Below are 57,671 nucleotides of genomic sequence, written 5' to 3'. Positions count from 1 at the left end.
GAAATCGCACAATACAGTAGCCGGAATATACGGTTGCGCGACGGTCATATAACGGAAGATACGGTCAATACGAAGATTCTGTCTGCCGCCGAAGCGCTGGCTGCATTGCCGAAAAATGAGGAAGACTAATTAAAGTTATAAGCTTTTAAACATGAATGGAACCAATTTATTTAAAATAGCTCTCCGGGCGTTGGCGAACAACAAGCTACGCGCTTTCCTTACCATGCTTGGCATCATTATCGGTGTCGCATCCGTCATCACGATGCTTGCCATTGGACAAGGCTCGAAGAAAAGTATCCAACAGCAGATATCCGAAATGGGCTCGAACATGATAATGATTCACCCGGGAGCTGATATGCGTGGAGGTGTCCGGCAAGATCCCTCTGCGATGCAGACCTTGAAACTGGCGGACTACGAAGCCTTACGCGATGAGACAAATTTCCTGTCTGCCATTAGTCCTAACGTATCTTCGTCCGGACAGCTCATCGCCGGAAACAATAACTACCCTGCCTCCGTCAACGGAGTAGGAACAGAATATCTCGACATCCGTCAGCTCACTGTCGAAAATGGACAGATGTTTACCGAAGCCGATATACAAAGCTCCGCCAAAGTATGCGTTATCGGAAAGACAATCGTAGATAACCTTTTCCCGGACGGTAGTGATCCCGTGGGAAAGATTATCCGTTTCAGCAAAATACCGCTTCGCGTGGTAGGTGTGCTCAAATCGAAAGGTTACAACTCTATGGGACAGGATCAGGACGCCGTCGTGCTTGCGCCTTACACCACAGTGATGAAACGCCTGCTCGCCGTCACTTACCTGCAAGGCGTCTTTGCTTCTGCCCTCACTGAAGATATGACGGACTATGCCACGGAGGAAATCACCGAAATTCTTCGCCGCAATCATAAGCTAAAAACCTCGGACGACGATGACTTCACGATCCGTACCCAACAAGAATTGAGTACAATGCTGAACTCTACCACCGACTTGATGACAACCCTGCTTGCCTGTATCGCCGGCATTTCATTGGTAGTGGGCGGTATCGGAATCATGAATATCATGTATGTATCCGTCACGGAACGTACCCGTGAAATCGGTCTGCGTATGTCCGTCGGAGCACGAGGCGTCGATATTCTGAGCCAATTTCTTATCGAAGCGATCATGATCAGTATCACCGGAGGTATCATCGGAGTCATTATCGGCTGCGGAGCCAGTTGGATAGTGAAAAGCGTGGCCCACTGGCCTATCTATATTCAGCCGTGGAGCGTTTTCCTTTCTTTCGCTGTCTGTACCGTCACCGGAGTCTTCTTCGGTTGGTATCCTGCAAAAAAAGCTGCAGATTTAGATCCGATTGAGGCAATCAGATACGAATAAAAAACTATCTTTGTCTTTATGAAACAAACCTTTACATCCGCACGTCGTCCCCTGGAGATACTGATACACATTATCGGCTGGGGGATTATGTTCGGTTTCCCGTTCTTTTTCGTCGAACGTGGGAACGGAAACATCAACTGGTGGGCTTACGTACGCCATGCCGCCGTACCACTTTCTTTTATGATCGTGTTCTACGCCAATTATTTCCTGTTGGTTCCCCGCTACCTTTTTCAGAATCAGGCTAAGAGATATGTTGTTTACAACATCATCCTATTATGTGCCATTGGAGTTTTACTTCATCTCTGGCAGAGCCTGACATTCGACCCGTCATTTGCTCCAAAACCCAAACGGGCGGGTATGCCTCCGGGCTGGCTGTTTTTCCTTAGAGATATGCTGAGCCTTGTCTTTACTATCGGGCTAAGTGCCGCTATCCGCATGAGTGCCCGTTGGACACAGAACGAAGCTGCCCGTAAGGAAGCAGAAAAAAGCCGTGCGGAAGCCGAACTGAAAAATCTGCGCAATCAGCTGAATCCGCACTTCCTGCTGAACACCCTGAACAATATTTATGCACTGATTGCGTTCGACTCGGACAAGGCACAACAGGCGGTACAGGAATTGAGTAAATTACTCCGTTATGTTCTGTACGACAATCAGCAGACGTATGTCCCTCTCTGTAAGGAAGTGGACTTCATCCGCAATTACATTGAACTGATGCGTATCCGATTATCGTCGAACGTAAAAATGACTACTCAATTCGATATCCAGCCGGACAGCCAGACACTTATTGCCCCACTTATCTTCATTTCCTTGATTGAGAACGCTTTCAAACATGGCATCTCCCCCACCGAAACGAGTTTCATCAGCATTCGTATCTCGGAAAGCAACAAAGAGGTAATTTGTGAGATCCGTAACAGTAATCATCCTAAGACAATGGAGGACAAGAGTGGTTCAGGCGTGGGATTGGAACAAGTCAGCCGACGGCTGGAGATACTTTATCCAGGGGATTACACCTGGTCGAAAGGCATTTCGAAGGAGGGAGAAGTGTACGAATCTCGACTGAGTATCAGGATTTGAGAATAAAACGTTAAGTATTAAACAATAGATATAGAGAATTATGATGTTACGTTGTGCAATCGTTGATGATGAGCCTCTGGCTCTCGGTCTGTTGGAGAGTTACGTGAACAAGACTCCGTTTCTGCAACTAGCCGGGAAATATTCCAGTGCGGTTCAGGCCATGAAAGAGTTGCCGGATGAGGAAGTCGATCTTCTTTTCCTGGATATTCAAATGCCGGAGCTTAACGGACTGGAGTTTTCTAAAATGGTGGATTCTCGTACCCGTATTGTGTTTACCACCGCCTTCGGTCAGTATGCCATTGACGGCTACCGTGTCAATGCGCTCGATTATCTGCTGAAACCTATTTCGTATGTCGATTTCCTGCAAGCTGCCAATAAGGCACTTCAATGGTTCGAACTGGTTCAGAAACCGGAAGAAATAGACAGCATTTTTGTAAAAAGTGACTACAAACTGGTACAAGTAGACTTGAAGAAAATTATGTATATCGAAGGACTGAAAGATTATATTAAAATTTATACAGAAGACGCTCCCAAACCTATTCTTTCATTGATGAGTATGAAAGCTATGGAAGAACTTCTGCCGTCCAGCCGCTTTATACGTGTACACCGTTCGTTCATTGTACAAAAAGACAAAATACGTGTGATTGACCGTGGCCGTATTGTATTCGACAAGACCTATATCCCTATCAGCGACAGCTACAAGCAGGTCTTCCAAACTTTCCTCGACGAGAGGAGCTAATGTTTAGCTGTTTTATCGGTAAAAAAGAGAATTTTGTCGATTATAGTTTGTCAGAATATGATTTATGCGTACATTTGCACCGAACAGAAAAGGGATTGTGAAATTCCAAGAATAGAATAGTTTAGTTAAGTCTAGTTTAGTTTTTGTGTTGAAATGGCTTCCTCGTCGGCGGACGAACAAGGAAGCCATTTTATGTATATATACTAACTATTTATATATCGTTTCGAACTTCTTTTAAATAGTAATCCACCCCTTTTATTCCACTTTTTCTTTGTTATCAGTACTTGATTGATTAATACTATTATCTATATATTTTTTCAACTTAAACAAAAAGACTAGAGATGTTATTGAAATCATTATGGCTGCTCCACAAACGATATTCTCAATAGGATCACCCAGCTTTTCAATAACATATTTAATTATATAGCTCATAACAGCAGATCCTATAATTATACAGCTGAAAGATTTCTTAGATATTAAAGGTCTCATATGATTTGAATTTAATTATTAAAATATCTCCATACTAGTTCTAAACCCTTTACGACGGATTTACAATTATACACATTTAATCCCTTAATTCAAAAAAATATTTCCACTACATTAAATATTAATCAATATTATACTAAATGTTCAGTATTTGAATATACTTGGTTTTTATTTATTGTCCTTAATTTAGCGGAATACAAATATATTTGCAGAAAATATTCATTATTTTCCCTAACTTTGCAGTGACAAATCTCACCAAAATGGAATTCGACGTAGAAGAACTAAAGAAAGCACTAATAGAGAAGTGCGAGAGTGAAGGTATACTGTATGCAATGGTTGCGATAGACCGACGTACGAAAGAAGTTATTCTTCCCGATACACTACAAGGAGCTTTGAAACATCCGGAATACCTTGTGTGTACTTGTAAGAAGGTGGAAGACAAATATATAGTGGAGGAGATCACGAAAACGTAACTCTCCTCCAGTCTTTTATGTTTTACTCAGCAAGTAGTCCGCTAAGCAAATCGTTGTTCTTGCAGATAAGGATTCATGTTAGTTGTTGTTTTAGTAGCTCTGTTTTGAATTAATGTATCTCTTTACTCGCATCCCCAATATACGATGCAGCCCCTTTATCTATAAACAGTTCTACATTCTGTGCATGATGAGCGATATAAGCCGCAGGACCCGTATCTCCCGAATTACAGATTTCCTCCACCACATCCGCCTTATTCTTTCCGGTAATCAGAAAAATAACATGACGGGCATTCAGAATAGGATATCCGGTCATTGCAATACGCTTCTGTCCGTTGCAGGGATGAATACTGACTACATAACTGGAAGTGGAAGTCAAGAGATTCTCCTGTCCTGGAAAAATAGAGGAAGTATGCCCGTCGTCTCCCGCTCCAAGCAGTACAATGTCAAACTCAGGCCAGCCCAATCTGTATGGCAGTTGCTGTTTCACCAATTCGGAGTAACGAACCGCCTCTTTCACCGGCTTAGCTTCGCCACGGATGCGGAATACGTTTTCATAAGGAATGGGGGCTATCCCAAGAAGGAGATTACGCATCATTCCATAATTACTGTCAGAGTCTTCGGGAGGCACACAACGTTCGTCCACCCAATAGATTTTCATACGGTTCCAAGGAGTGATATCCAGATATTCATTCGCCCATAAATCGAACATCAAAGCGGGGGTATTACCTCCACTGACTGCGATGTTGAATATTCTGTCCGGCTCCTCATTCATGAGTTCCACCAGACGAAGTATCAACGCGCGTGAGGTTTCAATCGACGAGGGAAAAACTGCTAATTTCATAATTCACAATATTGATCTGTGTTCGTCAAATTCTTACAAGGATTCGTCCAGTCGGCCCCATGATCGTGCATCATTGCTTCACTTTCTAGAGGTCCCCACGTGCCTGCCGGATAGCCGTACAAAGGTGCGTCAGGGTTTTCTTTCCAATAGCGGAGAACCGGGTCAAAGAATTTCCATGAGGCTTCTACTGCATCGCTGCGAGTAAATAAGGTCGGGTCGCCCTGAATACAGTCGTCTATCAGGCGTGCGTAAGCGTCGCCGCTCGGCACTCCGCCTAACTGTGCATAACTGAAATCCATTGTCACCTGACGGACTTCGAAACCTGCACCGGGCACTTTCATTCCAATCTTAAGCACTATTCCTTCGTTGGGTTGCAAACGAAGAATCAATTTATTAGCTCGCGGACAGTTACCGCCGGAGCAGCGAAACATTTGATGAGGTGTTTCACGGAAATGAACGACGATTTCCGTCACCTTCGTCGGCATTTGCTTGCCGGTACGAATGTAGAACGGGACACCGCTCCAACGCCAGTTACTGATACCCAGCTTCATGGCAATGTAAGTTTCCGTACGTGATTCGGAATCTACTCCCTTTTCTTCACGATAACCTTTCTTGTTACCGGAAGCCGTATATTGTCCACGAACGATGTGCTCGTTCAAATCTTCTTCAGTAAGCGGCGTGAGAGACTCGTAGACTTTCACCACTTCATTCCGGAAATTGTCCGCATTAAAGACAGCAGGTGGTTCCATAGCTGTAAGAGCTACAAGCTGGATAAGATGATTCTGTACCATGTCGCGCAAGGCACCCGCCGTTTCGTAGAACCCGCCGCGTTGCTCGATACCGAGGTTCTCGACAGCTGTAATTTCTACGTAGTCGATATAGTTACGATTCCAGAGAGGTTCGAAGATACCGTTGGCAAAACGGAACGCAAGCACGTTTTGTGCAGTTTCCTTGCCAAGAAAATGGTCGATACGGTAAATCTGGTGCTCGTTGAAGACAGAAGCATAGATACGGTTCAACTCACGTGCCGATTCGAGATCGTAACCGAAAGGTTTCTCGACGATGATACGCGAATGAGGAGTATTTAGTCCGGCAGCCTTCAGATGCAGAGGAACTACACCGTAAAGCGAAGGCGGAGTGGCAAGGTAAAACAACAAATTATCCGGATCTACCTCGTTAGTTAATTCCACCAGACGTTGGCGGAGTAAGGGGTAACCTTCTTCCTTTGCAGGGTCCAGCGGCAAGTAATATAGGTGAGAGACAAAAGAAGACATAAGAATAGTATCCTGTTCGTCTGCCTTGACGAATTGTTGCAGTTCTTCCAATATATAAGAACGATAGTTCTCGTCGGAGTATATCGTACGCCCGATGCCGAGTATAGAGAAATCTCCTGTAAGCCGCTTGTCGCGGTATAAGGAGTAGAGTGCAGGCATCAGTTTACGCTTGGTCAGGTCACCCGACGCACCGAAAATAATCATTGCAAATTTATCCATTGTCGCTTTTTTATTTCTACTTATCAAACAATCTTGTTACTTGAAAATACCTATTTATTATACATTATATGTTCCAGATTTCGTATCGCCTCCGTGTCCTGTCCAGTTTTCATGGAAGAACTGTCCGCGCAACTCATCTTTTCGTTCGAATGTATGCGCGCCGAAGTAGTCGCGCTGCGCTTGCACAAGGTTAGCGGGCAAATCGGCAGAAGTGAGTGAATAGAAATAATTCAAAGCAGAAGAAAAAGCCGGAACGGGCAGTTCTTCTTTCATCGCTTCTGCAACGAGACTCTTCCAACCGGAAAGCAACGTCTTGATTTCTTCTCGGAAATAAGGAGCCAGTAACAAGTGCTTAGGTTTATCGGGTGCTTCGAAAGCGGCAGCAATATCGTTGAGGAATATACTACGAATGATACATCCGCCACGCCACATACGAGCAATGGAGGCCAGATCAAGATGCCAGTCGAAAGCATCGGAAGCACGTTGCAACACGGCGAATCCCTGTGCATAAGAGACTAGTTTAGAAGCATAAAGGGCGGAAAAGATATTCTTTACAAGTTCCGCCTTATTATATATAGGTTGTGTATGTTGACACTGGAATTGTTTGGAAGCCAGACGACGCAGGTCTTTTTGTGCGGAAAGGCTGCGTTCGAATACTGCCGTGGCAATCAGCCCCAACGGCATACCTAGTTCCATAGCATTAATAACCGACCATTTACCGGTTCCTTTCTGTCCTGCTGCATCCAGAATCTTATCAATAAGATATCCCCCGGTTTTGTCTTTATGACGGAGAATGTTGGCAGTGATTTCAATCAGATAGCTGCGCAGCTTTCCTTCATTCCAACGGGCGAACACATCCGCCATTTCTTCATTATTCAAATCAATCAGATTCTTCATCACCCAATAAGCTTCGGCGATCAACTGCATATCACCGTACTCAATACCATTGTGAATCATCTTCACAAAATGTCCCGAACCGGCAGGGCCTACCCATTGGCAACACGGTGTACCATCCGGTGCTTTTGCTGCAATACTCTGAAGAATCGGCTTCACTTCCGACCATGCTTTTTCCGAACCACCGGGCATGATAGACGCACCGTTCAATGCTCCTTCTTCCCCTCCGGACACACCACTACCGACGAAAAGAAAACCTTTCGATTCGGCCAGTTTGACACGCCGGTTGGTATCTTCATAATTGGAGTTACCACCGTCGATAAGAATATCTCCGGGCGAAAGCAACGGAAAAAGTTGTTCCATCAATTCGTCTACCGGATTTCCGGCACGAACCATCATCATTATTTTACGAGGGGTAGCTATCGAATCAACGAATGCTTTTATATCTGTGAATCCTTCAATATTTTTACCTTTTGCACGGCTATTCATAAAGCGGTCTACGACTCCTTCTTCCACTCCGGGAACAGTACGGTTGTAAACTGATACATACCAGCCTTTACTCTCCATATTTAATGCTAAATTCTCGCCCATTACAGCCAAGCCGATTAGCCCGATATCTGTTTTATTCTGATTTGTCATAACTTGTATATTTTGATATAATGTTTATCATAGTAACACTTGAAAAGAACATTTGTTCGCAATATTTAGATTAAAACATTATTTTTGTGGTCTACAAATAAAAACAAGGATGAAGAAGATTAAAATCGGCTTATTGCCGCGTATCATTATCGCTATCATACTAGGTATTGCTATCGGTACAGTTTTCCCGGCACCACTGGTACGGATATTTGTTACATTCAACGGTATTTTCAGTGAGTTTCTCAACTTTTCCATTCCACTGATTATCGTCGGACTGGTCACTGTGGCTATTGCCGACATTGGTAAAGGTGCGGGAAAGATGTTGCTTGTCACCGCACTCATTGCATACGGTGCTACGTTGTTTTCAGGTTTTCTCTCCTATTTCACAGGAGTCACAGTATTCCCATCACTCATCGAACCGGGCGTGCCGCTCGAAGAAGTAAGCGAAGCACAAGGAATTCTTCCCTACTTCTCCGTCTCCATTCCTCCGCTGATGAATGTAATGACCGCGTTAATTTTCGCTTTTACGCTGGGGTTGGGGCTCGCCTCCCTGAACAGCGATGCGCTAAAAAACGTGGCAAGGGACTTCCAGGAGATCATCGTCCGCATGATTAGTGCTGTCATTCTGCCGTTGCTTCCGCTTTATATCTTCGGTATTTTTCTAAACATGACGCACTCCGGACAAGTATACGCTATCTTAATGGTATTTATCAAAATTATCGGAGTAATTTTCATTCTTCATATCTTCCTGCTGGTTTTCCAATATTCCATTGCAGCATTATTCGTGCGCAAAAATCCGTTTAAACTGCTCGGAAAGATGATGCCGGCATATTTCACGGCTTTAGGCACACAATCTTCAGCAGCCACTATCCCCGTCACACTGGAGCAGACGAAGAAGAACGGAGTATCCTCAGACATTGCCGGCTTCGTTATTCCACTATGCGCCACGATTCACCTGTCGGGCAGTACTCTGAAAATCGTAGCCTGTGCACTGGCATTGATGATGATGCAGGGAATACCGTTCGACTTTCCCCTATTTGCCGGGTTTATCTTTATGCTGGGGATTACAATGGTAGCTGCACCGGGTGTTCCTGGAGGAGCAATCATGGCGGCACTAGGTATCTTGCAGTCCATGCTCGGCTTCGATGAATCAGCACAAGCATTGATGATTGCTCTTTACATTGCCATGGACAGTTTCGGAACAGCTTGCAACGTAACCGGAGATGGAGCTATTGCTTTGATTATCGACAAAATAATGGGCAAAAACCGTGCTGAACGACTGTGCTGAAAAATAAATTGAAAGAGGTTTGCATATACTGCAAAAAATGTCGACATTTGCGCCCGTATTATTCCAAATAAACAATTATAACGTATGAAAAAAGCCCTAATATCAGGCATTACCGGACAAGACGGTTCGTATCTTGCCGAATTACTTTTGCAAAAAGGTTACGAAGTTCACGGTATCCTTCGTCGTTCTTCGTCGTTCAATACGGGACGTATCGAACATTTATATTTTGATGAATGGGTGCGCGACATGAAACAGAAACGTACGATCAATCTGCATTATGGGGATATGACAGATTCCAGTTCGTTAATCCGTATCATTCAACAAGTGCAACCTGATGAAATTTACAACCTGGCTGCCCAAAGCCACGTAAAGGTATCATTTGATGTTCCGGAATATACTGCCGAAGCGGACGCTATCGGTACGCTCCGTATGCTCGAAGCGGTACGGATTCTGGGACTGGAAAAGAAAACCCGTATCTATCAGGCTTCCACTTCCGAGTTGTTCGGTAAAGTGCAGGAAGTTCCACAGAAAGAGACAACTCCGTTCTATCCCCGTTCTCCGTACGGGGTAGCCAAACAATATGGTTTCTGGATTACCAAAAACTATCGCGAAAGCTACGGTATGTTTGCCGTAAACGGTATCTTGTTCAACCACGAGAGCGAACGCCGTGGCGAGACTTTTGTTACCCGCAAAATATCTCTGGCTGCCGCCCGCATCGCACAGGGCGAACAGGACAAGCTGTATCTAGGTAATCTGGATGCACGCCGAGACTGGGGATACGCCAAAGATTACGTAGAATGTATGTGGCTGATTCTGCAGCATGACGTTCCAGAAGATTTCGTAATCGCTACTGGAGAAATGCATACGGTACGCGAATTTGCTACGCTAGCTTTCAAGGAAGCAGGCATCGAACTCCGCTGGGAAGGCGAGGGCATAAATGAAAAGGGAATTGACGTAGACACCGGCAAGCCATTGGTAGAAGTTGACCCCAAATATTTCCGTCCATCGGAAGTTGAACAGTTGTTAGGCGACCCGACCAAAGCAAGAACATTGCTGGGTTGGAATCCGTGCAAGACTTCATTTGAAGAACTGGTCCGTATCATGGTACGCCACGACATGGAAAAGGTGAAACGCATGATCGCGAACAAACATTAAACGGAAGAATGGAAAAGAATGCAAAAATATATGTAGCAGGACACCACGGTCTCGTGGGTTCTGCTATCTGGAAAAATTTGCAGAATAAAGGATACACGAATCTGGTAGGTCGCACTCACAAGGAGCTTGACCTGCTCGACAGTGTATCTGTCCGCCAGTTTTTCGATGAAGAACAGCCGGAATATGTATTCCTTGCTGCTGCCTTCGTTGGCGGCATCATGGCAAACAGTATCTACCGCGCCGACTTTATCTACAAAAATCTGCAAATCCAACAGAATGTCATCGGGGAAAGTTTCCGCCACAACATAAAAAAGCTACTCTTTCTCGGAAGTACCTGTATTTATCCACGTGACGCCAAGCAGCCGATGAAAGAGGATGTATTACTTACTTCTCCGTTGGAATATACCAACGAGCCGTATGCCATCGCCAAGATTGCCGGTCTGAAGATGTGTGAAAGTTTCAACCTGCAATATGGAACAAACTACATCGCTGTGATGCCGACCAACTTATATGGTCCGAATGATAACTTCGATTTGGAACGCAGCCATGTACTGCCTGCTATGATCCGCAAGATTCATCTGGCCCATTGCCTGAAAGAAGGCAACTGGGAGGCTGTCCGAAAGGATATGAACCTGCGCCCGGTAGAAGGTATCAACGGAGACAGTCCGAAAGAAGAAATTCTGGCTATCCTAAGCAAATATGGTATCAGTGAAACGGAAGTGACATTGTGGGGTACGGGAACTCCTCTCCGCGAGTTCCTTTGGAGTGAAGAAATGGCAGACGCCAGTGTATTCGTCATGGAACACGTTGACTTCAAAGATACATATAAAGAAGGTAGCAAGGATATCCGTAACTGTCATATCAACATCGGAACAGGTAAGGAAATCACTATTCGACAACTTGCCGAGCGGATCGTAGAGACAGTAGGCTATCAAGGCAAACTGACTTTCGACAGCAGTAAACCGGACGGCACGATGCGTAAGCTAACCGATCCTTCGAAACTGCACGCACTGGGTTGGCATCACAAAATCGAAATCGAGGAAGGTGTGCGAAAGATGTATGAATGGTACTTGAAATAAAAAATCAAACAATCTGTTGATATGCTATCAGTATAATTATTTTAGCTTATAGCATATCACAGACTCACTCTTCTCTCCACCCTCTCCAAAAATTCTTCATAGTTAATTTTCCATTCTTAATTTAATTGCTATATTTGCACAATTTAATACCAAATGTGCAAAAACAATGGAACAAAGTTTTATAGCTTACATTGAGAATAGTATCAAGAACAATTGGGATTTGGATGCCCTGACAGATTACAAGGGAGCCACCCTTCAGTATAAAGATGTAGCCCGCAAAATCGAAAAACTCCATATAATTTTTGAGGAAAGTGGAATCCGCAAAGGAGATAAGATTGCCGTATGCGGAAGAAACAGCTCCCATTGGGGAGTAACTTTCCTTGCTACACTGACGTACGGAGCAGTAATCGTTCCTATTCTCCACGAGTTTAAAGCAGACAATGTACACAATATCGTCAACCATTCCGAAGCCAAACTGCTGTTTGTAGGAGATATGGTATGGGAAAACCTGAACGAATCGGCAATGCCACTACTCGAAGGTATCCTGATGATGAATGACTTCACCCTGCTGGTATCCCGTAGTGAACGGTTAACTCACGCACGCGAACATTTGAATGAAATGTTCGGCAAAAAATATCCGAAAAATTTCCGTAGAGAACATATCGAATACCACAAAGACGAACCCGAAGAATTAGCCGTTATCAATTATACTTCCGGAACGACCAGTTATTCAAAAGGAGTAATGCTCCCCTATCGTAGTTTGTGGTCGAATACTAAATTTGCATTTGAAGTATTGGAGTTGGAAGCCGGAGACAAGATTGTATCCATGCTTCCTATGGCGCACATGTACGGACTGGCTTTCGAATTTCTTTATGAGTTCTCCGTAGGATGTCACATCTACTTCCTGACCCGTATGCCAAGTCCGAAAATCATTTTCCAGGCATTTGAAGAAGTAAAACCCAGTTTGATCGTTGCCGTCCCACTGATTATCGAAAAGATTATCAAAAAGAGTGTACTTCCGAAGTTGGAGACTCCGGCCATGAAAATATTACTGAAAGTACCTATTATCAACGATAAGATTAAAGCAACGGTACGCGAAGAAATGATTAAGGCGTTCGGCGGAAACTTCAAAGCAGTTATCGTAGGGGGTGCAGCTTTCAATCAGGAAGTTGAGCAATTCCTGAAAATGATTGATTTTCCTTATACAGTAGGTTATGGAATGACAGAATGTGGTCCGATTATCTGCTATGAAGATTGGAGAAGGTTCAAACCCGGCTCTTGCGGAAAAGCTGTACCACGTATGGATGTACAGGTTCTATCTTCCGACCCGGAAAATATCGTAGGAGAAATAGTTTGTAAAGGACCGAATGTTATGCTGGGATATTACAAAAATGAAGAAGCTACAAAAGAAGTTATAGATAAAGACGGCTGGCTGCACACAGGAGACCTGGCGTTGAAAGATGCGGAAGGAAATATTACAATCAAGGGACGCAGCAAAAACTTATTGCTCAGTGCCAGCGGACAGAATATTTATCCGGAAGAAATAGAAGACAAGTTGAACAACCTGCCCTATGTGGCCGAAAGTATTATTGTCCAGCAGAACGAAAAGCTCGTCGGACTTGTTTATCCGGACTTTGATGATGCTTTTGCCCACGGTTTGAAGAACGAGGACATTGAACGGGTTATGGAAGAAAACCGAGTGGCGTTGAATGCTATGTTGCCGGCATATAGTCAGATCTCAAAAATGAAGATTTATCCGGAAGAATTTGAAAAGACGCCGAAAAAGAGTATTAAGCGTTATCTGTATCAGGAAGCGAAAGGATAATTATCCTCCCATGCATTTCCACCTGAACCGAGAAAAAAGAAATCAAGAGAAAGAGAAATATATTAAAAATGAAGATAAGAAAAACAATCCTCACGGCAGCTATTCTCATGGCTGCCGTTTGTTTGCCGGCACAGAATAAGAGTGCGGGTATCAATATTTCCATTTGGAAAGATATATGTACGCAGCCGCATGACAGTACGCAGACGACCTATGTCAATATCGGTCTGCTTTCTACGTTGAACCGCCTGAATGGTGTCGGTATCAATGCATTGGGAAGCGTAGTGCATGGCGACATGAATGGAGTGCAAATCACAGGTTTGGCTAACTTGGCAGGTGGAACAATGCGCGGTGTTCAGATAGCGGGTGTCAGCAATATCAGCGGTGACAATACCATAGGACTTTCTACTGCCGGATTAGTAAATATTACCGGAGACGGTACAAAAGGGGTAATTATTGCCGGTCTTACCAGCATCGGAGGAGATAATACTTCGGGAGTGATGATGAGCGGTTTTATGAATGTGACAGGAAACATGGCTTCGGGCTTTCAGTTCTCCGGCGCAGCCAATATCACCGGACAGAGTTATAACGGTATGGTAACTTCCGGACTACTGAATGTGGTGGGCGAAGATATGAATGGTTTGCAGATTGCAGGTATTGCCAATATTACTGCCCGAAAACTGAATGGCTTACAGATCGCTTTATGCAACTATGCAACAAAAGCCCGTGGTTTACAAATTGGTCTGGTCAATTATTATAGGGAAGATATGAAAGGATTGCAACTGGGTCTGGTCAATGCCAATCCTGATACGAAAGTGCAAATGATGCTGTATGGTGGCAATTCTACAGCTGCCAACATCGGTGTGCGTTTCAAGAACCAGCTGTTCTATACAATTCTGGGAGTCGGTTCCATGTATCAGGACTTAAATGACAAGTTCTCAGCCAGCGCCTCCTATCGTGCTGGTATTTCCTTCCCTGTTTATAAAGGACTATCTATCAGCGGAGATCTTGGTTATCAACACATTGAAGCATTCGACAATAAGGATGAAGTAATTCCAAAACGCCTATATGCACTGCAAGCCCGTGCCAATCTGGAATATCAGTTTACTCCAAAATTCGGTATTTTTGCAACGGGTGGTTACGGACTTACCCGGTTCTATAATAAATCAAGCAATTACGATAAAGGTGTTATCATTGAAGCAGGCATTGTTCTTTTCTAAAAAAGAATGTATGTATAGCAAACAGTATACAAAATAGTGAACGGTGAACAAGTTGCTTTATTACGTTGCAACTTATTCACCGTTCATTGTTAATCACTACTTACTATTCTTTTATATCTTCTCTTTTATCAATCCGGTACGATAAGCAACAAGTAGCTTTTTTAAATCCTGAATCTGCGTTACCAGCTCTTTTCCTTTATCAGTATCTTTCACCATCATTCGTTGTGAATTGAATTCCAGTACAAAATTGGTAGACTTAATATCCAGCCCTTCCTCAATTGCTTTCTGCCGCGACTGGAATGGTTCATGCTGTACAAGCTGCATACCGTGAGAATGGTAAACAAGCGTATATCCTGCAATCCCTGTTTCCGGCTGATAAGCCTTTGAAAATCCACCGTCAATCACAAAAAGTTTGCCGTTAGCTTTCATCGGCTGTTCGCCCTGAATAGTCTTTACCGGCACATGACCATTGATGATATGCGAATGAGGACCCGAAGCACCAAATTCTTCCAGAATCCGGTCACAAATATCCTCACGATTACGCAATGTATAATAATGCCCTTTCTTCTCTTTGTGCAGTTCTTTATCTTCTACAAAGTAGCGCTCAAAAGTAGCCATTTTATCTTTATCAAACAGAGGAGCTTCAGGACCGCACCACATATACCAGATATAGTCCATAGCAAATTCCTTATCCTCCTCTCCTTCTTCATCAAAGTAAGCGGTACGAATCAACTGGTCGGCCTTATCCAGTAGCTTGCGTCCCCAGTATTCCTTTCCCCGGATTTTGACACGCTTGAAACTGCCATCTTCATTTAAAGGTACGGAAGCATGATAAAGAAGATTCGAGTTGGAAACCAAATACATCCCGCCATACGTAAACAGACAGCGCATATGTTTCTTCAACTTCTCACTATTCATAAATGAATAATGAATCTTTTCTACCAGTTCACGTTCCTCTTCTGTCAGCCGATAAGGATTGGCTGGGTCTACTGTCGGAAAGTTGGTATCACGCAGGACATATTCTTTTCCCTCGTACACAAAGACACCACGGTCGAAGTCTATCTTCTCTAAAAGTTTCCGGTTCTCCATGCCGAATTCAGGACGACGGTCGATGATTTCAGCCTCCAACTTAAACTGGATGATAGTAATCGCTTTATGCATCTGGGTAATCAAACGCAGGGTTTTCTCATTATAGTGAGCGTCGGCAAAATTCATCTTCGGCATGAAGATAGTACAGGGATCATCAGCATAAGTATCCATAGCAAAGGTAGCCAATGGCAGCAGATTAATACCATAACCATCTTCCAATGTGCCCAAATTACCGTAACGCATAGACATACGGATCACATTAGCGATGCAACTGTCATTGCCCGAAGCAGCACCCATCCAAAGAATATCATGGTTTCCCCATTGAATATCAAAATTATGATAATTACATAAAGTATCCATGATGATATGCGCACCAGGACCACGGTCGTAGATGTCACCGACAATATGCAGGGAGTCAATAGTCAGCCGTTGAATCAGGTTACACATAGCAATGATGAAGTCATCTGCCCGCTTTGTTGTAATAATCGTACTGATAATTACATTGATATAAGCATGTTTATTCGGTTCGATAGACGATTCATGCAATAATTCCTGAATAATATAGGAGAACTCGGCAGGTAACGATTTACGCACTTTAGAACGCGTATACTTGGAAGACACATTCTGACAGACCTTCACCAGTTGGTTCAGAGTAATCAGATACCAATCGTCCAAGTCCTTCTCACGAGCTTTCACCAGTTGAAGTTTTTCTTCGGGATAGTAAATCAGCGTACAGAGTTCTTTCTTTTCCGCTTCACGGAGAGTATTGCCGAATATTTCATTCACTTTACGCTTTACCGCACCTGAAGCATTTTTCAGTACATGTTGGAATGCTTCATATTCACCGTGTATATCTGTCAGGAAATGTTCTGTCCCCTTAGGCAGATTCAAGATAGCCTCCAGATTGATAATTTCCGTACTAGCATCGGCAATAGTAGGAAAACTACGGGAAAGCAATTGAAGGTAGCGGAGATCGCCCACAATACTTTCAGGAGTTATATTACTTTGAGCAGTCATTCTATTTTATTACAATTTACTAATTAACAATTACTTTGCTTCCTATGTTCGTTGTTCGGAATCATTCCATTCAGTTATCCGTGATAAATATATTTTTTATTTACTCGTTTACAATTTTCATATAAAATTTATTTTCAACCTAATAAGAACATCAACAGTACTTGTGCAATAATCACCCGTAGAAACATACACAATGGATATACTGTCGCATAGGCTACAGACGGGTTATCACCGGGAATTGTATCATTTGCATAATTTAATGCCATAGGATTCGCCATACTTCCGCATAGCATACCGGACACTGTGCCAAAATCGATCTTCATCATCTTGAAGGCTACAAAGCCCACTAAAACAGTTGGGATGATTGTCAGTCCGGCTCCTAAACCGATCCACAGTAGCCCTTCCGAACGGAATACCGTATCGAAGAAATGTGCCCCAGCATCTAGTCCCAGACAGGCTAGATACATTGAGAGTCCCAAGGCACGTAACATCAAATTGGCACTACGAGTAGTGTAGGTAATCATGTGTATCCGTGGTCCAAACGTACCTAAAAGGATACCGACAATAATAGGACCACCTGCCAAGCCTAGTTTTACAGGAGTACTGATACCCGGAATAGAAAAAGGAATAGCACCTAACGCCAATCCCAACACGATACCAATAAATATAACAACTAAATTAGGTTCTTTCAAACTCTTGACAGCATTACCTAGCACTTTTTCCACGTTTTGAATGGCTGCCTTTTCCCCTACTACCGTCAGTCGGTCACCCAACTGAAGTATCAATCCCGGAGTGGCGAGCAGTTGTACACCCGAACGATAGACACGGCTGATATTGATTCCATAATGATTTCTCAACCGGAGCGCTCCCAATTTCTTCCCGTTCAGTTCAGGGCGAGTGACAACAATGCGCTGGGAGACCAGTTCACTGTCAATCGCATTCCAGTCAATGTCCTCTTTGTTCCAATCCGTATTTTCCTGTTCGCCGAAAAGCACAGTCAGAGCCAGCGCATCTTTTTCAGCCGTAATCACCAGCAAGCGATCACCTTCCTTCAACACTTTATCAGAAGTCGGAATACTGACATGTCCGTCACGCCACAAACGGGAAATAACAAACTTAGGATAACTCAAATGAGCTATATCCTTTATGCTTTTATTGAAAATAGCAGGATTATGTACTTGAAACGCTGCAATATAGGTTTTGTTCGCATCATCCTTCTCCTTTATTTCCAAGTCTTCCTTGCGAACCAATACTTTACGAATTAACAAAACGGCAAGAATCACACCGACTACTCCCATTGGATAGGCCACGGCACATCCCAGAGCAGGCGTACTACTATCCATGCCCATTTGTTTCAATGTCTGCTGCGCCGCTCCCAACGCCGGAGTGTTTGTCGTTGCTCCGCAAAGAATACCAACCATATCGGGAAGTGATATACCTGTAGCATAACTGGCTACCACCGTTAATAAAGTACCCAGAAGAACAACTCCCAACGCCAACATATTCAACGTCACTCCTCCTTTCCGGAAAGAACTGAAAAAACCGGGCCCCACTTGTAGACCGAGAGAATAAACAAAGATAACCAGACCGAAACTTTCTGCGTAATTCAACATCTGCGGGTCAACCGAAAGCCCGAAATGCCCGGCAAGTATACCGGCAAAAAAAACAAAAGTGACTCCCAGGGATATACCCCAGAAATGCACTCTTCCCAAGCCCAGACCTATCGCAGAAATCAGTGAAAGTACCACAACAGCCTGTAAGGCAGAATGTTCGAGAAATAGACTAGATAACCACTCCATGTATATATAAAACTAATAGGGCGCAAAGATAAAAACTATTTAGTCCCGTTCAAAACTTTTATGCTTTCATTTCGCGCCCTATTTATACTCTAACCCTTATTCCTGAAATCCTATTGGCAACCTTTTACCTCTCCTACCTATCATTCTGTCATTAACCCCTGACACATTTTTATCTTATCCTTCTTTGTCCTCGTCTTTCTACCTGCATCTTGTTATCTCCGATACCTATTGTTTTTTTTACCTGCTTCCCTGATATTCCACAAAGTTATCCCTTCCGTCCAGATAACCGCTTAATCTGTTTCCACCAAGGTACACATCATCCAGATAGGAAACATCACCCGGACCGTAGGACATCCTGATAGATGTTTGTGCATAGTTTTCCCAGTTCCACCGGAAATTATATTCAAAAACTTCCACATCTCCGTTACGGTATTCCACTCGTATGTAATCAACCCCTGTACGGTCTAAATAAAAATCCAGTTCTTGACAACAACGGTTCCCGTCTGCGTCACGGTAATAACTGATCCATGTGCGACTGCACAATTCCGACGAACGGGAATAATACCCGCCACCGATATTATCATCATCATAAAAGCTATCAATTTCTACTTCGCAAGAAGTAAGGCTAATCATCATCAATGCCATTAAAGCTATACCTAAGTATTTGAATGCGTTCGTTTTCATAATCCTTTATTTTTATGGTCCTTATTTATATCATTTATCTTTCGATATGACAAAAGTATAGAATGAATTTTCCTTATGAAACTGAAAAGTCCTACTTGTACGGAGGAAATTGCCTAATTATGGAGGTAAATCCCTCTGTACCCAATAAACCTATCTCAAAGAAATCTCGTATCTTTGCCTCCGATTACCAATATATGGAAACAGATATCATCACCGTATCCGACTTTGAGATGCGTCCCGTTGATTATATGTTAGCTCGAAGCATAGAACATGCAAAAGCAAAACAAACAAAGATGTATGCTATCTCCTTGGGAGGTAAGAGTGCCGAGACAAGTTACCTGCAACTATGTGATAAATATTGGGAATATAGCATTCAAAGCAGTAAAAATCTTAATAAAGATTGAATAGTAGAATGAATTATTTAATCAATGTTATAAAACATCTGTTTTTTCTTGCTTTACTTGCTAATTTAACAGAAGTCCGTATCTTTGTAATGTGTTTTTCATAGTATTAGATTTAAGGTTAACAAAAGATTGGCTGTCTGGGATAGATAGCCTTTTTTTATGCTCTGAAATATAGCGTCACTGTCCGGTCGACATAGTTACCCTATCTCACTAAGATACCGTCAATATCGCAAGCAGATACCGTCAATATGTTTCAAGTTCTTTCCTTCGTAACAAAAAATAAAAGATATCGAAAAAAAAATCATTCGTTTAACATTTGAAACATAGCAAGTTATCTGATTTTTCAAAAAACAGACTAAAAAAATCTTGCTAAAAGATTTGCGTAGTCCAAAAGTTCCCCCTATATTTGCACCGCATTTGAGAGAGAATGCGGGTTCAAGGAAGTTTGGGTGAGTGGCTGAAACCACCAGTTTGCTAAACTGACGTACTCGCAAGGGTACCGGGGGTTCGAATCCCCCAGCTTCCGCAAACAAATCTCAAGAGAAAAAGAGCTAAGTTTATAAGACTTGGCTCTTTTTAAATCCATAAAATGCCGGTGGGTTCGTCTAACGGTTAGGACACATGCCTCTCACGCATGTAATACGAGTTCGATTCTCGTACCCACTACTAAATAAAAGAGGAAATGTAGTTAAACTACATTTCCTCTTTTATTTTATATATCTTAAAGTAGGAATCTTTATCTATCCTCAGCCGGATTCTGTCTTCCCGCTTTTGCCCAGCCAGATTAACAAATAAGTTAAAGTATAATTGACTAAAAGAAAGCTCGGAATGATCATAAGTTATATCAAATGTCCAGGTCCTGCGAAATGAATCAAAAGTAGCAAAAGACTGTTCCCCTCCTTTACACATAAAGACTTCCGGGAAAGACGCTGGCGGATAAGGCTGGAATAAACCGGCCAGTTGAGCATAAACATAATCAATCATCCATTCATCGTCGGTTAAAGTTAACTCTCCCTTTAAACGAAGTTTAATGGCATAACTAGCAGTAGCATCTGCGGAAGTATAAACAGGAATCTGGCTTTCTACCGGATAATTACCGTCTTTGTAACCGAGGCTCATAGTCAATACGGATTTACCTACACCATTGAACTCTGCAACCTCCCGGGTTCCCGACTGATTTTTCAGATTAATCATAAACGTCAGCTTGCCAAGAGTCGGATCACCCGGATACTGCGCAAGCGTATCCAATACATAATCCTCTTCATTATAGCTCTCAGCCACCAAAATACTATTAGATCCTACTTCCAGAGCCGGACCGCCTTTTTCAATATCCACATTACCCACAGGATAATATATCGCATCATTATCCTTCACACAACTGCAAAAACAAAGCAGCAATACAGCCGCTCCTATAATTTTATTCATCATCGCCTACATCTTGATTTTAAGTACAAAGATACATCTTTTTTGTGCCACACTTGATTTATGTCAACCGTTTTTAGTATTTTTGCACACATCAAGACAAAAAAGAAATGGACACACTATTAAGAGAGACAGTAAACGCCGTTGTAAACTCCCGCTTTCCGGAGATGAGTATAGAGGGAAGAAGGCAGATCGAAAACATTCTCATTCGTGAAGAATATCCGAAAGGAGCCATAGCACTGAATGAAGGAGAAGTAGCCCATGAAATTGTTTTTGTCGGCAAAGGAATGCTTAGGCAGTATTACTATAAAAACGGAAAAGATGTTACCGAACATTTCTCTTACGAAGGATGTATCGTGATGTGTATTGAAAGTTTCCTGAAACAAGTACCGACAAAACTAATTGTAGAAACATTAGAGCCTGTTGTTCTTTACATGTTTCCGCGGGATATGCTATTTAAGTTAGCCAAAGAAAATTGGGAAATCAATATGTTTTATCAAAAAATACTGGAATACTCTTTAATCGTATCCCAAATCAAAGCGGACTCATGGCGCTTCGAATCGGCACGTGAACGTTATAACCTCCTGCTCGAAACGCATCCGGAAATCATCAAACGAGCTCCATTGGCACATATCGCCTCTTACCTGCTGATGACGCCGGAAACACTAAGCCGGGTACGTTCCGGCGTCTTATAGTAAAAAACAACGCACAATGAAGACAAAACATATATGATAACAGAATATTCCGTTATCGGCTTTTGCGGTATTCTTTAGGAGACATACCGGTATAATGCTTAAAATATTTCCCGAAGAAAGACTGGTTTGCAAAATTGAGCCGGTCGGCAATCTCTTGTATATTCATACTCGAAGAATTCAGAAGCGCTTTTGCCTCCAGAATCACCAGCTCATCAATCCACTCCCCCACCGTTTTACCACTGACTTCTTTCACCACACCTGAGAGATGTTTCGGTGTCAGACACAACTGGTCGGCATAAAATTTCACACTACGTTCCGATTGATAAGATTCTATCAGAGATTCATAGAAACGCTCGAATATATACTCTTTCCGACTTTTATTCTTCACCGTAGCGGCGGCAGTCGGAGCATGGCTATTAAAGATATTGCAAAGTTCGAAGAAAAAACCTTGCATCAGTCCCATTACGACTTCTCTACGATACAAGTCCTCCTTATTCTTCAATCTTTTCCTGATAAAGCTATAATATTCCCGGATAATATCCTGTTCATGCGGCGTAAGGTCAAAACAAGGATAATCTTTCAAATAAAAGAACAGAGAAAGTACATTCCCCACTTTAGGCAATGCTTCCAGCAAATTCTTTGATACCGCAAAGAAAATAGCCTTGAAATCAGGACTAAACCACCTATGCTCGATAATCTGATTCGGCAAGACAATCACCATTCGTCCCGGAACTATTTCATACTCGCGTAAACTAATATTAAATTTACTACCACCTCCCAAACAGAGGCCCACTGTAACTACCTCCAGCTTACTAGGTCCGCTATACAAGGAAACAACGCTCTCCGTATCGAAGAGCGCTATATCATTGTCAACCACATCAATGCAGTCAGGATCTATATGCTTGGAATGAACTACCGAAGAAATACCTATTTTCGGAACACCTTGAATCTCCATACTCTCTCTCTTTTTTAGCGACAAATATACCAGCTATTAATCAGATATACAACCAAACAAAAAGATTATCTGACAAAATGAACAAAATTAGTTACTTATTGACCACCCCGAATAAATACTCATAATCATGTTTGGCGGCAGGGACTGTCCACTCTTCAGGAATAAATTTCCACTGGTTCAACGCCTTCGGGTCCATTATCCCTTTCTTCTCGATATAATTCATCAGATAGAAGCGAAGGTCCTTGTCCGTAGAGAAAATAATACGGTCTTTCAATTTCTCCTGTGGAATCCCGGAGCCTTTAGTCAGTAACTCGCCACCACCGTTACCGCGATAAGAGTTCAGAGCCACCTTATATACCTTGTTCATAAGGAAAGGAGAGCCATCGGCCATACTGGCAATCGTCACCTTCTCTCCTTGTGGTTTGGTGACATCCACCGTATAAATAATGCCTGATGCCGAATCAAAGTTAAAACTGTAATTCTGGAAAGAGGCCCTGTCCTCCGCACCTTCGCGACGCTTCTCCTTGAACCAGAGCAAATGATCGTCCGGCGATTTCATCCGATTTGTCCACATATAATAAGACATTTCCAAAAAATCTTTAATTTCTTTTCCCGACAATGTCATCACGTAAAGCATATTCTCGTACTTATACAGGTTGAACATATCACTGACAGATACATCCCCTTCCTTTATTTCCGCATCAAATGAAAGCGGAGCAGCGAAAGAAACATCCGCCCCCGTAATATCAAGCTGCAACGTATGTATCAAATCAATGAAAGCAGAAGGCCCGAAGAAAGAAGGATGAGTAGAGATACTTTCAGTAAATGTACCTATCTTTTTGGATACAAACCTCTTCACGGTCTCATACTGAGAAGCGAAATGTTTCATAAAGTCCTCGCTGACTCCATAATCTTTCGTTTCAGTAAGTCTCCCCCTGATATCTTTATCCACCAATTTCCCGTCTTTCAATTTCAGAGTGACATCCACATTAGAGAGCACCACCCCGTTGCTGGCTGGGTCAATAATCAAGACCGAATCTCCGACAATATTCACCACCTTCTTACATTCACGGGCATGATCATGCCCCATTAATACCATATCAAATCCCGGTACATTCTTCGCCACATTCAGAGATGCGTTCTCATTATATTTGCCGGACATTTTAAACGCTTCCTGCCCCGCATGGAACAAGCCAATCACTAAGTCCGGATTCTCTTTTTCACGAATAATCTTCATCCATTTACGAGCCGTCTCCTCCATATCGTCAAAATGCAATCCCTTCCACAAATTTTCGGAAAGCCATGCAGGAATAGCCGGGGTAATCATTCCCAAGATAACTATTTTCACACCGTCACGCCTCAGTACCTTGTACGGTGGCAGATACGTTTCTCCGGTAGACGTATCTATGATGTTCGCTCCCAATATAGGGAAATCACAAGTCCCGATCCAACGGTCGAACACACTGCGTCCGGTTTCCACATCATGATTACCCATATTGCCGGCATCATATTTCATATAGTTCATCATCTCCGCACAAAGATGAGGAGATACCGTATCTATATAATTATAGTAATAAGCTGTAGGTTGTCCCTGCAAGATATCACCATTATCGAGTAAAATAAGATTCTCTTTATACTCCCGGCGCTCTTTCTGTACAAAAGAATAGATTCGCGCCAAGCTGCCTTTCCATTCCTGACGGGTTATAAAGTTATAAGGATAATAGTTGCCGTGCACATCACTTGTTTGTACAATCTTCAGCTTCACCACTTTTTCCTGCGCCACAACGGACAGCACGAGGAAAAGAAGCCAAACATAAATCAATGTAAATCGTTTCATTCTTTTTCTATATTTAGCGGGTGAGAGAAAACAAACCGTGCCCCTCCTGTGTAATCAGGATCAATCCATATCTCTCCTTTCCATTTATACACAATCAATTTACAGATAGACAGTCCCAAACCTGTCCCCTGCGCATATTCATTCAGTTTTTCAAAACGCTCGAACACCAACGCCTGTTTCTCCTTCGGAATACCGCATCCCGTGTCCGTCACCGAAAAGACAGCCATTTGCGTCTCCTCATTCACCGAAAAATCCAATGTTATCTTTCCCTGTTTTGTAAACTTATCGGCATTGGACATCAAATTGATAATCACCTGCTGCATACGCTGCACGTCCGTCTCCATTCGGAAACTCTCGAAAGATGTATTGAATAGAAACTGATTATCCGACCGTCGCGAGAAACTGACAGAAGCCACCACCTGGTTGCATAACTGCACCACATCACACTCCTCCCAAGTCAGCGTCACCCGGTTCGCCTCCAGACGTGAAAGATCAAGAATATCGTTAATCAGGCGAAGTAACAAATCTGAGTTCGTCTTAATAATCTGATAATAGGACTGTTGTTCCTCCTCTGTGCTGCCGCCTACCGCCAGTACATCCGAAAAGCCGACAATAGAATTCAACGGCGTTCGTATCTCATGGCTCATATTAGCTAGAAAAGCACTTTTCAGACGATTCGATTCTTCCGCCCTATCCTTCGCTACACGCAGATCCTTCTCCGATTTCAACAATTCATCCCTCAAACGTTTCGTGCGGAAATAATAAAACAGCGAAATACATAATCCGAGCACCAATATCACAAACAGCGCACAAGCGGACCAAATCTGATACGTATACTGCTGATAGAAAGAAACCGGCTGATTAATAAGCTGCACATCAAAAGGCAAGACTTTCGGATTCAATCCCCATTCCTTCACCTTTCGGCTATCCAATACAGCCTTACAACCAATCACGGAAAGATGTTTCGCCGTATCTCCCGGCTGACTATCCATTCGTACAGATTCCTGTGCCATTTCCTTTCCCACTTTCCGATAGTCAGGAAGCACGCCGCCAATTGCCCAAGACCCCAAGCTCACCGAAGAAGGTGTAAAAGCCGGAATAGCGGGAGTCGCCTCCATCATGGCATAAGTGGCATTCCGCATGAAATACCCCTCATTCATATCCACACGCCAAGTCCCCACCATAATAACCGTATTTTCCGGCAAATGTCTCAACTCCTCCACAATCGTGTAGATAGTATGCTTACGCCCGTCCATAAGAATCAAATCCAAATCGGGGAACTTTTCCATTTCCTTCCGTACCAATGCCTGCATAGTCACACCGCCATACGTATTATCCGATATAAAAGCGATATGCTCCGTTTTTGGATAAAACGCCCGGAGCATACGTATATTCCCCTCTATATCATACTGATTGATAAAGCCCGATTCGAGTTCCGGAATATCCATGTGGTCAACAAAAATATCTACGGATTCGGGCATCCAGCTATCAAGATTCTTCACGGTATCCTTCGGTAATATTACGATATTACTACTCGCGAGGCTACACATGACCGGCACTTTTATCTGCATCGAATCCCTTTGTGACAAATAAGCCGCCCATGCTTCCTGACCCAATAAAATAATTTGTCCCGGATGCTTCTCTCCCTGGTATTTAGAAAGAATCTGCGTCATCATATCACTCCAGAGCGGAGCTTCCGAGAAACTTTTGCAGTTCATGTTTTCAATGATAATGTCACGCTGCCCTCCCAGTTTGCCATATTCTTCCATATAATCGGAAATGGTGACCGAAGTCTGGTGCGCTGCCGGATTATAGGAGCAGATAATCAGAATGGGATTCTTATCTTTAGAGACAGCCCATGCCCCCATAGGCACGAACAGCCAAAGAATACAGACGAACAGGTATCCTACATATCTCGACATAATTGTGTTGTTTTAATCTGCGACCTTTTTTATTTTGCATGCAAATATAACAAAACTTGTCGGGTATAACAGATTTATATGTATTTTTGTCGCTCATTCATTTTCAAAAAACTGTTTATGGAATTATTTCACAAGATGATTTCCGGATCATTAGGCATACCGGAAAGACAAATCGCCAGCACCCTTCATCTTTTGGGTGAAGGTGCCACTATACCATTCATCAGCCGTTACCGTAAAGAAGCTACGGGTGGACTGGATGAAGTTCAAATAGAGCAGATCAAGGAGCAACACGATAAGCTGTGCGACATAGCCAAACGCAAGGAAACGATTCTCGGCACTATCACCGAACAAGGTAAACTGACCGCCGAGCTCGAGAAGCGCATCAACGACACCTGGAACCCTACGGAACTGGAAGATGTCTATCTCCCCTACAAACCCAAACGGAAAACCCGTGCGGAAGCCGCCCGCCAAAAAGGACTCGAACCGCTTGCCACAATCCTCTTGCTACAACGGGAGAATAATCTTGCCGTCCGCGCCTCCTCCTTCGTCAAAGGTGACGTGAAAGACATAGACGATGCCCTAAAAGGTGCCCGTGACATCATCGCCGAACAAGTGAACGAAGACGAACATGCCCGCAACGCAGTGCGTAACCAGTTCGGACGACAGGCGGAGATCATCGCCAAAGTAGTAAAAGGCAAAGAGGATGAAGCTGCCAAATACCGGGATTACTTCGACTTCTCCGAGTCTCTGAAACGCTGCACCTCCCACCGTTTGCTGGCTATCCGCCGTGCAGAATCGGAAGGACTGCTGAAAGTCTCTATCACTCCGGATGATGAGACGTGTATCGAACGTTTGGAACGCCAATTCGTACGAGGCAATAACGAATGCAGCCATCAGGTAAGCGAAGCCACTGCCGATGCCTACAAACGTCTGCTCAAACCCTCCATTGAAACGGAATTTGCCGCCCAATCCAAAGAAAAAGCGGACGAAGAAGCCATACGCGTGTTCACGGAAAACCTCCGCCAGCTACTGCTTACCGCTCCATTGGGACAGAAACGGGTGCTCGCAATTGATCCCGGATTCCGTACCGGATGCAAAGTAGTCTGCCTAGACGCACAAGGTAACCTGATACATAATGAAAATATCTATCCGCATCCCCCGGTCAACAAACCCGGCGAAGCCGCTTCCAAACTCCGCAAGATGATAGAAGCCTACCAGATAGAAGCAATCTCTATCGGCAACGGAACGGCCAGCCGCGAGACGGAAGACTTTATCAACCGTCAAACGTTTGACCGCCAAATTCCCGTATTCATGGTCAGTGAACAAGGAGCTTCTATCTATTCAGCTTCCAAGATCGCTCGCGATGAGTTTCCCGACTATGACGTTACAGTACGGGGAGCAGTCTCTATCGGCCGCCGTCTCATGGACCCATTGGCGGAACTGGTTAAAATCGATCCCAAATCTATCGGCGTAGGTCAATACCAACACGATGTGGACCAGACAAAGCTAAAGAAAGCACTCGACCAGACAGTAGAAAACTGTGTCAACCTCGTTGGTGTCAACCTGAACACAGCCAGTAGCCATTTGTTGACGTATATCTCCGGCCTGGGACCTCAACTGGCACAGAACATCGTAAACTATCGTGTAGAAAACGGAGCCTTCAACTCACGGAAAGAACTGATGAAAGTCCCACGCATGGGTGCCAAAGCCTTTGAGCAATGTGCCGGCTTTCTCCGTATCCCCGGAGCCAAAAATCCGTTGGACAACACTGCCGTACATCCGGAAAGCTACCACATCGTAGAGCAAATGGCCAAAGACCTGAAATGTACCGTCGACGAACTGATAGCTAACAAGGAACTCCGGCAGAAAATCAATATCTCCGACTATCTCACTCCCACCGTCGGACTGCCTACCTTACAGGACATCCTACAAGAACTCGACAAACCGGGACGTGACCCTCGTAAAACCATTAAGGTATTCGAATTTGATAAGAACGTACGTACGATCAACGACTTGCGCGAAGGAATGATACTTCCGGGCATTGTAGGCAACATCACTAATTTCGGTGCCTTCGTCGATATAGGTATCAAGGAGAATGGCCTTGTACACCTCTCCCAACTGGCCGAACGATATATTTCCGACCCTACGGAAATCGTATCCATTCACCAGCAAGTTATGGTCAAGATTATAAATGTGGATACCGACCGCAAACGAATCCAACTTAGCATGATTGGGGTACCGCAAGACTGATCGCCTCTCTCTTTTCCCCCCACCAAACAATCAGAATCGTCAATACAATCATAAGTACTGTGCAAATGAGCGAGCCTTCAAACCCGAAGGCTCCGCCATTCAGTACATTGTCCTCGGGCAGATGCAAAGTCAGCATAGAAGATATGAAATTGTTACCACTCACTTCGTAGCCCAACACCGGTCCCTGAATCCAGTTCCAGAAAAGATGAAGGGAGATAGGGAAACAAAGATTCTTTGTATACAAGTAAGAAGCTCCCAGCAGCATGCCAGCAAGTAGCAGATTGAGCATAGGCAAGAAATCTATTTCCGGATTGAAGATATGTAACAAGGCAAACAATGCCGATGATATAAATAACGACAGGAATTTATTCATACGTGTATGAAGCAGTCGTCCGAGAATATAGCCGCGCATCAGAATCTCTTCAAACAACGCCACCAACAGAAAAAAGACCCACGAACCGAGCAAATTCACCGGTTCAAACTTAAAACCGGTCACTTCTATTTCTCCCAAAAGCAGAGACAGTCCGAAGCCAACCAGATAAAACAGAACAGCTATCAGCAATCCGTACCACAATCCTCGCGCATGTCCTTTGACAGACAAGCCCAAGTCTGAGAACGGACGCCGTTCAAAACGAAGCATGATAACAGCAGAAGTCAAAGCGGTCAAAAGCATACCCGTCTCTTGCAGAATATACCCCACTATTCCGGGGTGACGGGCCTCCACTCCAAGAACCAATGAAAGGAATCCTTGTATCAATGCACTATACAACAACATAAACACAAAAAACACCACTATAAACAGCAAAATACACGCCCATATAGGAAGTCCCTTCAGTTCTTTTTTATCCACAATGTTTTCTGCCTCCATTTTTACAATTTGTTAATCCGGCTACAAAATTAGATATAAAACATAAAAAAACACTATCTCTTACCTATTTTTCCTATATTTGCCTGAACAAATCTGCAAAATTATGAAAATTAAACTACTATTGATTAGTTTCATATTGGCTGCCAATGCATTAGGAGCAGTCGCCCAAGTGAGCAAGACTTATTTTGTAAGTAAACCCGGAACGCTGATTTCCATGATGACGGAGGATGAGGCCAACAGTATCACCCACCTCACTTTGACCGGTAAAATAAATGCCGAGGACTTCAGACATCTGCGTGATGAATTTCCCAACCTGAAAGTATTGGACATTTCGAATGCAGACATCAAGATGTACACCGGGAAAGCCGGTACCTATCCCAACGGAAAACTTTGCGTTTATATGCCGAACTTCATCCCTACTTACGCTTTCTCGAACATCGTAGACGGAGTGACTAAAGGTAAAGCCACCCTGGAGAAAATAATTCTCTCCGAGAAAATCAAGAACATCGAAGACGCCGCCTTCAAAGGGTGCGAGAACCTGAAAATCTGCCAGATCCGGAAAAAGACAGCTCCTAACCTGTTGCCGGAGGCATTGGCGGACAGCATTACCGCTATTTTCGTTCCGCTGGGCAGCAGCGATGAATACCGTTATAAGAATAGGTGGGAAAAGTTTGCTTTCATAGAGGGAGAACCGGTAGAAACCACTTTGCAAGTGGGAGCAATGGGCAAACTGGAAGAAGAAATCCTGAAATCCGGTCTGCAACCCAGAGACATCAACTTCCTCACCATAGAAGGCAAACTGGACAACGCCGACTTCAAACTTATCCGCGACTATATGCCGAACCTTGTTTCAGTGGATATTTCCAGAACAAACGCAACAGCTATCCCTGACTTTACTTTCTCACAAAAAAAATATTTATTGAGAATGAAGTTACCTCATAATCTCAAATCGATCGGACAGCGTGTATTCAGTAACTGCGGACGTCTTTGCGGTACACTCGAACTTCCGGCCAGCGTGACTGCTATCGAGTTCGGCGCATTTATGGGATGTGACAATCTCCGCTATGTATTGGCTACGGGAAATAAGATCACAACATTGGGCGATAACCTGTTTGGAGACGGGGTGCCGAGTAAGTTGATTTATAAGAAATAAGTAAAGGAATAACCTTGATATATAGAGTATAGCCCTATATCAGAGTAAGACAACGGTTATAAACTAAGTCCGAGTTAACACATTTCTACCCCTCGTATTTAATAAATCAATCTTTGTTGTTGCATAATTCTATTCGTCTGACAACTGTCAGACGAATAAAGTTATGTATAGCGAATGCTAATTCATAGTAGCTCCAAAGTTACTTGAATGACAAATTATCCCTAAAAAAGAGAGCGTATCAAAAACCAATGTCTTGATACGCTCTCTTTTTTATTATCAGTAATGTCCGGAGTCTTACTTATCTCCGTACATCTTCGCTCTCAATTCTTTAATGTGGTCTGACGTGATATATTCGTCGTATTCCATCATCTTGTCAATGATACCGTTCGGCGTCAGTTCGATGATACGGTTGGCAACGGTCTGAATAAATTCGTGGTCATGAGACGAAAACAGGATGTTTCCTCTATACGTTTTCAGGTTGTTGTTGAATGCCTGGATAGATTCCAAATCCAAGTGGTTGGTAGGAGTATCCAGAATGAGGCAGTTTGCCCCCCTGAGCTGCATACGGGCAATCATACAACGCATTTTTTCACCTCCGGAAAGTACGCTCACTTTCTTCAGTACTTCCTCACCGGAGAACAGCATACGCCCGAGAAAACTCTTCATATACACTTCGTTTCCTTCGCCAAACTGGCTCAACCAGTCCACCAAGTTCAGGTCCGTATTGAAGAAGTCGGTATTGTCCAAAGGCAAGTAAGCGGTGGTGATAGTCACCCCCCAGTTGAAGGTTCCCGAATCCGGTTTTATATTTCCGTTGATGATTTCAAAAAGTGCAGTCATGGCACGCGGGTTGCGTGACAGGAATACAATTTTGTCTCCCTTTTCTACATTGAAGTTGACATCGTTGAAAAGCACTACGCCTTCTTCCGTCTTCTTGCTCAATCCGGCAACTTCGAGAATCTGATTGCCCGGCTCGCGTTCGGGAGTGAAGATAATACCCGGATACTTGCGTGAAGAAGGTTTAATTTCTTCTACATTCAGTTTTTCCAGCATTTTCTTGCGGCTGGTGGTCTGCTTACTCTTCGCTACGTTGGCACTAAAACGGCGGATAAATTCTTCGAGCTCTTTCTTCTTCTCCTCAGCCTTCGCCTTCTGGTTCTGCTGCTGACGGAGGGCCAACTGGCTGGATTCGTACCAGAAACTGTAGTTACCGGCAAACATATTGATCTTTCCATAGTCAATATCGACTGTATGCGTACAGACGGAGTCGAGGAAGTGACGGTCGTGGCTCACAACAAGCACCGTATGTTCAAAGTTGGAAAGATATTCTTCCAGCCATGTCACTGTCTCCATATCCAAATCATTGGTAGGTTCGTCGAGAAGGAGGTTATCAGGATTTCCGTACAATGCCTGCGCTAGCATGACACGTACTTTCTCTTTACCACTCAATTCGCCCATCAGTGTGTAGTGCTTATCTTCTTTGATTCCCAAACCGCTCAACAACATGGCTGCGTCACTCTCGGCATTCCAGCCGTCCAGTTCAGCGAACCGTTCTTCCAGTTCGGACACTTTCAGTCCATCTTCGTCTGTAAAGTCTTCTTTAGCATAGAGTTCTTCGCGCTGTTTCATGATATCCCACAACACGGTATGCCCCATCATTACGGTATCCATAACGGTAAAAGCATCCCATTTGAAGTGGTCTTGACTCAACACGGAGAGGCGCTCGCCCGGTCCCAGAACAATCGAACCGGTAGTCGGATCCAAATCTCCGTAAATCGTACGGAGGAATGTAGATTTTCCCGCACCGTTTGCGCCGATAATACCATAGCAGTTACCACTCGTAAATTTCAGGTTTACGTCATTAAACAACACTCTTTTACCAAACTGTACCGAAACGTTTGAAACTGTAATCATCTTACCTATTTACTATTTAACTATTTACACTTTTCAATTTGAGTGTGCAAAGGTAGACATTTAAAATGAATAATGAACTATCCCGTATGTGCCAATCTGACATAAAAGTATTACCTTTGCAGAGTTTTTTGGCAAAAACACCAACTTGGCAAAGTTTTTGCATGTGATTTTGATATTATGAATAAAAAACAGAAATAGATATGGACCCTAAAGAAAAAAAAGTGAAGGAAGAAGAACTCAACGTTGAGGAAACTCTGAATAACGCGGAAGAACAACCGCAGGACGAACAAGCGGAAAATGCCGCCCCGATGACTCACGAAGAGGAATTGGAAAAGGAACTGGAGACGGCTCAGGAGACCATTGAGGAGCAGAAGGATAAATATTTGCGTCTCTCCGCCGAGTTCGACAATTACCGGAAACGCACTATGAAGGAGAAAGCGGAACTGATCCTGAACGGTGGCGAAAAGAGCCTTAGCAGTATTCTTCCGGTGGTGGATGATTTCGAACGTGCCATCAAAACGATGGAAACGGCTACGGATGTCCAAGCTGTGAAAGAAGGTGTCGAACTGATTTATAATAAATTCATGGCTACCCTGGCACAAAACGGTGTGAAGGTGATCGAAACGAAAGACCAACCGCTGAATACTGATTACCACGAGGCTATCGCCGTAATTCCCGCACCGTCGGAAGCACAGAAAGGTAAAATCCTGGATTGCGTACAGACGGGATATACATTGAACGATAAAGTACTCCGTCACGCCAAAGTGGTAGTTGGAGAATAAGAAGAACTTGAATCAATAAAAGCATGGCAGAGAAAAGAGACTATTATGAAGTACTGGAGGTAACGAAGACAGCCACAGTAGAAGAAATTAAAAAAGCCTACCGCAAGAAAGCGATTCAATATCACCCCGACAAGAATCCGGGTGACAAGGAGGCAGAAGAAAAGTTCAAGGAAGCGGCCGAGGCGTATGATGTATTAAGTAACCCGGATAAGCGTTCGCGTTACGACCAGTTCGGCCACGCAGGAGTGAGCGGTGCGGCAGGTAACGGTGGGCCGTTCGGCGGTTTCGGTGGCGAAGGTATGTCTATGGATGATATTTTCTCCATGTTCGGTGACATCTTCGGAGGTCGCGGAGGAGGATTCGGTGGTTTCAGCGGATTCGGCGGCGGAGGAGGTTCGCAGCAGCGACGGTATCGCGGAAGTGACCTGCGCGTAAAGGTGAAACTGACGTTGAAAGAAATCTCTACCGGAGTGGAGAAAAAGTTCAAGCTCAAGAAATATGTGCCGTGTGACCAGTGCCACGGTAGTGGTGCCGAAGGGGACGGCGGTTCGGAAACGTGTCCAACTTGTAAAGGTAGTGGTACGGTGATCCGTAACCAGCAGACTATTTTAGGGACGATGCAAACGCGTGCCACCTGCTCTACTTGTAACGGTGAGGGTAAAATCATCAAGAACAAGTGTAAGAAGTGTAGTGGCGATGGAATCGTTTACGGTGAGGAAGTAGTGACAGTGCAGATACCTGCCGGAGTGGCAGAAGGCATGCAACTTTCTATGAGTGGCAAAGGAAATGCCGGCAAGCATAACGGCGTGCCGGGAGATTTACTGATTCTCGTAGAAGAAGAACCGCATCCAGACTTGATTCGTGACGAGAATGATCTGATTTATAACTTGTTGTTGAGTTTTCCCACTGCCGCTTTGGGCGGGGCTGTGGAGATCCCGACCATCGACGGAAAGGTGAAGGTAAAGATTGACTCAGGTACTCAACCGGGAAAGGTACTTCGTCTACGCGGTAAAGGATTGCCGAACGTGAATGGATACGGAACAGGGGATTTGCTCGTGAATGTCAGTATCTATGTGCCAGAAGCTCTCAACAAGGAGGAAAAGAGTGCGCTTGAAAAAATGGAAGATTCGGATAATTTCAAGCCGAGTACGTCAGTGAAGGAAAAGATCTTCAAGAAGTTCAAAAGTTTCTTCGATTAAGACTTACATAAAAATTTCTTCCTATTAATAATTAAACGCTCCATGAATGCCTGGTGACACATGGAGCGTTTGTTATTTAAAACCCACTCAATACCCCGGATTCTGTACTAGCTTTGTATTCATCACCCGTATTTTCTCGGGAATAGGGAATACGGTAGTATAACCGGTTTCCTCGTTTGGTAATTGAGGACGGCTGTTGTATGCACGAGTAAACATTCCGAAGCGGATAAGGTCCTGACGCCTCCAACCCTCCCAAGCCAATTCAAGCTGGCGTTCGGAAAGTATATTCTCCAAAGTAGCGGGACGGCGAGCGGCCTTCACCCGGCTCCGGACTTGATTTAACTCGACGTCTCCGTTTGCACCGTTGCGTACTTTAGCTTCGCTCTTCATCAGTAAAGCGTCCGCGTAGCGGAACAGGACAATGTCATTCTCCATTAATTTTCCGTCTTTTGTGGCGGTGGGGTCTACTTCATACTTTTTCATACGGGCACCTGCCGTTTGCTCATACGGGGTGTCGGTGATATCCAATGCTACTTCCCAAGGGAGATATACCAAGACAGTACCGTCGTCCAGCTTGATAATGTCTCCTTTCAAGTCATACATTTCTCCTGCAAAATAACAGATGTCGAAGCGAGGGTCTTGGGCAGCTGTCCCATAACCGAAAGTTTCGAGTGTTTCAATCGTTGCACTGGGACCATTCTCACCGCTTAGCCCGTAAGCTTTGGCATGGTTGTAATGACGGGAACGAAAAAGGTATTGCATCTGATTGGTATACAATGTTTTATTCATCGGGATCGTGAATATATTCTCTACGGACGGTTCATTGAAGATAGAGAAGTTAGTCTCGTATTCCGGTTCCAGTTTATAATTCATAACTTTCAGTTGGTCGCAGTAGTATATGACCGTCTCCCAGGCATTGAGTTCATTACCGTCTACCATGAACTTGATATTTTTTCCGTCGGGACGTTCGTTGTCCGTCCAGTCGTTATCGGTATAAACTTCGGCATTCAGTGCCAGTTTTGCCAACAAGAAAGTAACCACCGGACGAGTGATACGCCCATAATAAGGCCCGGTCTGATTGCTGTGTACCTCCGAAAGTAATGGAGCCACTTCCTGTAATTCCTTGAATATAAATTCGAATACTGTCTTCCGCTCGCTTTGAACGATGTCTTTCATCGCAGGAGAAGAAGACTGCACCAAAGGCACACGGCCAAACAAATCCAGCAGATAATAGTAGTACATCGCACGCATAGCACGCACTTCCGCTCGATAAGCCGGGAGTTCCGCATCAGAATGGGTTTCTGCGAATTTGTCGATTCGTTCGAGCGACTTATTACTAAGCATTACGACTTTATAAAGATACTCCCATGTAGCTTGAATGGCATCATTCTCAATACCCCAATCATGGAGAAATAATCCCTGCCAAAAGCCACCGTCGTACCAGTCGCCACCGCGCGTAGGGATAATAGCTTCATCAGTAGTGAAAGTATTGAGATCATAGACACCTCTGCCCGTTCCCTGCAATCCCTGGCTGTCGCTGTAACCGCCCACATAAGTATAGAGCGAGGCAACAGCATTGAGATAGACTTCCGAAATGGAATTATACACATCATCTTCGGGCAACTTATCTTTCGGATTTTCTTCCAGAAATTTATCGCAGGAAAACAAGAACGTACACGTAGCAAGCACCAAACTAATCTTTTTCAAATATTCTTTCATCTTCTCATCCTCCGTTAAAAGTTAATACTCAATCCCAATGTATAGGTACGTGCCAACGGGTAGTTACGTTTATCATCCACCCCCAAAGTAGAGTTTACCGTAGAACTGTTAATCATCGGTGATAGCCCTGAATAGCCGGAAATCGTCGCCAGGTTGTTGACCGTGAAGGCAAGACGCAAAGAACGGACGTACTTCTTGAGTTTCTGCACCTTCTCGATTGGTACATTCCAACCAAGCGTCACGTAGTCAAAGTTTACGTAATTGCCTTTTTCCAGCCAATAGTCAGTGGCAGTCTGGTCCTTAATGTTCTGCTTCGGCGCGGATTTCATCACATTGTAGTCAGGGAAGATATTCATGTTCATATACGTCAGTGATGTTCCGTTATAGATTTTATGGCCGAAAGCTCCGTTGATCTGCACCGAAAGATCGAAGTGTTTGTAACGGAAGCTGATGTTCGAACCCAGAATTGTTTTGGGCACGGCTTGCCCTGCCACATAGCGGTCTTCGCCGTCTTCAAGATTGACACCACCACCGTTCAAGTCCGCAATACCATAGGTGTATCCACCGTTCCCGTCGGACACCAGTCCGGTGCTATGAGGCAAATAAAAAACACCTAATGGTTGACCGACCATTTGATAGACGATGTGGTTGTAGCCACCGTGGAAGCCGGCTCCGTCGAGACTGGCAAGGCTCTTGTATTCAGGCGCGGAAATCATTTCGCCGTTGTACATTCCGCTTAATGAGAGAAGTTTGTTACGTTGGAAGGTGACATTGGCATTAATGTTCAATTCCATATCTTTTGTTTTCAGAGGAGTGATACCAATAGCTATTTCCGTACCCCAGTTACGCATGGAGCCGATATTAGCCAGTAAAGTGTTGTAAGTGAAAGGCGGTACACTCACATTATACAGATAAAGCATATCCGTTGTTCGAGAATTGTAGTAGTTAGCGGAAAGTAACAGACGGTTACCAAACAAAGCTACGTCAAAACCTGTATTGAAAGTGTGTTTCACTTCCCACTTCAAGTCGGGGTTCGTATTCCTCAAATCACCCAATGAGACAACGGCAGAGTTGCCTACCGGAACAACTCCGTTCGGCTTTACCAGATTCAGTGTAGTATACGAGTCAATTCCACTCTGGTTACCCGCCAGACCGTAACCGATACGAAATTTCAAATTATCAACCACTGGCAAACGTTTCATAAACTTTTCCTCACTGACTACCCATGCGGCAGATATGGAGGGAAAGAAGCCCCACTTATGATTTGCTCCAAACTTGGAGGAAGCGTCCGTACGGGCATTCAGCGTCAGGACATAACGATCGGCATACGTATAGTTGAAACGTCCCATAAAAGATGCGAGACGGGGTTGTTCGTAGTACGAATTTGTCCCCTCCCACAGACGGACTGCACCGGCTTGCAAATTGTTGTAGCCGAACTTATCCGTGCTGAAATTGCTGACTGTGGTATAATATCCCGTGTACGTTTCTTTCTGGAGTTCGGCTAATGCCAGGACGTCGAAGAAGTGCTTTTTCCAGCCTTTTTTATAAGTCAGCATCATATTTCCGAGGAGGGACTCCATTTTCTTTGTTCCTTTATAAGCCTGCCCGTTCGCCCAAACAGAGGTGGGGAGATATTGCGAATTTTCAACTATATTATAGGTATAGGCACCGAACAGTACCAATTTCAATTCTTTCATCAAATTGAAGGTGAAACGGGCGTGTGTACTGATATGCGAAGTAGCGTCGTCATCGTCCACCTGCATCCATGCCAACGGGTTTGTTATCTGACTGGCGGTAGTGATGCCGTCCCACGAGTTAGTAACGGGATCTTTATGGTTAGGATACGTCGGGTTAAAGGTTGCCGCCGAATAGAAGGTTTTCTGATAGTCAACCAGATTATGATTTTTCAGGATAGAACCGAACATCCCCAGTTCGCAGTCGAAGAAGCCATCGAACATCTTTTGGTTCATGTTCATATTGGAAGTGAAATTCTTCATATCTTCATTCAAAATCACCCCCTGACGATCCATAAAACCAAGTGATACACGGTAGCTCGACGTGCTGGAGCCTCCATAGAAAGCGACGTGATGATTCTGTTGCAGACCTGTCTGTTGTATTTCTTTCTGGAAGTTAGTATTATTACCTTTATCTAAAATAGAGATACCGCGTTCGGAAGCTACGCTACGGAACTCGTCTCCCGACAACATTTTAAGATTCTTGTAGACAGTAGAAATGCCGAAACTACCGTTGTAGGCTACCTGCGTCCTACCCTGCATTCCTTTTTTAGTGGTGACTTCAATCACACCGGAAGCACCACGTGAACCGTATTGTGCCGTTTCGGAAGCATCTTTCAGAATCGTGAAACTTTCGATATCTGTGGGGTAAATGGAAGTCAGCATACTAAGGTCGCCAAACACTCCATCGACAATAATCAGAGGATCGTTACCACTAGTCAGTGAAGTGGTTCCACGCAGGCGCACTGCATCCAGAGCTGCGGGTCCATTCGTACCCCGTTGAATAGTCAAACCCGGTACCCTACCCCGAATCGCTTCCAAAGGATTGGTTACCTGGTCTTTGTTCATTTGTTTCTCCGTAATTTTCTCCACAGAACCGGAGAGGGTTTTCAGACTTCCGGTAGCATAGCCTACCGTTATCAAGGAATCCAAGTCCAGAGGAATGACAGGAATCTTCTGTGCAAATGTATTTCCGCACGAAACTACCAGAAGAAAGCTAAGAAAAGTTAGTTTACCGTGTTGTCGTATCATAACTATCAGTTTTTAAGGTAATAATACAAATATAACAAAAAAAGAAGGAATCTGGTTGAGTAGATTCCTTCTTTTATTGATATTAATAGCCGCAATATGACTCTTTTTTTCGAGTTTTACCGAGGGATTTGCTTACTTCACTATGATTTCATCAGTAAATATCCAGCCACCCAGTTCTTTGCCGGCACGCGCCTGATAACGTACATAGCGTCCCTTGACGGTTCCTTCCCACGAAACATCGGAAAACTTGATTGCTTCTTCCTTGTTAACAACAAAGTCCTGATGCTTCAGTTCCGTAAAAGTGACTCCGTCATCGGAAACTGAAATAACCACAGACGCAGGCAAGAATACTTCAGCTCCCACTACCTGCATGAAAGCTGCTGTGACTGAATGAATAGTGGTCTCGTTTTCCATATCAACGGTTACATCGAGGCGGTTCTTCGAGATAAATCCCTGCCATGCACCGTCACCGTAAGTCCAGTCGCCACGGATACCGTCGGTCAAAGTCACATCACCTTGTGCTGCATAAGAGGAGTTGTAAGGAGCGTTATAGATCACTTTCTTTCCCAATGCCAGATGCGTAAGGGGTTGTAAAGATTCCGGCCGACTTCCGATCTCACTCTTCAAATCGAAAGTGTGATAGCCTTTCGCCTGCAAATCCGTTACCGCTTTCAGGGCACGTGCATGGAAGTCCGGCCATGACTTACGTTCCGGAGCCGACCAGGCAACTTCCGCCAATGCCAGCGTACGTGGATATAGCATATATTCCACGTGTTCGGGAGTCGGGACATATTCAGTAAAGAGATTAACTTGCGCACCATACACAAGTTTCGCTTGTTCCGCCGACAATGAAGTAGAAACCGGATTGTAAGAATAGACTTTTTTCAATGGCAAGTATCCACCAATCGCTTCCGGCTGAGAGTACGGAGCGTCCTGATAACTATCCAGATAACAGTAGCCACCCGGCGTCATGATAGCCCGGTGTCCGGAAGTTACAGCTGTAATACCGCCTTCTTCTCCCCGCCATGACATTACAGTCGCGTTAGGAGCCAGTCCTCCTTTCAATATCTCGTCCCAGCCGAGCAGACGTCGACCATGATCGTTCAGGAACTTCTCAATACGATGAATCAGATAACTTTGCAGTTCGTCCACGTGAGAGAGATGTTCGTCTTTCATTCTCTTTTGGCATTTCGGGCAAGTTTTCCACGCTGCCATACCGGCTTCGTCACCTCCTATGTGAATGTATTCGGAAGGGAAAAGCGCCATGACCTCGGTCAGCACATTTTCCAAAAAGGTGAACGTTTCTTCGTTTCCGATACAGAAGTCCGCGTTCTTGTAAGGCTCACCCGCGCAAGAGAGTTGCGGATAAGCTGCCAGCACTTCTTCCGAGTGGGCAGGCATTTCAATCTCCGGAATAATCGTGATGAAATGCTGACGAGCATATTCTACGATTTCGCGAATATCATCCTGTGTATAGTAACCTCCGGAAGCTCCAGGCTCGTCGAAACGGAGGTACTTACGTCCGCCGTTCCACCACGTCTTCCAATTGGCGTCAGTACGCCAGGCTGCAAATTCTGTAAGCAAAGGATATTTCTTGATTTCAATTCGCCAGCCTGCCGCATCTGTAAGGTGCAGATGCAGGCGGTTGATCTTATAGAATGCCAATGCGTCTATCTGTTTCTTCACAAATTCTTTAGAAAAGAAATGACGGGATACATCCAGCATTAAGCCGCGATAAGCGAAACGAGGACTATCCTGCACTTCAACAGAAGCAATGGAATAGCCTGTTTCCGAAGGCTGAGATAATTGCAACAGTGTCTGGATTCCGTAGAACAATCCCGCTCCCGATGTTGCACGGATAAGGATTCGTTCCGGAGTGACGGACAGGGTATAACTTTCGGGAGAAGGCAACTGTTCGCTCTTTTCGGTTATCAACAGAGAAAGTACGTTCTGCGTATCTTTTTTCTTTCCTTTCTTTAGATGAACCGGTAATGCTTGCAGATAGCTTTCCAGAAGTCGAGCTTCTCCACCTTGAATGTTTGTATAAAGTTTTGTTTTCTCTGAGAGTAAAAAAGAGCCCGTACCCTGCTCTATTTTCAGAGGGACAGGGATTACGGACTGTGCATGAAGAGGATGTGCCGCAAAGCACATCCCCAATACCCATAAGAAAAGACAAACTTTAGTGCATCTATTTCTTATATTCATTAATCTACTGTGATTTCATCTACAAACAAGAAAGCAGGATTTCCTTTGCCTCCATGCCATTCCGGTATTTTACTTTCAGACAAGGCAACCACCTTTACATACTGAGTTTTCACCGGAGTGAATGACAATTTATGTTCGTAGATACCATTCTTATCACTTTGTTCCATAGCAGGGTATTCTTCGGAAGCTACTTTGGTAAAGTTCTTACCGTCGTCTGATACTTCTACGGAAAATCCTCTTGCATCAAACACCCAGTCTCCCTTCTCTACGCAAGTAGAAATAGCAACGCTCGAAATCTCGGTAGGTTGCTGAAGGTCGATAGTCATATCCATATCGTTTTTATAGAATGCAATCCAACGACCGGTCTTATAGTTGCCATTTCCTTTCAGTCCGTCTACTAGTGTAGATTCACCTTTAAACATATATTGTTTGTTGACCGGTTGATTAGCTACAATCGGCTTCATGCTGGACTTACTGAAATTGATCTTCTCTGAAATCACACGGCTGTTTCCGGTAGGACGAACAGCGATAGCGGAGAAGTCTGCATTTTCCTTGATTTTCAGGATACCTTCATAAAGCGGAGAAGCGGCAGTAGGTTCCGTACCGTCCAATGTATAGTGGATAGGGGCATTGTCAATGGTAGACAACGTGATGTCCAGTGTACCGTCTGCCGGGTTCGGCGTATATTCGGCTGTTACGTTAAACACATGTTTTGCATAATTGTATCCTTCTGCATCATACCACTTAATCAGTTGCGGCAAACGAGACAGGAAGTCTTCATAGTTCTTCTTGTCGGGAGTAGACCACTGGATTTCACACAATGCAGCCCAACGAGGCAATACCATATATTGCGCATGAGAGAAAGTAGGAATATATTCAGTCCAGAGATTAGCTTGCACACCCTTAATATATTTTTGTTCTTCCGGAGTAAGGGAAGTCGGCATCGGTTCGTAACTATATACTCTTTCAAGCGGCAGATAACCACCAATTCCGAGAGGTTCGTTTTCCGTATCTTTCGTCTGATAATAGTCGAAATACAAATAGGTATTCGGTGTCATAATCACATCGTGTTTCTGTTTGGCAGCTTCGATACCACCTCTTTCTCCACGCCATGACATAACGGTTGCATTAGGAGCCAGTCCGCCTTCGAGAATTTCATCCCAACCAATAATCTGACGTCCGTGGTCGTTCAGGAATTTCTCAATGTGATTGATTACGAAACTCTGCAAACGTTCTTCCTTACTATGTTTATCATCCGATTTTAACCCCAATGCCTTGATACGTGCCTGACATTTCGGGCATTTCTCCCAGCGTACTTTCGGGCATTCGTCACCACCCACATGGATATATTCTGACGGGAAGATCTCAATCAATTCAGCATATACGTCTTCGAGGAATTTCAATACCTGATCGTTTCCGGCACAAAGCACATCTTCAGATACACCCCATTGTCTCCAAACTTCATACGGACCGCCAGTACAACCTAATTCGGGATAAGCGGCAAGAGCAGCCTGCATATGTCCCGGAAGGTCAATCTCGGGGATAACCGTGATATAACGTTCGGCAGCATACGCTACTATTTCCTTAGCCTCTTCCTGCGTATAGAAACCACCATAAGGTTTGCCGTCATATTCACCGGAGTTACGTCCGATAACTGTTTCCGTTCTCTTAGAACCTATTTCCGTCAGTTTCGGGTATTTCTTGATTTCCAGACGCCAACCTTGGTCTTCAGTAATATGCCAATGGAAACGATTCATATTATGCAAAGCCATCATATCAATATAAGTCTTCACTTCATCTACAGTAAAGAAATGACGACTCGTATCAAAATGTGCGCCACGATAAGCGAAACGGGGAGCATCCTTTATCTCTACTGCAGGCAAAGCAATCTCCGCACCTATTGCGACAGGCAATGACTTACGCAATGATTGAATTCCGTAAAATACTCCGGCCTCTGTAGGAGCAGTGATTGTAATTCCGTCACCGGTAACTTTCAATTGGTAAGATTCCGGATTTTCGGATTCTGTCCCAAGTGCCAGTACAATTGCATTCTCTCCTTCTGTTCCGGCTTCGATAACAAAATCTTTTCCGGTAGCTGTTTTCAAGTAGTCTGCCAGAAATTTCGCGTTACGTTGCATATTCTCATTACCTTCCGGATAGAGAATCTTCACACTACTCTTCAGAATGAAGGGGTTTCCCGAGGCTGTTACAATTTCCTGAGGCATGGGAATAATCTGGTAATCAGCTTCTTGCTGAGCCGATTGACAAGAGGCAAAAAGCCCTGCTACCGCCAGACATCCCGTTAATTTTAAGAGTTGTTTCATAAACTAAAAAATTAGGTGTTAAGTTATTAATAGAATTATTTAATTATAGGTCTCACGAATATGCTTCACAGTCAGAGGCAGTTCCTCCCCTTTCTTTATTTGAGGAGAAGTAATGAGAATCGTTTTACGTTCTCCGGGCAGAAGATCGAAAAAGTTGTCACTAAAACGGGCACCCTGTAATGGTACTTCGATAAAGACGTCTTTTGCCAAAACAGGAGAAAGAAGTGTCAGTTCGCATTCGCCATCTGTCTGCTTCATTTTATAGGAAATAGTCGTTTCGGGCAAAAGTAGGTCTTTGGTCTTTGCAAAGAAATAAACCGTTTCATCTACCACATGTCCGGATTTGTCTTTCAAGGTAAGCAGCATGAAGCAGTGGAGGAGTTCTTCCGAAAGCGGGCGTTTTGTCGAAGACAGTAAGGCGTCAAGTTTTGTCCGATATACACATTGAGAGGTATTTGCAGGAACCGACAAAGATTTCAAGAGCATCGGTTTACTGATCTTTTTTCCCTCAAAGTCTATGACTTTCATTTCTAATGTCATTTTCTCCAACGTATCAAGGCGATCGGAAAGAAGGTAGACACATAAGCTGTCATTCCGCTGAATAGGGTTGATATGAATAGGAGCAAAAGCACGTTTCGCCTGATAATGCAAAGCTTTCCAGTTACCATAATAGTCGATACTCGACCATGAAACGACGGGCCAGCTATCGTTCAACTGCCAGTATAGAGTACCCATGCAATAAGGACGGTTACGACGGTGAGCTTCCAAGCCATGACGCATTCCCTGGCCTTGCAAAACCAGTCCGACGTATACAAAGTCCTCAAATTTCTCAGGTACGATATAGTCACGTTCCATGTAAGTACGGATCAAAGCATTGCCAATACTACTCTTTTGGTGGGCATTCATCACTTCCGATTCGATTTGATAATCTCCAGGAGCTGCGAATGTAGCAATAGTTTTCATCTCAGGGAAGGATTGGAAACCAAATTCGCTCATGAAACGTGGCAAGTCGGTATCCAATGATTCAAAAGGTTTCTGTCCGTACCAAACACCCCAATTATGGCTATCGCCTATTCCCCATGATTCGGGACGTCCCCAGTTGGCTAGATAAGGGGAGCTATGGATATAAAAGCGGTCAGCATCGAGTTCTTTCACCTTGGCGGGAAGTAGTTCACGGAAGAGTTTGTCGTAACCGGACATCATTTCCTGATAGATTTCCGGAGTGTATTTTTTCTGATACCCCCAATATTTCAAGGCTTCCAATATCTCATTGTTGCCACACCACATAGCCAGCGAAGGGTGGTTGCGAAGACGGCGGATGTTGTAGCAAGCTTCCTCCTCTACCCGCTTCAAGAATGTAGGGTCAGACGGATAAGGGGTACAAGCGAACATAAAGTCCTGCCAAACCAAGATGCCGTTTTCATCCGCCAAATCATAGAAACGATCGTCTTCATACGTTCCTCCACCCCATATACGGACTACATTCATGTTGGCCTCTTTGATATCACGGAACAATGTCTGATAGCGTTCGGTAGTCACAGAGGGCAATAGAGCGTCCTGTGGTATATAGTTGGCACCTTTGGCGAACATCGGAATGCCATTCACTTCAAAATAGAAAGATTCTCCGTCCGCATCTTTCTCGTTCACCAACCGGACGGTACGTAAACCGATACGGTGGGATTGCTCGGCTACCACTTTACCGTCAAAGACAACTTGAGCAGAGAAATCATACAAAGCCGGTTTGCCCCAACCATTCGGCATCCAGCGTACCGGAGACAGGACTTCGGAAGGGATATGGATAGAGTTGAGTCCGGGTTGCAAAGTGACAGAACGGCTAATTACAGTTTCTTCTCCTTTTTCAAATGAATAATTAATCCGTATTTCTGCTTGAATCGATTGAGGAAGTATATTGTTTATTTCCAGTTCATTAGATAGTTCGGCAGAGTGTTCTGTCAGCGACAGTTGCTTGATATGATAATCATTAATGGAAGCGGCGTCATAAAAACGAATTTTTACCGGACGCCAAATACCACTAGTTACCATACGGATTCCCCAATCCCAACCGTAACTGTAAGGAGCTTTACGGGAGAACACACTCAGATGTTTCTCATGGTGGTCATTATCCGCCGGATAGTTGAATCCGTTGGAGGCATATTGAGGAAGAGTTTGCCGGATAGGTGAATGGAAATATATATGGAGTAAGTTTTCCCCTAGACGAAGTTGTGGCTTTACAGGTAACGAATAACCGACAAACATATTATCGGACTTTAACAGTAAGGAACCGTTGAGATAAACATCTGCATAGGTATCAAGACCTTCAAAGATGAGCTGGGCATCATCCCGCTCCAATTGTTCCATTGTAACGGTAAAAGAAGTGCGGTATTCCCAATCTTCGTTTTCCACCCATTGAATCTTCTGTTCATTCATTCCATAAAAAGGAGAAGGAAGTAATTTGTGGTGAATAAGGTCCTGATGTACTGTACCGGGCACTTCTGCCGTTCGCCATAGTTCTGTTCCTGCTTGAGAAAATTCCCAGCCTGTGTGTAGAAGTACAACTTCTGAATTGTCATTACTCTGTGCATACGCCATGCTGCAACAACATAGTAGTCCGCATGCTATCTGAGCCTTTTTTCCTGTCAAATTCAATATCATAGTGGGGGTATTAGATATTAACGGAGTCAAAGATATTACTTTTTTGTCAATTTTCCCCCATTATTCGACCGTTATTTTTATAATTTCCGGAGTACGGACACCGGGCTTCAATTCTCCATTAATATTATAATATGTTTTATCCCACCCCACTAACGCAGCTCCGGCACGCGCTACCAGCGATGTACGGGCAACTTCCTGCCAGATGTCCAGATTGATATTATAGACCAATATACGGTCATTAAACTTATACCATTCTACCGGATGAAGGAGGTAATCTTTTTCAGGACACCGTAGAGCCGCTAGAAATATGTCTTTGTTTACTCCACCTGTACATAATACCAAGCTATCATTTAATGCAACGGCAGCTCCCCCCCCTAAAGATACAACCTCTCCGTCACTTCCTTTCGGAGTAGCTACAGGCATCCATCGCCGAGATACGGAAGAATAACAGTAACCACTTGTGGAAAGTGTTGCCGGTTTTCCTTCCGTAGAAGGAGCAAATCCTCCCCATAAATAGAAACGGTAGTCGTCTCCCCTACGCTGGCCGGCACAAACGGCTTGTGTACGTGCATCTCCGGGATATTCCGGTAACTCATGCCAGCCTACAGAAAGATTAGTTAAATCGAGTCGGAGGAAGGAATTGGATGGCTTTCCGTTTCTATTTCCTCCGGCTATGAATAGTTGTTCCCCAATTAGCGTCCCACACATATTATCTAGAGCATAAGGTAAAGCCGGTAATGTTTCGATGACGACTTTCCCTTTCTTCTTATTTTTCCCATTCTTTTCGCTTTTCTCATCCCAGCGGATTTTATAAACAGAAGTTAGTGCATCCTGACCGTCAGTTCCTCCTATACAGATGATTCCATCCGAACAGGATACAGAAACGCCATAAGCGGCAGAAACGGGAAGTTCTCCAACTTTATTCCAGACAAACACTGTATCTGGATTCATCTCTGCTACATAAATCCCCTGATAGTATTTCTTTTTTCCTCCTTCATCGGCGGGGATTCCGGGAAAATTACAACCTCCTGCCAACAGCAGTTTCCCATTCAGCATTCCTGCATAACAGGCAGAGACTCCTGATTTAAGTCCTTTCTCCGACTTAGGAAATCCCTCCATTCTTTGTAAATGGAGATCGGCAACAAAAGATTCGGGCGCTTCCGCACGAAAAGTTGACGCGGGCAAACCTGCCTCATTCACCAAATTTGCACGTGTGAAAGGTTGCCAGCCATAACGGATATATCGCGGACGTTTCACTTGTTCGCTATATACTTTTATCTGACCGTTTATTATTTCGGCAACTGCGGGATAATAAACGCCGTCTGTCTCGGCAACTTCAAACGTACGCAAAGGACCACCGTCCGAACTCTTCAACCCCTTGCCGTAATCAAAAGTAACATATACGACATCTTCACAAAAATCGGCCCGACAAAATAAGGGTCCGGAAGGCAACACATCATGCATTCCATAAGTTTTATTCAATGCCCAGCGAGCCAAGCGTTCTCCAACCGGTTTTTTATTTCTAGGATGTACATCCAACGAATCACCATAATCACTTGATACTGCCATACCGGTATTCGGAATTTCAGCCATCATTCTACGCTGGCTGTCACGGAACCACGGCCACGAAGGACGAGCTATACTGGAAAGCTGTACATAATAGAATGGCAAATCCTCATTCTTCCAGTTCTTACGCCAACTACCGACTAAGAGTTTAAAGAGCTTCTCATGAGCTTCGCAATTATGAGCGTTTGATTCCCCCTGATACCAGATCACACCTCTGACGGGATATTGCTCCAACGGCCGAATACCGGACTCGTATAAATAACAAGGTTCATAAGGGTGGCGCTGAAACTTCTCCTTCGAGAGTTTAACATTCAATGCAGCTCTTCCACGTACCCAGTCCTGTATAAAGTCATTACGCGTCCAATCTTTTAATATAGCCGGGAATTGATATTCCAACGTATTCCGGTCAATCCATGATTCGGTGGGTGAACCGCCGATAGCATTACAGATCAACCCCACCGGAACCTTCAAGCTATCCCGCAACATCTGACCGAAATAATAAGCGATTGCAGAGAAATGGGCAGCATTGGCAGGAGTACAAATTTCCCATTCGGTCTCCTTATAATATTGAAGATGATTCAAGGAATCGAGAACGGAAGCGTCCCATTGCACTGCGTCCGTGCGCCAGCGCGCTTTCATGTCATACAAACGTAACTGTTCGTCGGCAGCTTGAGGAATGTCTTTTTTGCCGGTAATAGTCTGCCGTAACATAAATTCCATATTCGACTGACCGGAGCATAACCAAACCTCTCCTATCAAGACATTTGTATATTTCAAGATTCTATGAGGGGTAGAAATTGTTAGCGTATAAGGTCCTCCCGCTTTCAACGGTGATAATTTCACGGACCATTTACCGTCCGGTGCAGCCTTTGTAATCCACTGCTGGCGGTCTATGCAAACTGTTACTTGCTCTCCTGCATTGGCTATCCCATGAACCTTCAAAGGAGTATCGCGCTGAAGAATCATATTATCCGTATAAAGCGGAGATAATTTCAAGCCTCCATAATCTCCGGTGATAGCCGAGTAAACTGTTCTCGCCATTATCGCAGCCCCTTCAGCAGCAGGATGAACAGCGTCCGGCAAAAGATAAGGATATGGATAAAGCGGTTCGTGGAAATCGATTAACTGTACCCCGGCATAGCGTGCCACCGTTTCAATAGCCGTTTGTATCTCTCCATGCCAATCACGGGTTCCCGACAAAAAACGGATATGGCGGTCGGCAATCGGAGTCATTCGTGCAATGATAATCCGTACAGCGGGATTGGCCTCACGGAATGTATCAATCAGCTTCAAATAATCTTTCACAAAAAAATCACGGTAGTTAGGCCAATTGCGAGGGTCGGTATCATTGATACCCAAATGAATGACAACAATATCTCCTGCAAAATCCAATGCTTTCCGATATTCTTCCTGTCGGGTATAAGGGCGATGTCCCTGATTAAGCAGGGTAGCGCCAGGTTTCCCGAAGTTCTCGACTTCATAACGTTCTCCCAGCAGCTTTTGCAACTTCACAGGATAAGATTGTGTTGCACGGTCAGATAATCCTGTACCATAGGTAATACTGTTTCCTACACATGCAACCTTTATCCGTTGCTGGGCAGACAACACCCAACAAACGAACAGACAGACGAATAATAGTAAAATCTTTTTCATTTATTTCTTCCCAATGTAAGGTTTCACAATCTCTACCCATTTCAAGTAACCTTTCCCCAGAAGATGCAAACCATCATTTGTATAGGTAGTGTTCATCTTTCCGGTTTGTTTGTCTATAAAATGGGAGTACAAATCTATATAGGTCGCTCCTTCTTTTTCTGCCAAGCCGACTAACCCTTTATTGATTTCAGGGATAACCTGCCAACGGGAAGTATGTCCCTTGAACATATTGTAATGGTCGGTGACCGGAAGAACACTTTGCAGATATAGCTTTGTTTTAGGCGAATCTGCCTTTATCTTCCTGACAATCATCTCAATACGGGATACAATAGTATCGGCGGGAGTTCCCCTACTCACATCATTAATACCAATCAAAAGAAATATTTTAGCGGGCTTTCCCTTCAGGATAGCATCAAGACGGTCATATACTCCCATACAAATGTCGCCGCTGATTCCACGGTTTTTGACATGTTTGTTCTTGAACAGTTCCGCCCATTCGGCACCGTTTGTGATACTGTTTCCCAGAAAAATAATGTCACTGGAAGTAACAGGCAGTTCTTCAAACAATGTAGCACGCTGGTAGTAAAACGTAGAATATTTGCGTTCTTGTGCGCGGCATAACAAAGACAGGGTCAATATGACCACTAAAAAAAAGATCTTTTTCATGACTATTCTTTTTATTTACTCATTAGCATATCCGTTTTTCATTATAGCATATCTGAGTTTCATTATAACATATTCAAATCTGCTCATAGCATATTTATAAATAGTTCTCTCTCTATAATCGATATGTCACTCTAGTGTTTTATTTGGTGAGTAAATGAGTCCTTCTACCGCTTTCTGTCCGTCAAGAGTAACAAAGACAGTAGTAAACATCCATTTTACTAGCCGGACTTCCGGGCTAACAAACTTCCCTACCGGTAATTTCAAAAGTACTTTATTCCAGCCTTTTTGCAGATGAACTTCCAAAGGCGGGCGTGCCACACAATTTTCGTTGCCCAAAGCTATTTCATTGCTTTTGGTGCGGTGAGTAGCTGTCCAGACAGGCGGTAATATTTCCTGTTCATTTATCCAGATACGGCTTTCCTTATAATCCCATTTTCCCGGCAGAGGAGGAAGATCGGCTTCGGAGCGTCCGTAATTCTGAAATTCAGCCCACAAACCAACGTTTTGTTCTTTCGGCGAATAGACATAGGTGTAGGCGTAGGCCGTATGGTTTTCTTTCGGTTCTTTATAAAATCCGGGAATAAGCGTCCCCCACACGTGGCGTAAATAGATTCCGGCACCAATAGCAGGACGCACATTGTATGTTTTTCCTCCATAGCTGTAACTATCCTGCAAAGTTTCTTCCGGAGGAAAAGCCTTTGCCAGATTTCCTTCGTTCGGGAAAGCATCTGTAATATTCCATTTCACATTTGTCTGGCGGACATACGCAAACGGATAACCGTCAAAAGTATGTTCTTTATGCCACAACAAACGACGTTCAAAATCGGCAAAACTTCTGAATAGTTCCGAATGCTCGTCGGTTGGAAGTATTGTTCCGTTCTTATCGAAATATTCCGTCCCACCACCTTTCCAGGCACGTTCCGCCATAGCCAGCATATTAGGATAGAAATTATTTTCGATAATCATCCCCCACTCGGTACTGACTAACCTGTCATTCCAGATAGCCAGGATTGTCCCTGCTAAATCTTCGCTTCCTTGTTCCTTATTATAAATACGACTGTTGTACAATGCTATGATATCACCAAAGGTGTCAAAATGATTCAGATAATGAAAACGTGAGTCAATGGCGGGAATCCCTTTCTGCGCCTTTCCACGATAACTCCAAAGTTGAGTCATGTCAATCTCACCGGGTTTGTAGTGCCAACCCGGATTCCATGAAATTACTTTCTTACCTTTGGAACGTACATAGGACACCATTTCCGGCACAAAACGGGGATTGGTAAACTGCACTTCATCCGTACCGATATGCAAATAAGGCACATCAAACGTTTCACAGACTTCATCCATCAACAATTTCAAAATTTTCATCCCTTCAGGACTTTGCATATCATGGCGGAAAGTACGTATAAATGCAGCGCTATGTCCGGGCATATCTATTTCGGGAATCAGCGTCATGTGATGTGCTTTACAGAATGCAACCAACTCCTTGGCTTCTTCCAGCGTATAATATTTGCCGGGCATGCGGGTGGTATTCGCACTATCGTTCAGCATCGGAAAAATCTTACTTTCCAGACGCCAGGATTGATTCTCGGTCAAATGCCAGTGAAAAACATTGATTTTGAATTTGGCAAGCGCGGCGATTTCACGCTTAAGTTCATCCAGTGAAATGTAGCTTCTTCCAACATCCTGCATAAATCCGCGAACCCGGAAAGCAGGCCAGTCGATGATCTCAGCTCCTTGAATATGCGTTTTTGAATTCCTTTTTTCTGCCAGCTGCCTTAAAGTTTGCATAGCCCAATAAACACCGCGTTCGGTTACAGCCTCAACAATTATCCGCTTCTTTGTGATGCTCAGTCGGTAGGCTTCATCCTGGTTCATCGGTATTTCGGGGAGGGTCGGCAGTAATTTAACTTCAATAGTACCGGTTGCCTTGGGGGAGACGGTTCCTCCCATTTCGGAGATAAGAGTTTCCCACTCCTGTTGAAGCACAGGAGTGGAAAGCTGTACCTTATTCACCTGAAAGTTTAAATGAGAGGGAGTAAACTTTTGCGGCTGGGGGAGCAGGTGATAATCACCTGCTTTTACCACTGAAATTGTGCATAAGTTAATTATAATATATATAAATAATATGAGTCTGTTTTTCATGATTACAGGTCGTATGATAATTCCTATTGTATTATATCTCTCAGCCGGATTGCCTGAAAAGTCATATGAGCGACACTGCTTTCATATAATATGCCGACTGTCTCTTTATCAATCATTGTCAAACAAGAATATCCCCAACCGTCACCTTCATCCAGCATCACTTGATGTTCGGGTAGCCAGGTGATACCTCCATCCAGACTGGCCTTGATCGTGATATGATGACGACCTTTTACCGTATTCGGATTGGAGAATAAAAGAATATCCTTATTTAATGTGTTGTCTGCCGCTTTCACGCTGATTAAACTTGCCATACACACCGGTTCCTGTAAAGCTTTACGGGAAGAAGGATGTTCTGTCCAAGTCTTACCGAGATCCTTGGTAGTAGCGACAGCACGACTGCCTCCACGGTTATCTCTCATATTTAACATCAGTACGCCAGGCTCCACTTCCGCTACCTGAGCTTCTGTTGTATTGGTGCGTGCATAGTTATGGATTTTCCATGTTTCGCCACGGTCTTTGCTATACATAATTCCCGCATTCGGAACACGGGTAGAATCGATAAACTGAATCGGGAATACCAATGTGCCGTCTTGCATGGTGATACCTCGTCCCGGTCCTTGCAAAAGGAAATACCAGGATGGATCTTTCACCTGATCTGTTATATTAATAGGCTCCGACCACGTTTTACCATCGTCCGTACTCTTTGACAATACCAACTGGGCCGTATGATTCATATCCATTCCCGGATAAGAACTCCACCAAGCACGCTGATTACCCATTCCATGTGTCCAAGCCGCCACCACCCATGTTGTGTTGGTCTTGGTATCCACTAAGATCGAAGGGTCGCCAACACCGTTCTGCGCAGCAGGCAAACCGCCAGTTTCACCAAAAGCTAAAGGTAAACGCATCTTCTCCCATGTTTTACCACCGTCTACACTACGGCTCAAACCGACGTCCACATGTTCCTGCAAATCAACACTGCTATTATAACGTACATCATAAACTCCCAGCAATGTTCCTTTATTAGTAGTTGCCAATCCCGGAATACGGAAGGCAGCCGAACCATCGTCACCGGCATGGCGTACCCCTACTCCTACCCTATGAGCTATATTCTCCGGCGAAACCGTATGCATAAGTGCTTCTTTATTATCAACCTTAACAGTAACAATCTTAGCTGACACTTTATCCAGCAAAGAGGCGCCCGGTTTCATTTGCAGACTGATCCAGAAATAATTGATTCCGGGAAAAAGTTTCTGATTAGCATTCAGTATCACTTTCCGCCCGGGATTATTTACCTGTGATTTATTAATTGAATAAGAAGGATTCGCAGCCAATGTCTTCCCCGGCGTATGGCTGGAAATATAAGATACGGGAGTAAAGAATTTCTTACCATAGTTTTGTCTGGCCTCCGTACCACTATAATATAACTTAACGGACTGTATATCCGCCATATTCACATCTTTGCCAAAATTCAAAACTACTTCATCCAAACTACGACTCTCTTTTGCATTCAAACGCAACATAAACAACACGTTATCCTGTCGTTCAATCAAAATTGGAATCTGAGTTTCACGCACAAATACAGTATCCGATGTAACAGCCTGCAAAGTCCCACAGACAGATAAAAAAAGGATAGATAATAATAAAAGTAGGTTTCTTTTCATGGTATTATTAATTGTTTGGGCACAAAGATATAAATTTATCATATTACCAGCAAATAATTAAATATTTTATTATATACAAGAATATTAATAAACTAGCATTAGTGTGCCATTTCTTTCTTTAAAAGGAAGAAAAAGATAAAAAGCGAGATAGATAAATTAGTCCCTATCCCGCTTTTTATCACAATGTACTAACTTTTATTCCGGCTGCTTTTTATAAGTGTCATATCCCGGAGTTTGTTCCAGTAATGGATTGATATTCATCGTGCTAATATCCAATGGCCATAAAAGTTTATGCTTTTCACTCGTACTAATCAAAGGAGAAGTAGACGGATAATTGGCTGCTGCCGAAAACACCAACGAATTATGAGAAGCATCCTGCATACGTACAACATCAAACCAACGTTTACCTTCCCAGACAAATTCCTTATCGCGTTCGTGCAATATAGCCAATTCGTTTGCTTCAAAACTACCGTCAGCGTATTCGTGCCCGGCATAGTCGTCGCCATAAGCACGTTTACGTACATCATTAACATAAGTACTGCATGATTCACCTAATCCGTTTGCCACTTCGGCCATCATAAGCAAAGCGTCCGCATAGCGATAGATAATAATATCCGTATCATAAATACGATTGTTATTAGAGTTAATTGAACCTATGCCTTTTTTCATAACGCAGCCAAAACTTGCAGGATCTTTATCTTCTTGAGTATAATATTCCAAAAAGGTTACATCACGACGAGTATCTTTTTCATCATAGGCAGACCAGAAATCATAGGTATATTCATGCCTGAATACACCGCCAGTCCCTTTCAGATTCAAAGTGTCGGTTTCTATCCGCTTGCTGTCACGTCCATACACCTGTCCGATAAATACTGCATCCTGATATAAAAATTGCCCAGCCCAGTTGGTTGCTTCGCCGTCGGCAAAGTGTAATGTGAAAATAATCTCTTTATTATTACGATTGGAAGTACTGAAAACATTTTCAAAATCGGACAGTAATTCAAACTTACCTATAATCTGATTCAAAGCTGCTTGAGCAACCTTCAAATCAGTTGTTCCGGTAGCAGTATGTCCGGTAATGGTCACTTTAGCAGCCCACATATATATTTCCGCTTTCAACATCAGGGTAGCAGCTTTGGACCATATTGTTTTATCGTAACTATTTGTCACTGTAATATCTGCATAATTATTCTCTGATTTTTGAATATCACCTTTTATAAATTCAAGCGTTGCTTCCGCTGTCGCACGTTCCACATAAAATTTGTCCGCAGTCACCTTGCCATTCAAGAGTTCAACTTCAGTGACAATAGGCACTCCCCCATACGTCTTATAAAGCATGAAATAATATAATGCCCTCAATCCATACGCTTGAGCCAAATAGTGTTTTCTGTTTGTATCATCCAGGAAACTGCATTCATTCTCTACTTGCTGAATAAAATGATTGACTTGCATGATTGGAGAATAAAGACCGTACCAATTACTAATACCCGGCCTGTCTTGATCGATTACATTGGAACGGAGATTAGCATAGTTCAAACTAGTATTTTCAGATGAAGTTCCTACACGTTGTGTTCCACCACGAACTTCTCCTAGAACATAGAACATATCATAATAACTTCTCAGTTGAGAATGCATACCTGTCATATATCCATCAACTTGAGCTTCATTATTCCAATAGTTTCCACTTCCGAAATAATCCTCGGGAGCCAAATCCAAAGCATCGCATGATGTATAGAGGACAGAGGATACAAATAAAGAAATGATGTATATTATTTTTTTCATAATCTGTCTTTTTTATATGTTAGAAAGAAACGTTGATACCAAAAATTACAGTGCGAGGCAATGGATATCCACCGTTGTTATCCGCCTTTTCAGGTGAGAACAAGTGCTTCGCTTCTGTCAGATAACCTAAGTTTTGTCCTGTCACAGACAATTCCACGTTACTCAATTTAGCTTTTTGCACCCATATCGACGGTAACCGATAAGTTAGCGACAGTTCACGAAGTGCCAGATAATTACCATTATACACAAACATGGAAGAACTACGGCAATAGTTTCTCTTTCCCAACTGATCCGCCCAAACATATGTAGGATATTTAGCGTTCGGATTGTCCGGTGTCCAAGTATCCTTAGTTTCCTGGATAGTATTATATGTACCTTGCGCGCAAGCCATAATCCACATCGATTTCCAGTCTACCGCTTTGAACCCTAAAGCATAGTCGAAACGCGCCGATAACGTCAAGTCTTTCCAGCTCACCGTAGTATTGAAACCGCCTGTCCACTTCGGTACCGTATTTCCTACCTTTACCATATCATAATTATCAATCACGCCGTCCCCATTGACATCTTTCCATTTTACGTCACCTGGCTGAATAGGTAGTGCGTTTTCTTTTTGGCTGTCGGACAATTTATTATAACCTTCTGCCCCTCCATATAAAGGTCTGCCGGTCGATCCATTATTACCGGACGTAATATCAATCAAACCAGCCGGTATCTCATCCTGTGATTTATAGATACCGTCAGCGATAAACATATACAAGTCACCCGGACGTTGTCCTTCCTGATAGCCTCCTACCCACATTTTAGCGTCACCATAGCCGGTATATACCTGATATGCATCTTGTCGATTACGCTCCAGCCCGTTATCCGGCAACGCTACGACCTTATTTTTGTTCAGTGCTCCATTCCAGTTCAGATTCCATTTCCAGTCTTTCCGGTCAATAATACGGAAAGCCAGTTCAAACTCAAATCCTTGATTCTGGAACTTACCGTTATTGGAAACCACAGAACCTACTCCAGACGTGGAAGGTACGGTGATATTAGCATATTTATCACTAGTCAGACGATTATAATAGGTCAAATTAGCATTAATACGATTTTCGAGAAAGCCTAAGTCAAGACCGATTTCAAAAGTTCTGGATTTCTCCCACATCAGATAAGGATTAGGAATACTTCCCAAAAGAAATCCCGTAGCGCCATTGTAAGTATTACTACCGTATGACCCCTGTACGGTATAATTGCCTACAAAGTTCTTGTTAACATTACCGTTCAGACCGAAACTTGCACGTAATTTACCAAATGAAAGTATATCGCTTGTGTTTGCCATAAATTTCTCTTTGCTGAAAACCCACCCGGTCGAAACACCCGGAAATACTCCCCAACGGTTTTCTTTTGCCAGTTTAGAATAACCGTCTTTTCTAAGTACCAGTGACAAGAGATATTTTGATTGATAATCATAATTTACACGTCCGAAGAAAGACATGATACGTTGACGTGAATGCCAAGAGTCAATAGAGCGTTTTCCCTCTTCTTTTGACGTATACTGTAAATCCATAAAGTCGTCGGTCGGGGCTCCCGAACCGGATGCATTGAAACCTTTATTATAAGAATCATAATATTCGAAACCAGCCATCGCATCCAGATAATGATCTTTGTTTATCTGATAATTATAATTTAATACAGCATTATAGGTCTGATCCAGTGTGCGGTCATAATAAGCAGAGGTGCTGCGTGAAGTAACCTTATTTCCCGGAGAACTTAAATAATCCTTATTAAAGCTTTCGTCCTTTTCTTCCTGATAATACCAGATTGCACCAAGCTTTAACGAAAGTCCTTTCATGAAGTTTACAGTGAAAGATTGATTCATTGTAAACTTATCAGTGTTCTGATCCCGGACAAACTTATCAAAATTATACTGCTGATTACCATCCCCGGAGTTAGGGCCTAACAGCATCTCTCCATCTGCAT

The 57,671-nt window shown here is 43.7% G+C and carries 39 protein-coding genes, 2 tRNA genes and 1 pseudogene (2 of these 42 running past the window's edge); 18 read left to right on the top strand and 24 right to left on the bottom strand.

Annotated features, from left to right (window positions below; all coding sequences use genetic code 11):
- The 4 genes in view from CGC64_RS11355 to CGC64_RS11340 are tightly spaced (at most 40 nt apart) and all read left to right on the top strand, a layout consistent with a single transcriptional unit that may run on beyond the window.
- Positions 1 to 129, top strand: the final stretch of a protein-coding gene (locus CGC64_RS11355) for an ABC transporter ATP-binding protein (protein WP_005676406.1). 615 nt of this gene lie to the left of the window's left edge; 129 of the gene's 744 nt are visible here — the last part of the coding sequence; its start codon lies beyond the left edge, outside the window; it ends in the stop codon at positions 127 to 129.
- Between the two features lie 22 nt (positions 130 to 151).
- Positions 152 to 1,372, top strand: a complete 1,221-nt coding sequence (locus CGC64_RS11350) for an ABC transporter permease (RefSeq protein WP_005676408.1) — start codon at positions 152 to 154, stop codon at positions 1,370 to 1,372.
- An 18-nt stretch (positions 1,373 to 1,390) separates the two neighbouring features.
- The gene (locus CGC64_RS11345; RefSeq protein ID WP_005676410.1) at positions 1,391 to 2,446 is read left to right on the top strand and encodes a sensor histidine kinase; all 1,056 of its coding nucleotides are present in this window, start codon (positions 1,391 to 1,393) and stop codon (positions 2,444 to 2,446) included.
- A 40-nt stretch (positions 2,447 to 2,486) separates the two neighbouring features.
- Positions 2,487 to 3,185 carry a LytR/AlgR family response regulator transcription factor gene (locus CGC64_RS11340; protein WP_005676412.1) on the top strand — a complete coding sequence of 233 codons (699 nt, stop codon included), beginning with the start codon at positions 2,487 to 2,489 and terminating at the stop codon, positions 3,183 to 3,185.
- A 255-nt stretch (positions 3,186 to 3,440) separates the two neighbouring features.
- Here CGC64_RS11340 and CGC64_RS18960 read toward each other — a convergent pair whose 3' ends face one another.
- Positions 3,441 to 3,674, bottom strand: coding sequence for a hypothetical protein (locus CGC64_RS18960; protein ID WP_005676414.1), 234 nt, complete (start codon positions 3,672 to 3,674; stop codon positions 3,441 to 3,443).
- A 257-nt stretch (positions 3,675 to 3,931) separates the two neighbouring features.
- Between CGC64_RS18960 and CGC64_RS11330 the strand changes: the two genes are divergently transcribed.
- The gene (locus CGC64_RS11330; RefSeq protein ID WP_005676415.1) at positions 3,932 to 4,144 is read left to right on the top strand and encodes a hypothetical protein; all 213 of its coding nucleotides are present in this window, start codon (positions 3,932 to 3,934) and stop codon (positions 4,142 to 4,144) included.
- 109 nt (positions 4,145 to 4,253) lie between these two features.
- On the opposite strand, the gene pgl is transcribed toward CGC64_RS11330, so the two are convergent.
- From pgl to gnd, 3 genes are read right to left on the bottom strand one after another with little or no spacing between them, the layout of a single operon-like run.
- Positions 4,254 to 4,985, bottom strand: a complete 732-nt coding sequence (gene pgl, locus CGC64_RS11325; protein WP_005676416.1) for a 6-phosphogluconolactonase — start codon at positions 4,983 to 4,985, stop codon at positions 4,254 to 4,256.
- Positions 4,982 to 6,478 carry a glucose-6-phosphate dehydrogenase gene (gene zwf / locus CGC64_RS11320; protein WP_005676417.1) on the bottom strand — a complete coding sequence of 499 codons (1,497 nt, stop codon included), beginning with the start codon at positions 6,476 to 6,478 and terminating at the stop codon, positions 4,982 to 4,984. Before zwf ends, pgl begins: the two co-directional genes overlap by 4 nt.
- Before the next feature lie 57 nt (positions 6,479 to 6,535).
- Positions 6,536 to 8,011: a decarboxylating NADP(+)-dependent phosphogluconate dehydrogenase gene (gene gnd, locus CGC64_RS11315; protein WP_005676419.1), complete on the bottom strand. Its 1,476-nt coding sequence runs from the start codon at positions 8,009 to 8,011 to the stop codon at positions 6,536 to 6,538.
- 109 nt (positions 8,012 to 8,120) lie between these two features.
- Between gnd and CGC64_RS11310 the strand changes: the two genes are divergently transcribed.
- The 5 genes from CGC64_RS11310 to CGC64_RS11290 all read left to right on the top strand — a co-directional run bounded on the left by CGC64_RS11310 (position 8,121) and on the right by CGC64_RS11290 (position 14,575).
- The gene (locus tag CGC64_RS11310) at positions 8,121 to 9,299 is read left to right on the top strand and encodes a dicarboxylate/amino acid:cation symporter (RefSeq protein WP_005676421.1); all 1,179 of its coding nucleotides are present in this window, start codon (positions 8,121 to 8,123) and stop codon (positions 9,297 to 9,299) included.
- 84 nt (positions 9,300 to 9,383) lie between these two features.
- Positions 9,384 to 10,454, top strand: coding sequence for a GDP-mannose 4,6-dehydratase (gmd, locus tag CGC64_RS11305; RefSeq protein WP_005676422.1), 1,071 nt, complete (start codon positions 9,384 to 9,386; stop codon positions 10,452 to 10,454).
- 8 nt (positions 10,455 to 10,462) lie between these two features.
- Positions 10,463 to 11,533 (top strand): GDP-L-fucose synthase family protein, encoded by a 1,071-nt coding sequence (locus CGC64_RS11300; protein ID WP_005676423.1) that lies wholly within the window; start codon positions 10,463 to 10,465, stop codon positions 11,531 to 11,533.
- Positions 11,534 to 11,699: 166 nt separating this feature from the next.
- Positions 11,700 to 13,358 (top strand): AMP-binding protein, encoded by a 1,659-nt coding sequence (locus CGC64_RS11295; RefSeq protein ID WP_005676424.1) that lies wholly within the window; start codon positions 11,700 to 11,702, stop codon positions 13,356 to 13,358.
- Positions 13,359 to 13,426: 68 nt separating this feature from the next.
- The gene (locus CGC64_RS11290) at positions 13,427 to 14,575 is read left to right on the top strand and encodes an LA_2272 family surface repeat-containing protein (RefSeq protein ID WP_005676426.1); all 1,149 of its coding nucleotides are present in this window, start codon (positions 13,427 to 13,429) and stop codon (positions 14,573 to 14,575) included.
- Positions 14,576 to 14,686: 111 nt separating this feature from the next.
- Here the strand turns inward: CGC64_RS11290 and CGC64_RS11285 are convergent, their stop codons facing one another.
- From CGC64_RS11285 to CGC64_RS11275, 3 genes are all read right to left on the bottom strand, one after another.
- Entirely contained in the window at positions 14,687 to 16,681 is a 1,995-nt protein-coding gene (locus CGC64_RS11285; RefSeq protein ID WP_005676427.1) for a fructose-bisphosphatase class III, read from the bottom strand.
- A gap of 134 nt (positions 16,682 to 16,815) precedes the next feature.
- A complete protein-coding gene (locus tag CGC64_RS11280; protein ID WP_005676428.1) occupies positions 16,816 to 18,480 on the bottom strand; it encodes a putative transporter in 1,665 nt (554 codons plus the stop codon).
- Between the two features lie 237 nt (positions 18,481 to 18,717).
- Positions 18,718 to 19,164, bottom strand: a complete 447-nt coding sequence (locus CGC64_RS11275; RefSeq protein WP_005676429.1) for a hypothetical protein — start codon at positions 19,162 to 19,164, stop codon at positions 18,718 to 18,720.
- A 179-nt stretch (positions 19,165 to 19,343) separates the two neighbouring features.
- Here CGC64_RS11275 and CGC64_RS11270 point away from each other — a divergent pair.
- The 3 genes and pseudogenes from CGC64_RS11270 to CGC64_RS11260 all read left to right on the top strand — a co-directional run.
- A pseudogene (locus CGC64_RS11270) lies at positions 19,344 to 19,568 on the top strand (hypothetical protein); the annotation flags it as partial.
- Positions 19,569 to 20,007: 439 nt separating this feature from the next.
- Positions 20,008 to 20,094: transfer RNA gene (locus tag CGC64_RS11265), tRNA-Ser, on the top strand.
- A 68-nt stretch (positions 20,095 to 20,162) separates the two neighbouring features.
- Positions 20,163 to 20,234, top strand: a tRNA-Glu gene (locus CGC64_RS11260).
- A 27-nt stretch (positions 20,235 to 20,261) separates the two neighbouring features.
- Here CGC64_RS11260 and CGC64_RS11255 read toward each other — a convergent pair.
- On the bottom strand, positions 20,262 to 20,993 hold the full coding sequence (locus tag CGC64_RS11255) for a DUF3845 domain-containing protein (RefSeq protein WP_032838049.1): 732 nt from the start codon (positions 20,991 to 20,993) through the stop codon (positions 20,262 to 20,264).
- A gap of 107 nt (positions 20,994 to 21,100) precedes the next feature.
- Between CGC64_RS11255 and CGC64_RS11250 the strand changes: the two genes are divergently transcribed.
- Positions 21,101 to 21,685: a Crp/Fnr family transcriptional regulator gene (locus CGC64_RS11250; RefSeq protein WP_005676434.1), complete on the top strand. Its 585-nt coding sequence runs from the start codon at positions 21,101 to 21,103 to the stop codon at positions 21,683 to 21,685.
- Between the two features lie 52 nt (positions 21,686 to 21,737).
- Here CGC64_RS11250 and CGC64_RS11245 read toward each other — a convergent pair whose 3' ends face one another.
- The 3 genes from CGC64_RS11245 to CGC64_RS11235 form a co-directional block, all read right to left on the bottom strand.
- Positions 21,738 to 22,640 (bottom strand): helix-turn-helix domain-containing protein, encoded by a 903-nt coding sequence (locus CGC64_RS11245; RefSeq protein ID WP_005676435.1) that lies wholly within the window; start codon positions 22,638 to 22,640, stop codon positions 21,738 to 21,740.
- A 91-nt stretch (positions 22,641 to 22,731) separates the two neighbouring features.
- Complete coding sequence (locus CGC64_RS11240; RefSeq protein ID WP_005676436.1) at positions 22,732 to 24,477, bottom strand: bifunctional metallophosphatase/5'-nucleotidase; 1,746 nt, start codon at positions 24,475 to 24,477, stop codon at positions 22,732 to 22,734.
- A complete protein-coding gene (locus CGC64_RS11235) occupies positions 24,474 to 26,399 on the bottom strand; it encodes a sensor histidine kinase (protein WP_032854987.1) in 1,926 nt (641 codons plus the stop codon). The genes CGC64_RS11240 and CGC64_RS11235 overlap by 4 nt, the downstream gene beginning before the upstream one ends.
- A 117-nt stretch (positions 26,400 to 26,516) precedes the next feature.
- Here CGC64_RS11235 and CGC64_RS11230 point away from each other — a divergent pair, with 117 nt between their 5' ends.
- Positions 26,517 to 28,649, top strand: coding sequence for a Tex family protein (locus CGC64_RS11230; protein WP_005676438.1), 2,133 nt, complete (start codon positions 26,517 to 26,519; stop codon positions 28,647 to 28,649).
- On the opposite strand, the gene CGC64_RS11225 is transcribed toward CGC64_RS11230, so the two are convergent.
- Entirely contained in the window at positions 28,621 to 29,517 is an 897-nt protein-coding gene (locus tag CGC64_RS11225; protein WP_005676439.1) for a CPBP family intramembrane glutamic endopeptidase, read from the bottom strand. The two genes, CGC64_RS11230 and CGC64_RS11225, sit on opposite strands and share 29 nt — an antisense overlap.
- A gap of 103 nt (positions 29,518 to 29,620) precedes the next feature.
- Between CGC64_RS11225 and CGC64_RS11220 the strand changes: the two genes are divergently transcribed.
- Positions 29,621 to 30,670: a leucine-rich repeat protein gene (locus tag CGC64_RS11220; protein ID WP_005676440.1), complete on the top strand. Its 1,050-nt coding sequence runs from the start codon at positions 29,621 to 29,623 to the stop codon at positions 30,668 to 30,670.
- A 294-nt stretch (positions 30,671 to 30,964) separates the two neighbouring features.
- Here the strand turns inward: CGC64_RS11220 and CGC64_RS11215 are convergent, their stop codons facing one another.
- Positions 30,965 to 32,584, bottom strand: a complete 1,620-nt coding sequence (locus CGC64_RS11215) for an ABC-F family ATP-binding cassette domain-containing protein (RefSeq protein ID WP_005676441.1) — start codon at positions 32,582 to 32,584, stop codon at positions 30,965 to 30,967.
- 200 nt (positions 32,585 to 32,784) lie between these two features.
- Here CGC64_RS11215 and CGC64_RS11210 point away from each other — a divergent pair, with 200 nt between their 5' ends.
- Positions 32,785 to 33,366 (top strand): nucleotide exchange factor GrpE, encoded by a 582-nt coding sequence (locus tag CGC64_RS11210; RefSeq protein ID WP_005676442.1) that lies wholly within the window; start codon positions 32,785 to 32,787, stop codon positions 33,364 to 33,366.
- A 23-nt stretch (positions 33,367 to 33,389) separates the two neighbouring features.
- A complete protein-coding gene (gene dnaJ / locus CGC64_RS11205; protein ID WP_005676444.1) occupies positions 33,390 to 34,565 on the top strand; it encodes a molecular chaperone DnaJ in 1,176 nt (391 codons plus the stop codon).
- A gap of 87 nt (positions 34,566 to 34,652) precedes the next feature.
- Here dnaJ and CGC64_RS11200 read toward each other — a convergent pair whose 3' ends face one another.
- The 11 genes from CGC64_RS11200 to CGC64_RS11150 all read right to left on the bottom strand — a co-directional run.
- Positions 34,653 to 36,284: a RagB/SusD family nutrient uptake outer membrane protein gene (locus CGC64_RS11200; protein WP_005676445.1), complete on the bottom strand. Its 1,632-nt coding sequence runs from the start codon at positions 36,282 to 36,284 to the stop codon at positions 34,653 to 34,655.
- A gap of 14 nt (positions 36,285 to 36,298) precedes the next feature.
- Positions 36,299 to 39,049 (bottom strand): SusC/RagA family TonB-linked outer membrane protein, encoded by a 2,751-nt coding sequence (locus CGC64_RS11195; RefSeq protein WP_005676446.1) that lies wholly within the window; start codon positions 39,047 to 39,049, stop codon positions 36,299 to 36,301.
- 132 nt (positions 39,050 to 39,181) lie between these two features.
- A complete protein-coding gene (locus CGC64_RS11190) occupies positions 39,182 to 41,254 on the bottom strand; it encodes a glycoside hydrolase family 20 protein (RefSeq protein WP_005676447.1) in 2,073 nt (690 codons plus the stop codon).
- Positions 41,254 to 43,578: a glycoside hydrolase family 20 protein gene (locus CGC64_RS11185; RefSeq protein ID WP_005676448.1), complete on the bottom strand. Its 2,325-nt coding sequence runs from the start codon at positions 43,576 to 43,578 to the stop codon at positions 41,254 to 41,256. Before CGC64_RS11185 ends, CGC64_RS11190 begins: the two co-directional genes overlap by 1 nt.
- 39 nt (positions 43,579 to 43,617) lie before the next feature.
- Positions 43,618 to 46,230 carry a beta-mannosidase gene (locus CGC64_RS11180; RefSeq protein ID WP_022042090.1) on the bottom strand — a complete coding sequence of 871 codons (2,613 nt, stop codon included), beginning with the start codon at positions 46,228 to 46,230 and terminating at the stop codon, positions 43,618 to 43,620.
- 60 nt (positions 46,231 to 46,290) lie between these two features.
- On the bottom strand, positions 46,291 to 49,449 hold the full coding sequence (locus tag CGC64_RS11175) for a cyclically-permuted mutarotase family protein (RefSeq protein WP_005676450.1): 3,159 nt from the start codon (positions 49,447 to 49,449) through the stop codon (positions 46,291 to 46,293).
- Positions 49,450 to 50,115: an SGNH/GDSL hydrolase family protein gene (locus CGC64_RS11170; protein ID WP_005676452.1), complete on the bottom strand. Its 666-nt coding sequence runs from the start codon at positions 50,113 to 50,115 to the stop codon at positions 49,450 to 49,452. It lies immediately after the preceding gene.
- Between the two features lie 126 nt (positions 50,116 to 50,241).
- A complete protein-coding gene (locus tag CGC64_RS11165) occupies positions 50,242 to 52,260 on the bottom strand; it encodes a family 20 glycosylhydrolase (protein WP_005676454.1) in 2,019 nt (672 codons plus the stop codon).
- A 23-nt stretch (positions 52,261 to 52,283) separates the two neighbouring features.
- On the bottom strand, positions 52,284 to 53,924 hold the full coding sequence (locus tag CGC64_RS11160) for a sialidase family protein (RefSeq protein WP_032854988.1): 1,641 nt from the start codon (positions 53,922 to 53,924) through the stop codon (positions 52,284 to 52,286).
- 195 nt (positions 53,925 to 54,119) lie between these two features.
- Positions 54,120 to 55,706 carry a RagB/SusD family nutrient uptake outer membrane protein gene (locus tag CGC64_RS11155; RefSeq protein WP_005676456.1) on the bottom strand — a complete coding sequence of 529 codons (1,587 nt, stop codon included), beginning with the start codon at positions 55,704 to 55,706 and terminating at the stop codon, positions 54,120 to 54,122.
- A 19-nt stretch (positions 55,707 to 55,725) separates the two neighbouring features.
- A protein-coding gene (locus CGC64_RS11150; RefSeq protein ID WP_005676457.1) for a SusC/RagA family TonB-linked outer membrane protein crosses the window boundary here: on the bottom strand, positions 55,726 to 57,671 show its 3' portion. The gene runs 1,381 nt beyond the window's last position; 1,946 of the gene's 3,327 nt are visible here — the last part of the coding sequence; the start codon falls outside the window, past its right edge; its stop codon occupies positions 55,726 to 55,728.

The organism is Bacteroides caccae, assembly GCF_002222615.2.
In the GTDB taxonomy this organism is placed as follows: Bacteria; Bacteroidota; Bacteroidia; order Bacteroidales; family Bacteroidaceae; genus Bacteroides; species Bacteroides caccae.
This window is presented reverse-complemented; position numbering and strand designations above follow the sequence as displayed.

Excerpts from the sequence above, each read along its gene's own strand:
- CGC64_RS11350 (WP_005676408.1), top strand. The coding sequence starts at position 152 with ATGAATGGAACCAATTTATTTAAAATAGCTCTCCGGGCGTTGGCGAAC.
- CGC64_RS11345 (WP_005676410.1), top strand. The coding sequence starts at position 1,391 with ATGAAACAAACCTTTACATCCGCACGTCGTCCCCTGGAGATACTGATA.
- CGC64_RS11340 (WP_005676412.1), top strand. The coding sequence starts at position 2,487 with ATGATGTTACGTTGTGCAATCGTTGATGATGAGCCTCTGGCTCTCGGT.
- CGC64_RS18960 (WP_005676414.1), bottom strand. The coding sequence starts at position 3,674 with ATGAGACCTTTAATATCTAAGAAATCTTTCAGCTGTATAATTATAGGA.
- CGC64_RS11330 (WP_005676415.1), top strand. The coding sequence starts at position 3,932 with ATGGAATTCGACGTAGAAGAACTAAAGAAAGCACTAATAGAGAAGTGC.
- pgl (WP_005676416.1), bottom strand. The coding sequence starts at position 4,985 with ATGAAATTAGCAGTTTTTCCCTCGTCGATTGAAACCTCACGCGCGTTG.
- zwf (WP_005676417.1), bottom strand. The coding sequence starts at position 6,478 with ATGGATAAATTTGCAATGATTATTTTCGGTGCGTCGGGTGACCTGACC.
- gnd (WP_005676419.1), bottom strand. The coding sequence starts at position 8,011 with ATGACAAATCAGAATAAAACAGATATCGGGCTAATCGGCTTGGCTGTA.
- CGC64_RS11310 (WP_005676421.1), top strand. The coding sequence starts at position 8,121 with ATGAAGAAGATTAAAATCGGCTTATTGCCGCGTATCATTATCGCTATC.
- gmd (WP_005676422.1), top strand. The coding sequence starts at position 9,384 with ATGAAAAAAGCCCTAATATCAGGCATTACCGGACAAGACGGTTCGTAT.
- CGC64_RS11300 (WP_005676423.1), top strand. The coding sequence starts at position 10,463 with ATGGAAAAGAATGCAAAAATATATGTAGCAGGACACCACGGTCTCGTG.
- CGC64_RS11295 (WP_005676424.1), top strand. The coding sequence starts at position 11,700 with ATGGAACAAAGTTTTATAGCTTACATTGAGAATAGTATCAAGAACAAT.
- CGC64_RS11290 (WP_005676426.1), top strand. The coding sequence starts at position 13,427 with ATGAAGATAAGAAAAACAATCCTCACGGCAGCTATTCTCATGGCTGCC.
- CGC64_RS11285 (WP_005676427.1), bottom strand. The coding sequence starts at position 16,681 with ATGACTGCTCAAAGTAATATAACTCCTGAAAGTATTGTGGGCGATCTC.
- CGC64_RS11280 (WP_005676428.1), bottom strand. The coding sequence starts at position 18,480 with ATGGAGTGGTTATCTAGTCTATTTCTCGAACATTCTGCCTTACAGGCT.
- CGC64_RS11275 (WP_005676429.1), bottom strand. The coding sequence starts at position 19,164 with ATGAAAACGAACGCATTCAAATACTTAGGTATAGCTTTAATGGCATTG.
- CGC64_RS11255 (WP_032838049.1), bottom strand. The coding sequence starts at position 20,993 with ATGAATAAAATTATAGGAGCGGCTGTATTGCTGCTTTGTTTTTGCAGT.
- CGC64_RS11250 (WP_005676434.1), top strand. The coding sequence starts at position 21,101 with ATGGACACACTATTAAGAGAGACAGTAAACGCCGTTGTAAACTCCCGC.
- CGC64_RS11245 (WP_005676435.1), bottom strand. The coding sequence starts at position 22,640 with ATGGAGATTCAAGGTGTTCCGAAAATAGGTATTTCTTCGGTAGTTCAT.
- CGC64_RS11240 (WP_005676436.1), bottom strand. The coding sequence starts at position 24,477 with ATGAAACGATTTACATTGATTTATGTTTGGCTTCTTTTCCTCGTGCTG.
- CGC64_RS11235 (WP_032854987.1), bottom strand. The coding sequence starts at position 26,399 with ATGTCGAGATATGTAGGATACCTGTTCGTCTGTATTCTTTGGCTGTTC.
- CGC64_RS11230 (WP_005676438.1), top strand. The coding sequence starts at position 26,517 with ATGGAATTATTTCACAAGATGATTTCCGGATCATTAGGCATACCGGAA.
- CGC64_RS11225 (WP_005676439.1), bottom strand. The coding sequence starts at position 29,517 with ATGGAGGCAGAAAACATTGTGGATAAAAAAGAACTGAAGGGACTTCCT.
- CGC64_RS11220 (WP_005676440.1), top strand. The coding sequence starts at position 29,621 with ATGAAAATTAAACTACTATTGATTAGTTTCATATTGGCTGCCAATGCA.
- CGC64_RS11215 (WP_005676441.1), bottom strand. The coding sequence starts at position 32,584 with ATGATTACAGTTTCAAACGTTTCGGTACAGTTTGGTAAAAGAGTGTTG.
- CGC64_RS11210 (WP_005676442.1), top strand. The coding sequence starts at position 32,785 with ATGGACCCTAAAGAAAAAAAAGTGAAGGAAGAAGAACTCAACGTTGAG.
- dnaJ (WP_005676444.1), top strand. The coding sequence starts at position 33,390 with ATGGCAGAGAAAAGAGACTATTATGAAGTACTGGAGGTAACGAAGACA.
- CGC64_RS11200 (WP_005676445.1), bottom strand. The coding sequence starts at position 36,284 with ATGAAAGAATATTTGAAAAAGATTAGTTTGGTGCTTGCTACGTGTACG.
- CGC64_RS11195 (WP_005676446.1), bottom strand. The coding sequence starts at position 39,049 with ATGATACGACAACACGGTAAACTAACTTTTCTTAGCTTTCTTCTGGTA.
- CGC64_RS11190 (WP_005676447.1), bottom strand. The coding sequence starts at position 41,254 with ATGAATATAAGAAATAGATGCACTAAAGTTTGTCTTTTCTTATGGGTA.
- CGC64_RS11185 (WP_005676448.1), bottom strand. The coding sequence starts at position 43,578 with ATGAAACAACTCTTAAAATTAACGGGATGTCTGGCGGTAGCAGGGCTT.
- CGC64_RS11180 (WP_022042090.1), bottom strand. The coding sequence starts at position 46,230 with ATGATATTGAATTTGACAGGAAAAAAGGCTCAGATAGCATGCGGACTA.
- CGC64_RS11175 (WP_005676450.1), bottom strand. The coding sequence starts at position 49,449 with ATGAAAAAGATTTTACTATTATTCGTCTGTCTGTTCGTTTGTTGGGTG.
- CGC64_RS11170 (WP_005676452.1), bottom strand. The coding sequence starts at position 50,115 with ATGAAAAAGATCTTTTTTTTAGTGGTCATATTGACCCTGTCTTTGTTA.
- CGC64_RS11165 (WP_005676454.1), bottom strand. The coding sequence starts at position 52,260 with ATGAAAAACAGACTCATATTATTTATATATATTATAATTAACTTATGC.
- CGC64_RS11160 (WP_032854988.1), bottom strand. The coding sequence starts at position 53,924 with ATGAAAAGAAACCTACTTTTATTATTATCTATCCTTTTTTTATCTGTC.
- CGC64_RS11155 (WP_005676456.1), bottom strand. The coding sequence starts at position 55,706 with ATGAAAAAAATAATATACATCATTTCTTTATTTGTATCCTCTGTCCTC.